42 protein-coding genes, 2 pseudogenes and 1 riboswitch (1 of these 45 running past the window's edge) are annotated in these 57,671 nt (G+C 73.0%); of the genes and pseudogenes, 9 read left to right on the plus strand and 35 right to left on the minus strand.

Annotated features, from left to right (window positions below; genetic code table 11):
- Window positions 1-145: pseudogene (locus PUR61_RS31580) on the plus strand (ATP-binding protein); the annotation flags it as partial.
- Window positions 146-227: 82 nt separating this feature from the next.
- Here PUR61_RS31580 and cimA read toward each other — a convergent pair.
- From cimA to PUR61_RS31695, 23 genes are all read right to left on the minus strand, one after another.
- Window positions 228-1,838 carry a citramalate synthase gene (cimA, locus tag PUR61_RS31585; RefSeq protein WP_329882921.1) on the minus strand — a complete coding sequence of 537 codons (1,611 nt, stop codon included), beginning with the start codon at window positions 1,836-1,838 and terminating at the stop codon, window positions 228-230.
- A 451-nt stretch (window positions 1,839-2,289) separates the two neighbouring features.
- The gene (locus tag PUR61_RS31590) at window positions 2,290-3,402 is read right to left on the minus strand and encodes a branched-chain amino acid aminotransferase (RefSeq protein WP_329882922.1); all 1,113 of its coding nucleotides are present in this window, start codon (window positions 3,400-3,402) and stop codon (window positions 2,290-2,292) included.
- Window positions 3,403-3,651: 249 nt separating this feature from the next.
- Window positions 3,652-4,689: a 3-isopropylmalate dehydrogenase gene (locus PUR61_RS31595; protein WP_329882923.1), complete on the minus strand. Its 1,038-nt coding sequence runs from the start codon at window positions 4,687-4,689 to the stop codon at window positions 3,652-3,654.
- A gap of 236 nt (window positions 4,690-4,925) precedes the next feature.
- Window positions 4,926-8,318, minus strand: coding sequence for a S8 family serine peptidase (locus PUR61_RS31600; RefSeq protein WP_329882924.1), 3,393 nt, complete (start codon window positions 8,316-8,318; stop codon window positions 4,926-4,928).
- A 318-nt stretch (window positions 8,319-8,636) separates the two neighbouring features.
- Entirely contained in the window at window positions 8,637-8,798 is a 162-nt protein-coding gene (locus PUR61_RS31605) for a hypothetical protein (RefSeq protein ID WP_329882925.1), read from the minus strand.
- A 347-nt stretch (window positions 8,799-9,145) separates the two neighbouring features.
- Window positions 9,146-10,747 carry a phosphoglycerate dehydrogenase gene (gene serA / locus PUR61_RS31610; protein ID WP_329882926.1) on the minus strand — a complete coding sequence of 534 codons (1,602 nt, stop codon included), beginning with the start codon at window positions 10,745-10,747 and terminating at the stop codon, window positions 9,146-9,148.
- Window positions 10,748-10,965: 218 nt separating this feature from the next.
- The gene (gene ilvC, locus PUR61_RS31615; protein ID WP_329882927.1) at window positions 10,966-11,964 is read right to left on the minus strand and encodes a ketol-acid reductoisomerase; all 999 of its coding nucleotides are present in this window, start codon (window positions 11,962-11,964) and stop codon (window positions 10,966-10,968) included.
- 162 nt (window positions 11,965-12,126) lie between these two features.
- Entirely contained in the window at window positions 12,127-12,651 is a 525-nt protein-coding gene (ilvN, locus tag PUR61_RS31620) for an acetolactate synthase small subunit (protein ID WP_329882928.1), read from the minus strand.
- Between the two features lie 38 nt (window positions 12,652-12,689).
- Window positions 12,690-14,543, minus strand: a complete 1,854-nt coding sequence (locus PUR61_RS31625; RefSeq protein WP_329882929.1) for an acetolactate synthase large subunit — start codon at window positions 14,541-14,543, stop codon at window positions 12,690-12,692.
- Window positions 14,544-14,851: 308 nt separating this feature from the next.
- The gene (locus PUR61_RS31630) at window positions 14,852-17,761 is read right to left on the minus strand and encodes a putative bifunctional diguanylate cyclase/phosphodiesterase (protein WP_329883198.1); all 2,910 of its coding nucleotides are present in this window, start codon (window positions 17,759-17,761) and stop codon (window positions 14,852-14,854) included.
- Window positions 17,762-18,426: 665 nt separating this feature from the next.
- Entirely contained in the window at window positions 18,427-21,462 is a 3,036-nt protein-coding gene (locus PUR61_RS31635) for a helix-turn-helix transcriptional regulator (protein ID WP_329882930.1), read from the minus strand.
- A gap of 134 nt (window positions 21,463-21,596) precedes the next feature.
- Window positions 21,597-21,758: a hypothetical protein gene (locus PUR61_RS31640; protein ID WP_329882931.1), complete on the minus strand. Its 162-nt coding sequence runs from the start codon at window positions 21,756-21,758 to the stop codon at window positions 21,597-21,599.
- A 236-nt stretch (window positions 21,759-21,994) separates the two neighbouring features.
- Window positions 21,995-23,503, minus strand: coding sequence for an Asp-tRNA(Asn)/Glu-tRNA(Gln) amidotransferase subunit GatB (gatB, locus tag PUR61_RS31645; RefSeq protein WP_329882932.1), 1,509 nt, complete (start codon window positions 23,501-23,503; stop codon window positions 21,995-21,997).
- A 78-nt stretch (window positions 23,504-23,581) separates the two neighbouring features.
- The gene (locus PUR61_RS31650; protein ID WP_329882933.1) at window positions 23,582-23,821 is read right to left on the minus strand and encodes a hypothetical protein; all 240 of its coding nucleotides are present in this window, start codon (window positions 23,819-23,821) and stop codon (window positions 23,582-23,584) included.
- Window positions 23,818-25,311, minus strand: coding sequence for an Asp-tRNA(Asn)/Glu-tRNA(Gln) amidotransferase subunit GatA (gene gatA, locus PUR61_RS31655; protein WP_329882934.1), 1,494 nt, complete (start codon window positions 25,309-25,311; stop codon window positions 23,818-23,820). Before gatA ends, PUR61_RS31650 begins: the two co-directional genes overlap by 4 nt.
- Window positions 25,312-25,316: 5 nt before the next feature.
- Window positions 25,317-25,613: an Asp-tRNA(Asn)/Glu-tRNA(Gln) amidotransferase subunit GatC gene (gatC, locus tag PUR61_RS31660; protein WP_035845952.1), complete on the minus strand. Its 297-nt coding sequence runs from the start codon at window positions 25,611-25,613 to the stop codon at window positions 25,317-25,319.
- 186 nt (window positions 25,614-25,799) lie between these two features.
- Window positions 25,800-27,551, minus strand: coding sequence for a putative bifunctional diguanylate cyclase/phosphodiesterase (locus PUR61_RS31665; RefSeq protein ID WP_329882935.1), 1,752 nt, complete (start codon window positions 27,549-27,551; stop codon window positions 25,800-25,802).
- 311 nt (window positions 27,552-27,862) lie between these two features.
- Window positions 27,863-30,319 (minus strand): NAD-dependent DNA ligase LigA, encoded by a 2,457-nt coding sequence (gene ligA, locus PUR61_RS31670; RefSeq protein ID WP_443035278.1) that lies wholly within the window; start codon window positions 30,317-30,319, stop codon window positions 27,863-27,865.
- A gap of 24 nt (window positions 30,320-30,343) precedes the next feature.
- Window positions 30,344-31,354 carry a methionine synthase gene (locus PUR61_RS31675; RefSeq protein WP_329882937.1) on the minus strand — a complete coding sequence of 337 codons (1,011 nt, stop codon included), beginning with the start codon at window positions 31,352-31,354 and terminating at the stop codon, window positions 30,344-30,346.
- Window positions 31,355-31,421: 67 nt separating this feature from the next.
- On the minus strand, window positions 31,422-32,111 hold the full coding sequence (locus tag PUR61_RS31680) for an SDR family oxidoreductase (protein WP_329882938.1): 690 nt from the start codon (window positions 32,109-32,111) through the stop codon (window positions 31,422-31,424).
- A 13-nt stretch (window positions 32,112-32,124) separates the two neighbouring features.
- Window positions 32,125-32,655, minus strand: coding sequence for a TIGR00730 family Rossman fold protein (locus PUR61_RS31685; protein ID WP_329882939.1), 531 nt, complete (start codon window positions 32,653-32,655; stop codon window positions 32,125-32,127).
- An 83-nt stretch (window positions 32,656-32,738) separates the two neighbouring features.
- On the minus strand, window positions 32,739-33,878 hold the full coding sequence (mnmA, locus tag PUR61_RS31690) for a tRNA 2-thiouridine(34) synthase MnmA (RefSeq protein WP_329882940.1): 1,140 nt from the start codon (window positions 33,876-33,878) through the stop codon (window positions 32,739-32,741).
- A 50-nt stretch (window positions 33,879-33,928) separates the two neighbouring features.
- Window positions 33,929-35,110 (minus strand): cysteine desulfurase family protein, encoded by a 1,182-nt coding sequence (locus PUR61_RS31695; protein ID WP_329882941.1) that lies wholly within the window; start codon window positions 35,108-35,110, stop codon window positions 33,929-33,931.
- Window positions 35,111-35,377: 267 nt separating this feature from the next.
- On the opposite strand from PUR61_RS31695, the gene PUR61_RS31700 reads away from it, so the two are divergent.
- Window positions 35,378-36,133: an IclR family transcriptional regulator gene (locus tag PUR61_RS31700; protein WP_329882942.1), complete on the plus strand. Its 756-nt coding sequence runs from the start codon at window positions 35,378-35,380 to the stop codon at window positions 36,131-36,133.
- Here the strand turns inward: PUR61_RS31700 and PUR61_RS31705 are convergent.
- The 8 genes from PUR61_RS31705 to PUR61_RS31740 form a co-directional block, all read right to left on the minus strand.
- Complete coding sequence (locus PUR61_RS31705) at window positions 36,069-36,728, minus strand: trimeric intracellular cation channel family protein (protein ID WP_329882943.1); 660 nt, start codon at window positions 36,726-36,728, stop codon at window positions 36,069-36,071. The two genes, PUR61_RS31700 and PUR61_RS31705, sit on opposite strands and share 65 nt — an antisense overlap.
- Before the next feature lie 112 nt (window positions 36,729-36,840).
- Entirely contained in the window at window positions 36,841-37,941 is a 1,101-nt protein-coding gene (locus PUR61_RS31710) for an ABC transporter ATP-binding protein (RefSeq protein ID WP_329882944.1), read from the minus strand.
- Between the two features lie 34 nt (window positions 37,942-37,975).
- Entirely contained in the window at window positions 37,976-39,058 is a 1,083-nt protein-coding gene (locus PUR61_RS31715; RefSeq protein WP_329882945.1) for an ABC transporter ATP-binding protein, read from the minus strand.
- Window positions 39,055-40,065 (minus strand): ABC transporter permease, encoded by a 1,011-nt coding sequence (locus tag PUR61_RS31720; RefSeq protein WP_329882946.1) that lies wholly within the window; start codon window positions 40,063-40,065, stop codon window positions 39,055-39,057. The genes PUR61_RS31715 and PUR61_RS31720 overlap by 4 nt, the downstream gene beginning before the upstream one ends.
- A 98-nt stretch (window positions 40,066-40,163) precedes the next feature.
- The gene (locus PUR61_RS31725; protein ID WP_329882947.1) at window positions 40,164-41,933 is read right to left on the minus strand and encodes an ABC transporter substrate-binding protein; all 1,770 of its coding nucleotides are present in this window, start codon (window positions 41,931-41,933) and stop codon (window positions 40,164-40,166) included.
- A gap of 56 nt (window positions 41,934-41,989) precedes the next feature.
- Window positions 41,990-42,979, minus strand: a complete 990-nt coding sequence (locus PUR61_RS31730) for an ABC transporter permease (protein WP_329882948.1) — start codon at window positions 42,977-42,979, stop codon at window positions 41,990-41,992.
- A gap of 458 nt (window positions 42,980-43,437) precedes the next feature.
- Window positions 43,438-44,370: an enhanced serine sensitivity protein SseB C-terminal domain-containing protein gene (locus PUR61_RS31735; protein ID WP_329882949.1), complete on the minus strand. Its 933-nt coding sequence runs from the start codon at window positions 44,368-44,370 to the stop codon at window positions 43,438-43,440.
- A 151-nt stretch (window positions 44,371-44,521) separates the two neighbouring features.
- Window positions 44,522-45,316, minus strand: coding sequence for an enhanced serine sensitivity protein SseB (locus tag PUR61_RS31740; RefSeq protein ID WP_329882950.1), 795 nt, complete (start codon window positions 45,314-45,316; stop codon window positions 44,522-44,524).
- A 209-nt stretch (window positions 45,317-45,525) separates the two neighbouring features.
- A riboswitch (glycine riboswitch) is annotated at window positions 45,526-45,631 on the plus strand.
- A 213-nt stretch (window positions 45,632-45,844) separates the two neighbouring features.
- Between PUR61_RS31740 and gcvT the strand changes: the two genes are divergently transcribed.
- From gcvT to PUR61_RS31765, 5 genes and pseudogenes are all read left to right on the plus strand, one after another.
- Window positions 45,845-46,966 (plus strand): glycine cleavage system aminomethyltransferase GcvT, encoded by a 1,122-nt coding sequence (gene gcvT / locus PUR61_RS31745; RefSeq protein WP_329882951.1) that lies wholly within the window; start codon window positions 45,845-45,847, stop codon window positions 46,964-46,966.
- A gap of 77 nt (window positions 46,967-47,043) precedes the next feature.
- Window positions 47,044-47,424: a glycine cleavage system protein GcvH gene (gene gcvH, locus PUR61_RS31750; protein WP_329882952.1), complete on the plus strand. Its 381-nt coding sequence runs from the start codon at window positions 47,044-47,046 to the stop codon at window positions 47,422-47,424.
- A gap of 131 nt (window positions 47,425-47,555) precedes the next feature.
- Window positions 47,556-48,824 carry a serine hydroxymethyltransferase gene (gene glyA, locus PUR61_RS31755; RefSeq protein WP_329882953.1) on the plus strand — a complete coding sequence of 423 codons (1,269 nt, stop codon included), beginning with the start codon at window positions 47,556-47,558 and terminating at the stop codon, window positions 48,822-48,824.
- Between the two features lie 146 nt (window positions 48,825-48,970).
- Window positions 48,971-50,338 carry an L-serine ammonia-lyase gene (locus tag PUR61_RS31760; RefSeq protein WP_329882954.1) on the plus strand — a complete coding sequence of 456 codons (1,368 nt, stop codon included), beginning with the start codon at window positions 48,971-48,973 and terminating at the stop codon, window positions 50,336-50,338.
- Between the two features lie 170 nt (window positions 50,339-50,508).
- Window positions 50,509-51,413 (plus strand): annotated as a pseudogene (locus PUR61_RS31765) (transposase).
- Between the two features lie 87 nt (window positions 51,414-51,500).
- Here the strand turns inward: PUR61_RS31765 and PUR61_RS31770 are convergent.
- Window positions 51,501-53,015, minus strand: a complete 1,515-nt coding sequence (locus PUR61_RS31770) for an MDR family MFS transporter (RefSeq protein ID WP_329882955.1) — start codon at window positions 53,013-53,015, stop codon at window positions 51,501-51,503.
- A gap of 41 nt (window positions 53,016-53,056) precedes the next feature.
- Window positions 53,057-53,665 (minus strand): NADPH-dependent FMN reductase, encoded by a 609-nt coding sequence (locus PUR61_RS31775; RefSeq protein ID WP_329882956.1) that lies wholly within the window; start codon window positions 53,663-53,665, stop codon window positions 53,057-53,059.
- A gap of 160 nt (window positions 53,666-53,825) precedes the next feature.
- On the opposite strand from PUR61_RS31775, the gene PUR61_RS31780 reads away from it, so the two are divergent.
- Window positions 53,826-54,572 (plus strand): TetR/AcrR family transcriptional regulator, encoded by a 747-nt coding sequence (locus PUR61_RS31780; protein WP_329882957.1) that lies wholly within the window; start codon window positions 53,826-53,828, stop codon window positions 54,570-54,572.
- 116 nt (window positions 54,573-54,688) lie between these two features.
- Here the strand turns inward: PUR61_RS31780 and PUR61_RS31785 are convergent, their stop codons facing one another.
- Window positions 54,689-55,504, minus strand: coding sequence for a S1 family peptidase (locus tag PUR61_RS31785; protein WP_329882958.1), 816 nt, complete (start codon window positions 55,502-55,504; stop codon window positions 54,689-54,691).
- Window positions 55,505-55,602: 98 nt separating this feature from the next.
- Window positions 55,603-56,412, minus strand: coding sequence for a hypothetical protein (locus tag PUR61_RS31790; RefSeq protein ID WP_329882959.1), 810 nt, complete (start codon window positions 56,410-56,412; stop codon window positions 55,603-55,605).
- A 212-nt stretch (window positions 56,413-56,624) separates the two neighbouring features.
- Here PUR61_RS31790 and PUR61_RS31795 point away from each other — a divergent pair, with 212 nt between their 5' ends.
- Window positions 56,625-57,671: the 5' portion of a helix-turn-helix domain-containing protein gene (locus PUR61_RS31795; RefSeq protein WP_329882960.1), read on the plus strand. It continues 327 nt past the right edge of the window; 1,047 of the gene's 1,374 nt are visible here — the first part of the coding sequence; the start codon lies at window positions 56,625-56,627; the stop codon falls past the right edge of the window.

Consider the following 57,671-nt stretch of genomic DNA (forward strand, 5'->3'; position numbering starts at 1 on the left):
GCCCCACACCTCCGACGAGGTCCGCGAAGCACTCCAACTCGGCCCCGACACCCCCGTCGTCACCCTCGACGCCCGACGCCGGGACAGCGCCAAGAGCGCCCTCATCACCCTCGTCGAACACGCCCTCCTCGCCCGCCTCCGGTGAGACGGGCGCGTACGGCGACGGTGCGCGCGACAGCGGTGCGGCCCGCGGACCCTCCGGTCCACGGGCCGCACGGTCACGCCGGTCACTCGGTGACGGGCTCCAGACCGGACCGGAGCAGGCCGTAGGTGTAGGCGTCCTCCAGGGCGAGCCAGGAGGCGGTCACCACGTTGTCCGCCACCCCGACCGTGGACCAGGCGGAGGTCCCGTCGGTGGTCTCGATCAGCACCCGGGTCTTCGAGCCGGTGCCGTGCTGGCCCTCCAGGATCCGGACCTTGTAGTCGACCAGCTCCAGCTTGGCCAGCTGCGGGAAGATCCGCTCCAGCGCCGTGCGCAGGGCCTTGTCCAGCGCGTCGACCGGACCGTTGCCCTCGCCGGTGGCGATCATCCGCTCGCCCTTGGCCCGGAGCTTGACGGTGGCCTCGTTCCCGGTACTCCCCTCCGGCCCCTGCTCGCTGATGGTCCGCCAGGACTCCAGGGCGTAGAAGCGCGCGCGGTCGCCCCGCACCTCGTCGCGGAGCAGCAGCTCGAACGAGGCGTCGGCGGACTCGTAGGTGTAGCCGAGGCTCTCCTGCGCCTTGACCCTGGCCACCACCCGTCCGGCGAGGTCGCGGTCGGTCGAGAGGTCGTAGCCGAGCTCCTTTCCCTTCAGCTCGACGGAGGCCCGGCCGGCCATGTCGGAGACCAGCATCCGCATGGTGTTGCCGACCGTCTCCGGGTCGATGTGCTGGTACAGGTCCGGGTCGACCTTGATCGCCGAGGCGTGCAGGCCGGCCTTGTGGGCGAACGCGGAGAAGCCGACGTAGGGCTGGTGGGTGGAGGGGGTCAGGTTGACCAGCTCCGCGACGGCGTGCGAGATCCGGGTCATCTCGGCCAGCTTGCCGGCGGGCAGCACCCTGCGGTCGTACTTGGTCTCCAGCGCGCCGACCACCGGGAAGAGGTTGGCGTTGCCGACCCGCTCGCCGTAGCCGTTGGCGGTGCACTGGACGTGGGTGGCGCCCGCGTCCACCGCGGCCAGGGTGTTGGCGACGGCGCAGCCCGTGTCGTCCTGGGCGTGGATGCCGAGCCGGGCCCCGGTCTCGCGGAGCACGTCGGCGACGATGTCGTGCACGCCGGCCGGCAGCATCCCGCCGTTGGTGTCGCAGAGCACCACCACGTCGGCGCCGGCCCCGTGGGCGGCCCGGACCACGGCGAGGGCGTAGTCCCGGTTGGCCTTGTAGCCGTCGAAGAAGTGCTCGCAGTCGATGAAGACGCGGCGGCCCTGCGCGCGCAGGTGGGCGACGCTGTCCCGGATCATCTCCAGGTTCTCGTCCAGCGTGGTGCGCAGCGCCAGCTCGACGTGGCGGTCGTGGGCCTTGGCGACCAGGGTGACGACGGGCGCGCCCGAGTTCACCAGGGCGGCGAGCTGGGGGTCGTCGGCCGCGTTGCCGCCGGCCCGGCGGGTGGCGCCGAAGGCGACGAGCTGGGCGTTGGCCAGGTCCAGCTCGGTGGCGGCGCGGGCGAAGAACTCGGTGTCCCGGGGGTTGGCGCCGGGCCAGCCGCCCTCGATGAAGCCGACCCCGAACTCGTCCAGGTACCGGGCGATGGCCAGCTTGTCGGCCACCGTGAGGTTGATGCCCTCGCGCTGGGCCCCGTCGCGCAGGGTGGTGTCGAAGACGTGGAAGGCGTCGTCTGGGAGGTTGCTCGCCTGGGTCATGACCCTGGGTTCTCCGTTCCGGGAGGTCGGGTGCTGCTCTGCCGGTTCTGATCCGGCTCCACTGTCCAGCATCCCGCGCGCTCCCCGGTGTCCCTCGGCCCCTTGTGGGGGCTCCGGCCGGTCCGGGGGAAACAAAAAGACCCCTCGCGGGTGCGAGAGGTCTGCGCGCGGGTCTGGACGCTGGTGGTCGCTCCGCATCGGGTACTGCGGGAGCGGTCACTGCGGACCGGCGCGCCTGCTGCTAATAATCAGCGAAAGCGAGGACACGCTCGCAGTCTGGCACACCGATCCGGGATCCGGCCGCCCCGTCTCGGTATCCGGAACGGGGCCGCGGTTGCGCGACGGGTCCGCCCGGTGGACGGCGCGCGACGGGCCGGCGCGCGGCCCGGGCGGCTCCCGTTCCGTCCGGGAGCCCGCCGCGGCGGGCTCCCGGACGTGCCGCTCGCGGCGGTCAGACGATCTTGTGCAGCCAGCCGTGGGTGTCGGCCGCCTGGCCGCCCTGGATGGCCAGCAGGGTCTTGCGCAGCTCCATGGTGACCGGACCGGGCTCGCCGGCACCGACGGTCCAGTCGCCGCCGCGGGACTTGACCGAGCCGACGGGGGTGATCACCGCGGCGGTGCCGCAGGCGAAGACCTCGGTGAGGGTGCCGTCGGCGTTGCCCTGCTTCCACTCCTCGGTGGAGATCTTCCGCTCCTCGACCGCGTAGCCGAGGTCGGCCGCGAGCTGGAGCAGCGAGTCACGGGTGATGCCGGGCAGCAGGGCGCCGGACAGCTCCGGGGTGACGATCCGGGCGTCCGCACCCTCGCCGAAGACGAAGTACAGGTTCATGCCGCCCATCTCCTCGATCCACCGGTGCTCGGCGGCGTCGAGCCAGACCACCTGGTCGCAGCCCTTGGCGGCGGCCTCGGCCTGGGCCACCAGCGAGGCGGCGTAGTTGCCGGCGCACTTGGCGGCGCCCGTGCCACCCGGGGCGGCGCGGACGTAGTCCTCGGAGAGCCAGACCGAGACCGGCTTGACGCCACCGGAGAAGTAGGCGCCGGCCGGGGAGGCGATGATCATGAAGAGGTAGGAGTTGGCCGGGCGGACACCCAGGCCGACCTCGGTGGCGAACATGAACGGGCGCAGGTAGAGGCTCTGCTCGGCCTCGTTCGGGACCCACGCCTGCTCCTGCTGCACGAGCAGCTCGACCGCCTCGACGAAGGTCTCGACCGGCAGCTCCGGCATCGCCAGGCGGCGGGCCGAGGACTGGAAGCGGGCCGCGTTGGCCTCCGGGCGGAAGGTCGAGATCGAGCCGTCGGCCTGGCGGTACGCCTTGAGGCCCTCGAAGATCGCCTGACCGTAGTGGAGGGTCATGTTGGCCGGGTCGATCTCCAGCGGCGCGTACGGCGCCAGCTGGGCGTCGTGCCAGCCCACGCCCTCGGTCCAGCGGATGGTGACCATGTGGTCGGTGAAGACCCTCCCGAACCCCGGGTTAACCAGTCGGGCCTCGCGCTCCGCGTCGGAGAGCGGGTGGGCGGAGGGCTTGAGGTCGAACGTGATGGGCGCCTGGGTGGGCGTGCTCATGGCTGTGTGTCCTTCACCGTGGGGTTGGTCCGGGCCGCCTCCGCCGGGTGAGCGTTTCGGTGGATTTCCCCGAAACGGACGCACAACGGCACGGCCCACTGTCGATACTCGCATCCAGAGGGCCGTGCCGAACAGTCGCCGGCTCCTCGGAGAGCCGCAAGCTGCCGTTATGGGGTCCGGCCCACCGGCCGGAACACCGTCTGTCGGTTCCGGCCCTGCCAGGCCGGACTACCTTCTTTCGGTTCCGGCCTAGCCGGATACTCGGGCGGCGAGCGCGTCGCCGACCTGGGCGGTGGTACGGGTTCCGGTCCGCTCGGTGAGGTCCGCGGCGACCGCGGCCTCGATCCGGGCGGCCTCGGCGGCGAGGCCGAGGTGCTCCAGCAGCATGGCGACCGACAGCACGGTGGCGGTCGGGTCGGCCTTGCCCTGGCCCGCGATGTCCGGCGCCGAACCGTGCACCGGCTCGAACATCGACGGGAACGCGCCGCTCGGGTTGATGTTGCCGCTGGCGGCCAGGCCGATCCCGCCGGTGACGGCGGCGGCCAGGTCGGTCAGGATGTCGCCGAACAGGTTGTCGGTCACGATGACGTCGAACCGCTCGGGCTGGGTGACGAAGAAGATGGTCGCCGCGTCGACGTGCAGGTAGTCGGTGGTGACCTCGGGGAACTCCCGGCCGACCTGCTCGAAGATCCGGGTCCACAGGTGGCCGGCGTGCACCAGCACGTTGTTCTTGTGGACGAGGGTGAGCTTCTTGCGCGGCCGGGCGGCGGCACGCGCGTACGCGTCCCGGACGACCCGCTCGATGCCGAACGCGGTGTTCAGGCTGACCTCGGTGGCCACCTCGTGCTCGGTCCCGGTGCGCAGCGAGCCGCCGTTGCCGACGTACGGGCCCTCGGTGCCCTCGCGGACGACCACGAAGTCGATGTCCGGCTCGCCGGCCAGCGGGGACTTCACGCCGGGGAAGAGCCGGCCGGGGCGGAGGTTGATGTGGTGGTCGAAGGCGAACCGCAGCTTGAGCAGAAGCCCCCGCTCCAGGACGCCCGACGGGACGCTCGGGTCGCCGATGGCGCCGAGCAGGATCGCGTCGTGCGCCTTCAGCTCGGCCAGGACGCTGTCCGGCAGCGTCTCGCCGGTGCGGTGGTAGCGCCGGGCGCCGAGGTCGAACTCGGTGGTCTCCAGCTTCACGTCGGCGGGGAGCACCGCACCAAGGACCTTGAGGCCTTCGGCCACCACTTCCTGGCCGATGCCGTCACCGGGGACAACTGCGAGACGAATCGTGCGAGACATGCTCGGAGGCTACTCCGCCGTCCCAGAGCCTGACATCTGCCGTCCACTATCCGGACATAGCCGCCCGGAAGCGATCAGGTCAGATCGATGTCGACCGGGAAGGGCCGGTTCAGCCTCAGCTGCTTGTGACGGATGCCGGTGGGGCCGTAGTGATCTCAGGCCACCCGGGCCGACCGTCCGGATCTTCCACCTTTCGAGGGGGCGCCCGGCTGTTTGCGGGCGCCCCCTCCTCGGGGTCACGGCAGGGTCAGGACCTGCCCCCTCCGGCCGTCCGGGTTGAAGTGGTGGAGCAGGAACAGGCGGGACGTGTCGCCCTCGGTGCGGCGGATGTCGAGGACGGTGCCGGGCCCGGCGGGCGCGGCGACGGCCGCCGGGCCGCCCTGACCGGTGCGGACGTCGACAGCCGGTTGCAGGACGTCGACGGTCAGCGTGGGCCGGGTGCCGCGCAGGCCGATCGCCGAGAAGGCCCCGGCCGGATCGGGCTTCCCCGCGCCGGCCACACCGGTCCAGAGCGCGTAGCGGACGGTGCTGTGACCCGCCCGCACGCCCGGCAGGACGGCCAGCCGGACCGGGAGGACCACCGCGTCGCTGTCCAGCAACGCCGTGTCGGTGTCCCCCCAGCGCGCGTTGAGCGGCTGGACGTCCAGCTCGGCGCCGGTGCGGGCGTCGAGCGCCCGGGCCACCAGGACGTCGCTGCCGCGCTGCCGGTCGGCCTTGACGATCACGTCGGTGGCGCCGTCCCCGTCGGTGTCGAGCGAGGCCCGGACGCCGAACAGGCCGACCGGGGTGGCGGCGGGCGCCCAGACCTGGGCCCCGAGGTAGAGCACGCCCTCGGCGAGCGGGTCGCCGGCGACGGCGGGAGCGTCGGTGGCCGCGCCGGCCGCCCGCAGGTTGGCGGCCCGGTCCCCGGCGCGCTCGACGCAGACGTCCTGGACCCCGGCGGCCTCGTCCGTGCTGTCGTCCGGCACGATGCCGGCGCCCGGGCCGACCGCCGCACCGCTGTCCGGCGGGCAGTCGGGCCAGCGGGCGGCCTCCCCGCCCAGGGCGAAGGCGCTGAGCAGTCCGGGCCGGTCGCCGGGCGCGGCGGTGCCGGAGAGGGCGGCCAGGGCGTTCGCGCGGATGGTCCGGACCGGAGTGGTGGCGGTCAGCTCGGAGGCCGCTCGCGGGGCCGCGAGGACGGGCACCCGCAGCTCGGGGACGGCCGGGTCGTCCGGGGTGAGCAGCAGCCGGCCGGAGAGCTCGCCCCGGTAGGTGCGGGCCTTGCCGCCCTGGAGGGTGGCGATGGTCGGGTCCGGGACGCGGCCGAGCTGTCCGGGGACCGCGAGGGTGACCCGGACCCGGGCGCTGCCGCCGGCCGGGACGTCGACCCGGCCGGGCGAGACGTCGAAGCGGGCGCCGGGCAGTTCGGTCGCGGCGGCGTAGCCGGTGCGGTAGGCGACCGGGGAGCCGGAGAGGTTGCGCACCTCGACCTCGCGGTCGAGGGTGAGCGGTCCACCGACCGCCACCGGGCCGAAGGAGACGCCGACGGCGCCCTCCACCGCGCCCGCGCCCGCCGCGTAGGCGACGGCGGGGGTGCGGACGGCGCGGTCCACCCGGGCCCGGCCTGCGCCGGTGCGTTCGGGGCCGTAGACCGGGCCGGTGGCGCCGTCGCCGGCCCAGGTGTCGCCGGCGGTGTTCATCAGCGCGGCCTTGACCTGCTCGACGGTCCAGTCGGGGTGGGCGGCGCGGACCAGGGCGGCCAGGCCCGCGGTGTGCGGGGTGGCCATCGAGGTGCCGTCCTCGCGCTGGCCGCCGCTGCCGCTGCCGACCTTGGCGGACCAGATGGTCTCGCCGGGGGCGGCCAGGTCGGGCTTGACCACGCCGGGCACGCCGATGCCCCGGGAGGTGAAGTCGGTGAGGGTGTCGAGGCGCTGCGGCTGGTCCTGGGGGACGACGCCGTGCAGCGGGTTGCCGGGTGCGGCGAGCCGGACCCGGACCGGGCCGGCGGCGGCGCCCTCCCGGAGCCGCGCGCCGTCGGCGTGGGCGAGCAGGGCGAGCGGGACGCGGTCGTTCCCGGCGATCTCGGCGAGGTGGTCGTCGTCGGCGGCGAGCAGCGCACCGATCGCGCCGGCCTCGGCGACGTGGTCGGCGCGGGGGCCGGAGCCGCAGGCGCGCTCGGATTCGCGGGTGCGCCAGGCGAGGACGGCGATCTTTCCGCCGATCCGCTGCCGGTCGGCCTCGGTGAAGGCCGTGCAGCCGTCGGACTGGTCGGCGGGCAGGGCGAGCGCGCCGGTCACGTCGGCGGTGGACCAGTCCTGGTAGCGGGCGCTCCAGTGGGCGGGGACGACGCCGGCGAGCGGTTCGGGGTCGAGCACGGTGATGCCGTCGGCGTCGCTGTGCGGGTCGACGGAGGCGGCGACGGCGACGGCCCGGGCGGCGGTGCCGGGGCTGCCGCCGATGCCGTGGACGTCGCCCTCGTTGCCGGCGGCGGCGACCACGACGGTGCCGAGTTCGGAGAGCCGGTCGACGGCGAGGGCGTCGGCGTCGTCGGTGGAGCCGAAGCGGCTGCCGAGCGAGAGGTTGAGGACGTCGAGCCGGTCGCCGAGGTCGCCGTCGCCGTCGGGGTCGGCGGCCAGGTCGAGGGCCTGGGCGAGCTGATCGGTGGAGCCGTCGCAGCCGAAGACCCGGATCGCGAAGAGCTGGGCGCCGGGTGCGGCGCCGGGGCCGACCCTGAAGCCGGCCGGGTCGAGGCCGGGCCGGTAGGGACCGGTGTACGGGCGTCCGTCGGTGGTGACGCCGAGGCCGGCGGCGGTGCCGGCGACGTGGGTGCCGTGGCCGTTGCGGGCGCAGTCGATCGGGTTGTCGTCGGGGCGGGGTTCGGGCTGGTAGTGCGGGGAGGCCGGGTCGGGGTTGTAGTCGTCGCCGACGAGGTCCCGGCCGCCGACCACCTTGGCGTTGGGGAAGAGGCCGGCGGGCGCGGGCTTCGCGCCGTCCACCGCGGTGAAGGCCTCCTCGGTGCCGGGGCCGCCGAAGTCGGCGTGAGTGTAGTCGATGCCGCTGTCGGCGACGCCGATCCGGACGCCCCCGCCGGTGTTCCCGACGGCGCCGGAGGCCGCGTCCGCGGAGGCCCCGGACCAGACCTCGGGCGCGCCGGTCACCGGCACGGAGTGGGCGTTGGCGCGCTGCTTGCGGACGATCGGGCGGACGGCCGCGACCCCGGGCAGGGTGCGCAGCGCGGACAGCCGGTCGGCGGGCACGGTGACGGCGAGGCCGGTGAGCAGGGTGCGGGTGCGGTAGAGCTCCCGGGCGGTGGGAGCGACGCCGCGGACGGCCTCGGCGAGCCGGTCCAGGGCCGCGGAGGCCCGGGCCCGCTGTCCGGCTCCGGCCCGGGCCGCCTCGCCCCGGACGGCCTCCGGGGAGCGCTGGGCCCGCCGGGCCTCGGCGCCGGCCCGGCGCCAGGCGGGGGCGACGGCTTCGGTGCGGAGTTCCAGCAGGACGGAGGCCGGGGCGCCGGCCGCGGCCGTGCGGCCCGGCGGGGCGCCCGGTGGGCTGCCGGCCGCCGGGGCGGCGGCGAGCAGGATCGGCCCGGCCAGGAGGCTCAGGACGAGCCCGATCCGGACGAGCGGTCGACGGACGGTCGGCTGACGCATGGGACCCTCTCCCCCGGCCGGGGGAGCTGATCCGCATGTCGCGCCGCTGACGCCCGCCCGCGCGGCCGTCGATCACCCTTCCGGGGGCCCCAAATTAGGAATATCGCGCCGGTCAGGGCGAGCAACATCCCCCGAACGGTGGCAACTTGCACTCTCTCGAGTGACCCGCCGTCAGCCCGGTCGGCCTATTCGGAGGATGAACGCGGATCCTGCGGACCCGGTCGTCCGGAAGGGACGGCGAGCCCGCCGGAGGCGGGCCCGCCGGAGGCGGGCCCTCCCGTCAGGCGGAGGCCCTCCCGTCAGGCGAGGGCCCGCCCGTCAGGCGCGGCCGGCCGACCCGCCGTTGTCGCGGCGGTCGAGCGCACGCTGCAGCGCGGCGGCGGCGAAGGGGTTCGGCTCGGCCGTCCGACGGCGGCGGGGGGCGCGGGTCGTGGCGGTGGCGGCGGCGGAAGCGGCGTGGCGGTCTGCGGTCGGGGACATGCCGGGCTCCTTGGTTCGTTGCGTGCCGGGGAAGGACGCGGTGGAGGGTGTGCGACGGGGGGACCCGTGCGAAGCGCGCCGCACGGGGGCGGCGGCGGGTCACGGGACGGCACGCCGGGCGGGGATCACCCGCCCATCGGGCATGCGGGGCCGTCCGGGCCGAACGCCCTGGCTGCAGGGGCGGCACACCGTACGGTCCCTCCACGGTACGACCGGGGCGCGGCCGTGTCTGCACGAATACTTGGATTTCCTACTATCTGAGACGCGGGTCACCCGGAGGAAAGCAGCAGGGCCCGGACCACCGTGCGAGCGGTGGTCCGGGCCCTGCCGGCGGGGCGTTCCGGGGCTCAGTCGCCCAGGTCGACCGAGCGGGCGAAGCGGGCGCCGATCTCGCCGGCGATGGCGGTCAGGACGTCCTGCGGGATCTGGCTGTCCACGGTGATGGAGGCCAGCGCGCCGCTGCCGTCACGGGCCACCTGCATGCCGGCGATGTTGACGCCGGCGTCGCCGAGGTGGCGGCCGAGGACGCCGACCACGCCCGGGCGGTCCTCGTACTTGAAGAAGGCCATGTGGTCGGTGAGCGCCACGTCCACGTCGAAGGCGTCCACGCCGACGATCTTCTGGGTCTGCTTCGGGCCGGACAGCGTGCCGGAGATGGCGATCTCCTCGCCGCTCGCCAGGGTGCCGCGCACGGTGATCACGTTGCGGTGCTCCAGGCTCTCGCTGGACGTGGTCAGGCGCACCTCGACGCCGCGCTCCTGCGCGAACAGCGGGGCGTTGACGTAGGACACCGTCTCCGCCACGACGTCCTCGAACACGCCCTTGAGCGCGGAGAGTTCGAGCACCTTCACGTCGTGCTGGGTGATCTCGCCGCGCACCTCAACGTCGAGCCGGACGGCCACCTCGCCGGCCAGCGCGGTGAAGATCCGGCCGAGCTTCTCGGCCAGCGGCAGACCCGGACGGACGTCCTCGGCGATGACGCCGCCCTGGACGTTGACCGCGTCCGGCACCAGCTCGCCGGCCAGCGCCAGCCGGACCGACCTGGCGACGGCGATGCCGGCCTTCTCCTGCGCCTCGTCGGTGGAGGCTCCCAGGTGCGGGGTGGCCACCACGTTGTCGAAGGCGAACAGCGGCGAGTCGGTGCACGGCTCCTTGGTGTACACGTCGAGGCCGGCGCCGGCCACCCGGCCGTCGCGCAGCGCGGAGGCGAGCGCCTCCTCGTCGACGATGCCGCCGCGGGCCGCGTTGACGATCCGGACGCTCGGCTTGACCTTGTGCAGTGCCTCGTCACCGATCAGGCCGATGGTCTCCGGGGTCTTCGGGAGGTGGACGGTGATGAAGTCCGAGACCTCCAGCAGCTCCTCCAGGGAGACCAGCTTGACGCCCATCTGCGCGGCGCGGGCGGCCTGGATGTAGGGGTCGTACGCGACGATCTTCATGCCGAACGCGGACATCCGCTGCGCGACCAGGACGCCGATCCGGCCGAGGCCGACCACGCCGAGGACCTTCTCGCTCAGCTCGACGCCGGTGTACTTGTTGCGCTTCCACTCGCCCTGCTTGAGCGCGGCGTTGGCCGGCGCGATGTTGCGGGCGACCGAGATCAGCAGGCCGCAGGCGAGTTCGGCGGCGGTGACGATGTTGGAGGTCGGCGCGTTGACGACCATGACGCCGGCCTTGGTGGAGGCGGCGACGTCCACGTTGTCCAGGCCCACGCCGGCACGGGCGACGACCTTCAACTTGCGTGCGGCGGCCAGTGCCTCGGCGTCGATCTTGGTGGCCGAGCGGATCAGGACGGCGTCGACGTCCGCGATGGCGGTCAGCAGCTCGGTGCGGTCCGCGCCGTTGCAGTGACGGATCTCGAAGTCGGGACCGAGGGCGTCGACGGTGGCGGGCGACAGCTCCTCGGCGATCAGTACGACGCCGGATTTCACAGTGTTAGCAGTGCTCACGACAGTGTTGTCCTTAACTGTCCGGTTCTCCCCGGCACGTAGGTGGCGTGGAAGGCGGGGGGAAGGTGGCATGCCGCGTAGGTAGACGCACGACGCTGTGGGCCTGACGCGCACTCGGAAGTGTATCGACGGGCTGGGTACCAGGCTGCTCCCGTCCGGCGAAATCACCCGGACGGGAGCAGCCTAGTTGTACAAGGGCGTCACAGGAGCGGTGAGGCTCAGGCCTCTTCCTTGACCCAGCTCATCAGCTTGCGGAGCTTCTTGCCGGTGGTCTCCAGCAGGTGGTCCTCGTCGGCCTTCTTGTACTCGTTGTACTTGGGCAGACCGGCCTTGTACTCGGCGATCCAGGTGTTGGCGAAGGTGCCGTCCTGGATCTCGGTGAGGACCTTCTTCATCTCGGCCTTGGTGGCGTCGGTGATGATGCGGGGGCCGGTGACGTAGTCGCCCCACTCGGCGGTCTCGGAGACCGACCAGCGCATCTTCTCCAGGCCGCCCTCGTACATCAGGTCGACGATGAGCTTCAGCTCGTGCAGGCACTCGAAGTAGGCGATCTCCGGCTGGTAGCCGGCCTCGACCAGGGTCTCGAACCCGGCCTTCACCAGGGCGGCGGTGCCACCGCAGAGGACGGCCTGCTCGCCGAACAGGTCGGTCTCGGTCTCCTCGGTGAAGGTGGTCTTGATGACACCGGCCTTGGTGGCGCCCAGGCCCTTGGCGTAGGACAGCGCCAGGGCGAACGCGTTGCCGCTGAAGTCCTGCTCCACGGCGACGATCGCGGGGACGCCGCGACCCTCCTCGTACTGGCGGCGGACCAGGTGGCCCGGGCCCTTCGGGGCGACCATGCAGACGTCGACGTCGGCCGGGGGCTTGATGAAGCCGAAGCGGATGTTCAGGCCGTGGCCGAAGAACAGGGCGTCGCCGGCCTTCAGGTGCGGGGCGATGTCCGCCTCGTACACGTCGGACTGGATCGGGTCCGGGACGAGGATCATGATGACGTCGGCCTCGGCCGCCGCCTCGGCGGGGGTGACCACGCGCAGCCCGGCCTCCTCGGCCTTCTGGCGCGACTTCGAGTCGGGCTTCAGGCCGACCCGGACGTCCGCGCCCGAGTCGCGCAGGGACAGCGCGTGGGCGTGGCCCTGGCTGCCGTAGCCGATGACCGCGACCTTGCGGCCCTGGATGATGGACAGGTCGGCGTCGTCTTCGTAGAACAGCTCGGCCACGGGGGCACTTCTCCTTGCGTGGTGGTGTTGCCGGGTACTGCGGTTCCAACCGTACGTGGACCCGGCGGTGCGGTGGGACGGTGCTTCAGGGTGTGAGACGGACCGCGGTGTCGCGCGCCGGCACGCCGCCCGGGAGGGTGGTGGCGGGCGGCCGGCGGGGCGCTACGCGCTGCGGTCGAGGGCGCGCAGCGAGCGGTCCGTGATCGAACGGGCGCCGCGGCCGATGGCGACCAGACCGGACTGGACGAGCTCCTTGACGCCGTACGGCTCCAGCATCCGGAGCATGGCCTCCAGCTTGTCCGAACTGCCGGTGGCCTCGATGGTCACCGCGTCCGGGGACACGTCGACCGTCTTGGCGCGGAACAGCTGGACGATCTCGACGATCTGCGACCGGGTCTCACTGTCGGCGCGGACCTTCACCAGGACCAGTTCCCGCTGGATCGCAGCGGACTGGTCGAGTTCGACGATCTTTATCACGTTGACGAGCTTGTTGAGCTGCTTGGTGACCTGCTCCAGCGGGAGGTCCTCGACGTTGACCACGATCGTCATCCGGGAGACGTCCGGGTGCTCGGTGGGGCCGACGGCGAGGGAGTCGATGTTGAAGCCCCGACGGGAGAACAACGAGGCGATGCGGGCGAGCACGCCGGGCTTGTTCTCGACCAGGACGGAGAGGGTGTGCTTGGACATGGGTCTCTGTTCCCTAGGTCGTTCTGGAGGTGGGGGCTTCAGTCGAGGTCGTCGCCGAAGTCGGGGCGGACGCCCCGGGCGAACAGGATCTCGTCGTTGCTGGTGCCGGCCGCGACCATCGGCCAGACCATGGCGTCCTGGTGGACGATGAAGTCGATGACCACCGGGCGGTCGTTGATCTCCATCGCCTGCTTGATCACCGCGTCCAGGTCCTCCGGGCGCTCGCAGCGCAGACCGACACAGCCCATCGCCTCGGAGAGCAGGACGAAGTCGGGGATCCGGGTGCCCTGGGCCGGCGGCTCGATGCCGTCGTGCTCCGGCCCGGAGTGCAGCACGGTGTTGGAGTAGCGCTGGTTGTAGAACAGGGTCTGCCACTGGCGGACCATGCCCAGCGAGCCGTTGTTGATGACCGCGACCTTGATCGGGATGTCGTTCAGGGCGCAGGTGGCCAGTTCCTGGTTGGTCATCTGGAAACAGCCGTCGCCGTCGATCGCCCAGACCGCGGTCTCCGGGCGGCCAGCCTTGGCGCCCATCGCGGCCGGCACCGCGTAGCCCATCGTCCCGGCGCCGCCGGAGTTCAGCCAGGTCCCCGGCTTCTCGAACCGGATGAACTGCGAGCTCCACATCTGGTGCTGGCCGACGCCCGCCGCGTAGATCGCGTCCGGGCCGACCAGCCGGCCGATCCGCTCGATGACCTGCTGCGGGGAGAGCTGGCCGCCCGGGGCGGGCTCGTGGCCCAGCGGGTAGGTCTTCTTCCAGGCGTCGAGCTTCTCCCACCAGTCCGCGTAGTCGCCCTTGTGGCCGGCGTCGAACTCGGCCTGCACGGCGACGATCAGGTCGGCCAGCACCTCGCGGGCGTCGCCGACGATCGGCACGTCGGCGGGGCGGTTCTTGCCGATCTCGGCCGGGTCGATGTCGGCGTGGACGACCTTGGCGTGCGGCGCGAAGCCGTCCAGCTTGCCGGTGACCCGGTCGTCGAAGCGGGCGCCGAGGGTGAAGAGCAGGTCGGACTTCTGCAGTGCGGTGACCGCCGGGACGGAGCCGTGCATGCCGGGCATGCCCAGGTGCTGCGGGTGGCTGTCCGGGAAGGCGCCGAGCGCCATCAGGGTGGTGACCACGGGGGCGCCGGTCAGCTCAGCCAGGATGCGCAGTTCGGCCGTGGCACCGGCCTTGATGACGCCGCCGCCGACGTAGAGGACCGGGCGCTTGGCGGAGACCAGCAGCCTCGCGGCCTCGCGGATCTGCTTGGCGTGCGGCTTGGTCACCGGACGGTAGCCGGGCAGCGACGTCTCGACCGGCCAGCGGTAGGTCGTGGTGGCCTGCAGGGCGTCCTTGGCGATGTCGACCAGGACCGGGCCGGGGCGGCCGGTGGCGGCGATGTGGAACGCCTCGGCGATCACCCGGGGGATCTCGGCCGGGTCGGTGACCAGGTAGTTGTGCTTGGTGATCGGCATCGTGATGCCGCAGATGTCCGCCTCCTGGAAGGCGTCCGTGCCGATCGCCTTGGAGGCGACCTGGCCGGTGATCGCGACGATCGGCACCGAGTCCATGTAGGCGTCGGCGATCGGGGTCACCAGGTTGGTGGCGCCCGGGCCGGAGGTGGCCATGCAGACCCCGACCCGGCCGGTGGCCTGCGCGTAGCCGGTCGCGGCGTGGCCGGCACCCTGCTCGTGGCGGACCAGGATGTGGCGCACCTTGACCGAGTCCATCAGCGGGTCGTACGCGGGAAGGATGGCCCCGCCCGGGATACCGAAGACGGTGTCCGCGCCCACGGCCTCCAGCGAGCGGATGAGCGACTGGGCGCCGGTCATGGTCTCGACGACGTGCTGGGGAGCGGGAGCGTGGGCGGCCGGGGTGTCCCCGCGGCGGGGGGATGCGGCGTGCTCAGTCATCTGCCTGTCTCTTCTCGGTTCTTGCCGGCCCGGTGGTTCCGGGCCCCGGTAGGTCGAGGGTGGGGTCCCGCTTGCGGGCCGATCGCCGGCTCTGCCCCAATCGTCCCTATCCGAGGGGCTCGGGGCCAGGGGTCTTGCGGTGGTGGAACAGCGTCAGTGCAACAAAAAACCCCTCGTGCCAAGGGCATGCGAGGGGTGGCGCGTCGGTCTGTCACGAACGGGGCGAGGCCCGCTCAGCCGACGCGCCCGCCAAGTACGAGAATTCGGGTGCGCATGGCAACGACCTTCCTCCCGTCAAGGGTCGACTGTCAAGCAGGTGGGACGACAGTCTCGCCATGCGGACCCGCTCCCGGACCTGCGGCGGCTCGGTGTTCGGGCAGGTCGGGGCCACCGTGGTGAGGTGCGACACGTCCCGGCGCACCCTCGCCGCAGCCACTCGTACGGGCGTCCGCGGCTAGGAAGGCCCGCCGCGCCGCGAGGGCGCCGACCGGTCTCGGCAGCGGGTAGGAACGGCGGGCCAGCGCGCGTCTCAGCCGGGTCTCGTCCAGCGGCGGGGCGAAGGCCGAACCCTGGCCCTGCCGGCAGCCCAGTTCCTGCAGCACGGCCATCTGCCGGGGCAGGTCGACGCCCTCGGCGGCGGTGACCAGCCCGAGGTCGCGGCCGAGCCGCAGGGCGTGCCCGGCGAGGGTCCGGCTGAGCGGGGACTCCCCCAGGTCCTGGACGAGCGTGCGGTCCAGCTTGAGGCCGTCGAACGGCAGCCGGGCGAGCGCGCCGAGCGAGCCGTTGCCGGCCCCGAAGCCGGCCAGCGCGGTGGAGACGCCGAGCATCCGCAGGGCGCCGAGCCGGCGGCCGAGCTCGTCCGCCAGGGTGTCCGGCCCCATCCGGGCCACCTCGATGACCAGCTGGCCGCCGGGCAGCCCGCTGTCGCGCAGCGCCGCGACCACCGCCTCGTACAGGCCCGGCGCGCAGAGCCGCTCGGCGGAGAGCCGGATCGAGACCGGGACGGGCGGCGGCGCCGGGCGACCCCTGAGCGGCAGGCCGCGGCGCAGTGCGGCGGCGGTGACCGCCTCGCGGATCAGCCAGCGGGAGAACCGGGTCGCGGCGTCGCCGTGCTCGGTGGAGCGCAGGAACTCGGCGGGGGTGAGCAGCAGACCCTGGGCGGAGCGCCAGCGGGCCTGCGCCTCGACCCCGGTGACCACACCGTTGGCGAGGTCCACCACCGGCTGGTGGAGCAGGGTGAAGCCGCCCTCCCGGACAGCCGCCCGGAGCCGTTCGTCGAGTTCGGTGCGGCGCTCCAGGTCGGCGCGCATGGCGGGGGTGTAGAGCACCACCCGGCCCTTGCCCTCGGACTTGGCCCGGTACATCGCGAGGTCGGCGTTGCGCATCAGCTCGTCGGTGGCGGCGCGCGGGTCGGCGGCCGGGCCGCGTTCGGGGGTGCCGAAGGCGATGCCGATGCTGGCGGCCACGCTGAGTTCGACGCCGCCGATCCAGTACGGCTCGGAGAGCGCCGTCCGCAGCCGGTCGGCGAGCTCCTGGACCTGGAGGCGGCCGAGCGGGCCGCAGACCAGCGCGGCGAACTCGTCGCCGCCGAACCGGGCGACGGTGTCCCCGCAGCGGACGGCGGACTGCAGCCGGCGGGCGGCCCGGACGAGCAGCTCGTCGCCGACCTGGTGGCCGGCGGTGTCGTTGACGGCCTTGAAGCCGTCCAGGTCGAGGAAGAGCACCGCGACCCCGGCGCCCGCCTCGTCCTGCTGGCTGCGGGTGGCGAGGGCGGCGCGCAGGCGCTGGGTGAACAGCGCCCGGTTGGGCAGGTCGGTGAGCGGGTCGTGGAAGGCGTTGTGCTGCAACTGGGCCTGGAGTATCACGCGTTCGGTGACGTCCCGGCTGTTGAGGATCAGACCGTCGCGGTACCGGTCGACGGTCGACTCGACGTGCAGCCACTCGCCGTCGCCGGAGCTGATCCGGCACTCCACCCGGGCGGCGGCCGGTTCGGCGCCGCCGGGGTCGCGGTGGGCGGCGAGCCTGCCGCGGGCCAGGAAGCGGCGGACCTCCAGCAGCACCCGGTCGACGTCCTCGGGGTGGATCAGGTCGAGCAGGTTGCCGCCGACCAGCTCCTCCGGATCGCGCCCGTAGACGCCGAGCGCGGCCGGGGAGACGTAGGAGAGCACGCCGTTGGCGCCGGCGATCATGATGACATCGCTGGAGCCCTGCACCAGGGAGCGGAAGTGCGCCTCCTTGTGGGCGAGTTCCTGGGCCAGTGAGAGGTTGTCGAGCAGCATGATGCCCTGCCGCAGGATCAGCGCCAGGCCGACGGTGCAGGCGGCCGAGGCCACCACCCGGTCCAGCGACCGCCCGCCGAGGGCGTTGTAGAGGATTCCGGCGGTGCAGACGGCGGCGGCCGCGTACGGGGTGAGCGCGCTGAAGGTGGTGGCGACCCGGCGCCGGGGCAGTCCACCGAGCGCCGGGTGCTCGCGCAGCGGGCGGCGCCACCGCGGGGACCACGGCGCCCAGGCGAGCAGCAGGCTGCCGGCGAACCAGCCGGCGTCCAGCAGTTCGCCGGAGTGGTAGCTGCTGCGCAGCTCGGGCGAGGTGAACAGGGCGTCGCAGAGCACCGTGACGGCGAGGCCGACCATGGCGGTGTGGACGGCGGCCCGGTTGCCGTCCCGGCCGCCGAAGCGCAGCCCGACGACCAGCGAGACCAGCAGGATGTCCAGGACGGGGTAGGCCAGGTTGAGGGCCAGCCGGAGCGGGGAGCCGTCCTCGCCGGCGGCGGTGCGGCCGAGTGCGAGGCTCCAGCTGAGGGTGAACAGCGAGCCGGCCACCAGCCAGCCGTCCAGCAGTAGGCAGAGCCAGCCGGCGGCGGTGCGGGGGCGTTGGGCGAGCACCAGGACGCCGGTGATGGCGAGCGGGGCGAACAGCAGGAAGGCGTACTCGGCGAGCGAGTTCGGCGGCAGCGGGGTCCGCTCGACCAGCTCGTACCAGCCCCAGGTGCCGTTGCCGAAGGCGACCATGAGCGAGGAGAGGCCGAACAGCAGCCAGGCCGGGCGGGCGTGGCCACCGACCGTGCAGCTGTACGCGAGGCAGGAGAGCGCGGCGGCGAGGGCCGCCGCGGCCAGACCGAAGTCGCCCATGAAGACGGCGATCTGGTGCGAGCCCCAGCCGAGCGCCGCACCCAGGGCGTAGGCGAGGCAGAGCACGCCGAGGGCGGCGCCGGGCAGGTTGCGGCTGTGGAGCGCGCGGCGGGCCGGCCCGAACCGGCCGGCCGCGCCCGGAACGGCGGGGCGGGCGGCGGCGGTGTCCCGGTCGGCGGCACGGTCGGTGGCCCGGTCGGCGGCCGGGCGGTCGACGGCGGCGCGGTCAACGGCCGGGCGGTCGCGGGCGGGCCGGTCGGCGGCGGGGAAGCGGTCCCGTTCCGGCCGGCCTGCGGCGGGCGGCCCGGTCGCGGGCAGGTCGGTGTCCGGCACCTCCGGCCGTCCGGCTCCGGGCAGCACCGCGTCGGTGGGGCTCACTCGGCCTCTCCCCCTCCGGCCCGGGGCCTGGCGCCCCGGCCACGGACCACCGGCCGCACGCCTGGTGGCCGTACGCGGTGACCTGGCGCCCCGTCAGGGCGGTGGCCCAGGGGGTGGGCGGCCTGCAGGCCGGCCCGCCGCACCGATGTTCCCGGTCGGGACCCTACACCACTTCGGTCACTCAATGACACGCACACTCAACGTAGAGTAATGGCGCGGAGGTGGGGAAATACACTCGATTCCGACGAAACCGGCCGGTTGGCGGGGGCGCGCGGGCAGGGGCTCACGCGGCGCGCACGGGAGCACACGACAGTGCCCGACCGGCCACCGCCGGAAGGCGGCGGTACCGGTCGGGCATCTGCGGGGTCGGGCGGTCAGCGGCCGGCCGGGACCAGGTCCTCCGGAAAGAGCCGCAACCGGTGCGCCAGCGCGGCCGCTTCGCCCCGACCGGCCACCGCGAGCTTGCCGAGGATGTTGGACACGTGCACGCTCGCGGTCTTCGGCGAGATGTACAGTTCCTCGGCGATCTGCCGGTTGGTGCAGCCCCGCGCGAGCAGACGGAGCACGTCCCGCTCACGGGGGGTGAGGCTGAAGGAGTCGCCGATCGGGGCCGCCGGAGCCGGGGCGGGACGGCGCACGGTGAGCGCCAGACCGGCCCGCTCGGCCAGCGCAGCGACCTCCGCGCCGAGTCCGGCGTCGGACCGGGCGATCGCCAGTTCCCTTGCCTCGCGCAGCAGTTCGACCGCAGCCTCGCGGCGGCCGGCCAGCACCTCCGCCTCGCCGGCCCGCAGCAGCGCGAGCGCCAGCGGGTACGGCAGCCCGGTCGGGCGCAGCGCCTCGATCGCGGCGGCCCAGTGCGCCGGGGCGTCCGCCCCTTCCGCGCGGGCCAGCTCGCCCGCCAGCAGCCGGGCCCAGCCGCGGTGCAGCGGCGCGGTCGGGGTCAGCCCGGCGGCGACGGCGGTGATCCGGGCCAGCACCGCGGCCCGGCCGGGGCCGGCCTCCGGCAGGCCCCGGGTGTCCGCCTCGGCGGCGGCGCCGTCGGCCAGCAGCGGGTAGAGGTCGGCGAGGTAGCCGCACCGGAGGTCCTCGTCCAGGGCGGCGAGCAGCTCGGCGCGGGCGTCCAGCGGGCGGCCGGCCCCGACCGCGATCCGCAGCGCCAGCCGCGCGATCGGGACGGAGTGCTGGAGCTGACCGACCCGGTTGGCCGCCCTGGCCTGCGCCAGCATCGCGGCGGCGCCGGACAGGTCACCGCGGAGCAGGGCGAGTTCGCCGCGCATCCGGTCCAGGAACTCGGCGTGGGTGCCGGTCGAGCCGAGCAGGTCGCACTCGGCGAGTACCCGCTCGGCCTCGTCGATCCGCCCGAGGTCCATCAGCGCCTCGACGAGGTTGCCGGTCAGGATGGCGCCGATGTTGCGCTGCAGGCCGTTGCCGCGCGCCGACTCCAGGCCCTCCCGGGCCAGCGCCACCGCCTCCTCGGCCCGGCCGAGCCCGCGCTGCATGGAGGAGAGGTTGTTGATGCCGCGCAGCAGGACGTCCGGTGCGCCGATCCGCCGGGTGGCCTCCACGGCGGCGGTGAGCTGGGCGACCGCGGCGTCCGGGTCGGAGTCGAGGTCGTTGCGCAGTCCGCTGAGCGTCATCACGGCGTGCTGCTCGACGGCGTGCGCGCCCACCTGGCGGGCGATCCGGACGGCCCGCTCGGCGAGCTCGACCAGCTCGGGCCGGGGGTTGGAGAGCATCCCGCTGCCGGCGCCGAGCGCGAACACCTCGGCCTGGACGGCGGACGCCGGCAGGTGCTCGACCAGCCGGTGCGCGTACGCGATCTCCTCCTCGTCGCCGGAGCGGCGCAGGTGGCCGAGCATCCGGGCCCGGTTGATCCGGAACCAGGCGGCGCGGGCCGGGTGTTCGACCTCGTCGACCAGCTTGAGCGCCCGTCGGGCCAGGCTCAGCCCGCGCTCGCGGTCGCCGGTGCGGCGAGCCGCGACGACCGCCTCAGCCAGCACGTCGATCAGGTTCAGCCGGTCGCAGCTCTCGTCGTGGGCGTCGGCGTCGCAGGAGCACGGCGGGTAGGTCTCGGCCCAGTCGTACGGCCGCAGCGTGCCGCCGAGCACCTCCTCGGAGACCTCGTCCCAGAGTTCGAGGGCCCGCTCCAGCATCCGCAGCTGTTCGGCGAAGGCGTTGCGCCGCCGGGCGGCCCGGGCGGCGTCCAGGGCCGTCGGCAGGGCCCGGGCCGGGTCGTGCGCGTGGTACCAGTAGTTGGCCAGCCGGGCCGGCCGGGTGTCGCTGCCGACCAGGTGCGGCTCGGCCTCCAGGGCCTCGGCGAACCGGCGGTTGATCCGGTGCCGTTCACCCGGCAGCAGGTCGTCCGAGACGGCCTCGCGGACCAGCGCGTGCCGGAACCGGTAGCCGTCGCCGTCGGTGTCCGGGCGCAGGATGTTGGCGCCCACCGCCTCGCGCAGCGAGTCGATCAGCTCCTCCTCGTCGTCCAGGACGGCGGCGAGCAGGGCGTGTTCGACGTAGGAGCCGCCCTCGGCGGCGATCCGCAGGACCCGCTGGGTCTGCTCGTCCAGGGCCTCCACCCGGACCAGCAGGATGTCCCGCAGCGAGTCGGTGAGCCCGGCCGAGCAGCCCTCCCGGACGGAGGTGGCGAGCTCCTCGACGAAGAACGGGTTGCCCTCCGAGCGGCGGTGGATCCGGTCGACGAGCTGACGGTCGGGCGCGGCGGTGCCGAGGATGCCGGCCAGCTGCGCGGCCACCTCGCCCGGCCCGAACCGCTCCAGCTCCATGCGCTGCACGGTGCGCAGCCGCTCCAGTTCGGCCAGGAAGGGCCGCAGCGGGTGGCGGCGGTGCAGGTCGTCGCTGCGGTAGGTGGCGACCAGCAGGACGCGGGCCCGGTGCAGGGTGCGGACCAGGTAGGAGAACAGCTCGCGGGTGGACCGGTCGGACCAGTGCAGGTCCTCCACGGCGAGCACGAGAGTACGGTCCGTGCCGAGTCGTTCGAACAGCCTCGCGGTGTGCTCGAACAGCCGGGCTCGTCCGTACTCGTTGTTGGGTTCGCCGTCGGCCTCGCCGAAGTCGGGCAGCAGCCGGGCGAGATGGCCCTCCATCCCCGAGGCGGCGCCCTCGAAGTCGGCCCCCATGCCCCGGTGGAGCCGGCGCAGCGCGGTGGCCAGCGGTGCGTACGGCAGGCCCTCGGCGCCGATCTCCAGGCAGCCGCCGACGGTGGTCAGCACGTCGTCGTCGCAGGCCTGTCGCAGGAACTCCTCCAGCAGCCGGGTCTTGCCGACGCCCGCCTCGCCGCCGATCAGCACGGCCTGCGGCTGTCCCGAGCCGGCCCGTCGCAGCGCGGCCGTCAGGGCGGTGAGCTCCGGATCGCGGCCGACGAAGACGGGACTCACCGATATCTGCTGCATGGCTGCGAGCATGCCATAGAGGTCCAGCGCCGGCCGAGCGGTTATCCCGCCCTCCGGACGCCCGGAAGGGGAGGCGCACCCCCGTGTCGCCTCCCCCTCCGGATTCCCTGCGGCACCGGGCTGGTGCCGGTCCGTCAGCATTCGCCGGGACGCACGGCGCGGCGCACGGAGCGGAAGGCGACGTTCGGCCGCCATCCGGTGCGCTTGGCGCCCTTCGCCTGGCGTACCAGCCGCTCGTGCTCGGCCAGGGCCTGGAGTTCCTGCTCGTGCTGCTTGATGAGCTCGTACTCGATCACGGTGTTCCCCTTGTGGGTTTCGGTGTGTCTCTCTCGTTCTGGGGTAAACACTCCTCTCCCAGGGGCGTGGGGCGCATCGGCAGCCTGCCGGATCTTCCGGGCCGTCCGGGCCTTAGGTGCCGGGCCCGGGTGCCCGGCCCGGACACGGCAAAGGCCCGGTCTTACCCCTTATAAGGGGTAAGACCGGGCCTGAGGCGCCTAAGTAGACCTTAGAAGGTCTAAGTCACCTTAGAAACTCAGGCAGAAGCGCCCAGCTTCTCCAGAATCAGATCCTTCACACGGGCCGCGTCGGCCTGGCCACGGGTGGCCTTCATGACCGCGCCGACCAGGGCGCCGACGGCCGCGACCTTGCCGTCACGGATCTTGGCGGCGATCGCCTCGTTCTCGGCGATGGCCTGGTCGACGGCGGCACCGAGCGCGGAGTCGTCCGAGACGACGGCCAGGCCGCGCTTCTCGACGACCTCGTCCGGCTCGCCCTCACCGGCCAGCACGGCCTCGATGACCTGGCGGGCCAGCTTGTCGTTCAGCTTGCCCTCGGCGACCAGCGCGGCGACCCGGGCGACCTGCGCCGGGGTGATCGGCTGCTCGCTCAGCTCGGTGCCGGTCTCGTTGGCCCGGCGGGCCAGCTCGCCCATCCACCACTTGCGGGCCTGGTCGGCCGGGGCGCCGGCGGCGATGGTCTCCTGGATCGACTCGACGGCGCCCGCGTTCAGCACCGACTGCATGTCCTTGTCGGTCAGGCCCCACTCGGCCTGGAGACGGGCCCGGCGCACCCGCGGCAGCTCGGGGAGACCGCCCCGCAGCTCCTCGACCCACGCGCGGGACGGCGCGATCGGGACCAGGTCCGGCTCCGGGAAGTAGCGGTAGTCCTCGGCGTTGTCCTTGATCCGGCCGGCCGTGGTGCTGCCGTCCTCCTCGTGGAAGTGCCGGGTCTCCTGGACGATCGTGCCGCCGTCGGAGAGCACCGTCGCGTGCCGCTGGATCTCGAACCGGGCGGCCCGCTCGACGCTGCGCAGCGAGTTGACGTTCTTGGTCTCCGAACGGGTGCCGAAGGTCTCGGTGCCGTTCGGGCGCAGCGACAGGTTGACGTCGCAGCGCATCTGGCCCTTGTCCATCCGGGCCTCGGAGACGCCCAGCGCCTTGATCAGCTCGCGCAGCTCGGCGACGTACGCCTTGGCGACCTCGGGGGCGCGCTCGCCGGCGCCGACGATCGGCCTGGTGACGATCTCGATCAGCGGGATGCCGGCCCGGTTGTAGTCGAGCAGCGAGTGCGTGGCGCCGTGGATGCGGCCGGTCGCGCCACCGACGTGGCTGGACTTGCCGGTGTCCTCCTCCATGTGGGCGCGCTCGATCTCCACCCGGAAGGTCGAGCCGTCCTCCAGCTGCACGTCGAGGTAGCCGTCGAAGGCGATCGGCTCGTCGTACTGCGAGGTCTGGAAGTTCTTCGGCATGTCCGGGTAGAAGTAGTTCTTCCGCGCGAACCGGCACCACTCGGCGATCTCGCAGTTCAGCGCCAGGCCGATCTTGACGGCCGACTCCACGCCGATCGCGTTGACCACCGGCAGCGAGCCCGGCAGGCCCAGACAGGTCGGGCAGACCTGGCTGTTCGGCTCGGCACCCAGCTCGGTCGAGCAACCGCAGAACATCTTGGTCTTGGTGCCCAGCTCGACGTGGACCTCAAGGCCCATCACCGGGTCGTACGACGCGAGAGCGTCCTCGTAGGAGACCAGGTTCTTGACGCTCACAGCGTCCCCTTCACTAAAAGTCTTGGAGGTGCCGGCCCGGCCTGTACGGCGGGTACAGGCCGGGCCTCGCGGGCTCGGTCAGCCCAGCAGGACGTCGTCGTCGCCCAGCCGGCGCAGCTCGCGCACCAGCAGGGCGGTGCCGGTGACCAGCGCGGCGGCACCGACCAGGGCGTTGACCAGCTTCAGGGTGTCGTTCTCGCCCCGGGCCTTGCGGACGTCCTTCACCACGGTGATCACGCTGAACGCGCTCGTGCCGATGGACAGCCAGATGCCTGGCTTCGAGTGCTTGAAGCCCTTGGCCTTCTCGATCTTGCTCACAGTGCCGGTGCCTCCTCCAGCAGGGTGTGCCCCCACTTGTCGTTGAGTGCGGCCTCCACGGCGCCGCCCACGCGGTACAGGCGGTCGTCCGCCATCGCGGGTGCGATGATCTGCAGGCCGACCGGGAGATTGTCCTCCGGGGCCAGCCCGCACGGCAGCGACATGGCCGCATTGCCCGCCAGGTTGGACGGAATCGTGCACAGGTCGGCCAGATACATCGCCATCGGGTCGTCGGCGCGCTCGCCGATCGGGAAGGCGGTGGTCGGGGTGGTCGGCGAGACCAGGACGTCCACGCCGGCGAAGGCCGCGTCGAAGTCGCGGGAGATCAGCGTGCGCACCTTCTGGGCCGAGCCGTAGTAGGCGTCGTAGTAGCCCGAGGAGAGCGCGTAGGTACCGAGGATGATGCGGCGCTTGACCTCGGCGCCGAAGCCGGCCTCGCGGGTGAGCGCGGTGACGTCCTCGGCCGAGCGGGTGCCGTCGTCGCCGACCCGCAGGCCGTAGCGCATCGCGTCGAAACGGGCCAGGTTGGACGAGGCCTCGCTGGGCGCGATCAGGTAGTACGCGGGCAGCGCCAGGGTGAACGACGGGCAGGAGACCTCGACGACCTCGGCGCCCAGCTCGCGCAGCAGCTCCACCGACTCGTTGAAGCGCTGCATCACGCCGGCCTGGTAGCCCTCGCCGGCGAACTCCTTCACGACGCCGATCCGCATGCCGCGGACGTCACGCCGCCTGGCGGCCTCGACCACGGCCGGGACCGGCGCGTCGATCGAGGTGGAGTCCAGCGGGTCGTGGCCGGCGATGGCCTCGTGCAGCAGCGCCGCGTCCAGCACGGTGCGGGCGCACGGGCCGCCCTGGTCCAGGGAGGACGAGAACGCGACCAGGCCGTAGCGGGAGACCGAGCCGTAGGTGGGCTTCACGCCGACGGTGCCGGTGACGGCGCCGGGCTGGCGGATCGAGCCGCCGGTGTCGGTGCCGATCGCCAGCGGGGCCTCGAAGGCGGCCAGCGCGGCGGCCGAACCGCCGCCGGAGCCGCCGGGGATCCGGGAGAGGTCCCACGGGTTGCCGGTCGGGCCGTAGGCGGAGTTCTCGGTGGAGGAGCCCATCGCGAACTCGTCCATGTTGGTCTTGCCGAGGATCACCACGCCGGCGTCCCTGAGACGCGTGGTCAGAGTGGCGTCGTACGGCGGGATCCAGCCTTCGAGGATCTTGGAGCCGCAGGTGGTCGGGACGCCCTTGGTGGTGAAGACGTCCTTGAGCGCCAGCGGGACGCCGGCCAGCGGGCCCAGTTCCTCGCCCCTGGCGCGCTTCTCGTCGACGGCCCGGGCGGCGCTCAGCGCGCCCTCGGTGTCGACGTGCAGGAAGGCGTTGACCTTCTTGTCGACGGCGTCGATGCGGTCCAGGTGCGCCTGGGCGACCTCGACGGCGGAGACCTCGCCGGTGGCGACGGCGTTCGCCGTCTCGGCCGCGGTGTAACGGATCAGGTCGGTCATCTCGGTCAGTCCTCCCCGAGGATCTGCGGCACACGGAAACGCTGCTCCTCGGCGGCGGGGGCACCGGCCAGCGCCTGCTCCGGGGTGAGCGACGGCCGCACCTCGTCCGCGCGCATGACGTTGGTCAGCGGCAGCGGGTGGGAGGTCGGCGGGACGTCCTGTCCGGCGACCTCGGAAACGCGGGCGACCGCGCCGATGATCACGTCGAGCTGCTCGGCGAAGTGGTCCAGCTCTTCGGCCTGCAACTCAAGACGCGACAGCCGAGCGAGGTGGGCAACCTCCTCGCGCGTGATGCCAGGCATGCAGCGATCCTCAGGGTGAGTTCTGGTGAGGCCCGGTACCGCCTTCCGGCGGCGCCGGGCCCGGGCAGGAGCGGCCTGTCCGGCGCTCCCGTCCTCTTGGTCTGTGCTCCCCATCCTATGGGGCACGGCCCGGCCACCGGCCAACGAGTGAGGGCGGGCCCGGGTCACCCGGGTGAGCGGGGCGGCTCACTGGGGGCGGGTCGGCGCCCAACTCTGCTGCCCGGGCGCCTGGATCTCCAGTTTCGCGGCCTGGACCGCCTGGATCACCGGCGGCAGAACGTGGGGCACCGGCGGGAGCACCGGGGGCCGCACCGGGTGGATCACCGACGGCAGCTGGACGGCGGGGGCGGAGGTGAGCCGCTCCACCGGCGGCGCGCCGGTGCGGTGCACCCGCAGCCAGGCGGTGGCCTGCTCGGCCGGCAGCGCCGCCGAGACCAGCCAGCCCTGCACGGCGTCCACGCCCATGCGGTTCAGCCGCTCCCAGGTCTCGTCGTCCTCGACGCCCTCGGCGACCACGGTCAGTCCGAGCGAGTGCGCCAGCTCCACCGAGCAGCGGACCACCGCCGCGTCGTGGTCGTCAGCGACCATCCGGGAGACGAAGGAGCGGTCGATCTTCAGCTCGCCGACCGGCAGGCTGCGCAGCCGCACCAGCGAGGAGTGGCCGGTGCCGAAGTCGTCCAGGGACATCCCGACGCCGTAGCCGCGCAGCTCGGCGAGGGTGTCGGCGGCCCGCCGGGAGTCGTCCAGCAGCAGCCGTTCGGTGATCTCCAGCTGGAGCGCGTGGGCCGGGACCTGGTGGCGGACCAGGTGGCCGGCGACCCGCTGGGCGAAGCCCGGGTTGAGCACGTCGCGCGGGGAGACGTTCACCGCGACCTGCACCTGGAGGCCCTGCTCGCGCCAGGTGGCGAGCTGGCCGACGGCGGCCTCCAGCACGTAGTCGGTCAGCCGGGGCATCAGGCCGCTGGACTCGGCCAGCCCGACGAACTCGTCCGGCGAGACCTTCCCCTGGCCGGGCCGCTCCCATCGGAGCAGCGCCTCCAGCCCGACCACCCGGCCGTCGAAGGCCACCTTGGGCTGGTAGTGCAGCTGTACCTCGCCGGTCTCCAGGGCCCGCCGCAGGTCGCCCAGCAGCCCGATCCGGTACGGCGTGTCGGCGTCCTGCGCCTCGTCGTACTGCTCGACCGAGGTACGGCCGCGCTGGGCGTGGCCCATCGCGACGTCGGCCCGGCGCAGCAGCGACTCGGCGTCCTGGGCGTGCTGCGGGTAGACGCAGACGCCGGCGCTGGCCTCCAGGACGAGCAGCAGGCCGTCCAGCCGGATCGGCGCGGCGAGTTCGGCGATCAGCGCCTTGGCCACCTTCTCCAGCGAGTCCGGGCAGCCGATGCCGGGCAGCAGGACGGCGAACTCGTCGCCGCCCATCCGGGCCACCATCGGGCGGCCGCGGTAGTGCCGGGGCAGCCCGGCGAAGACGTCGTCGATCGACTCCCGGGTGGCGCTGCCGGCCGCACCGCCGGAGCGCAGCGCCCGGTGCAGGCGGCGGGCGATGTGGACCAGCAGCCGGTCACCGGCGGTATGACCGAGGGTGTCGTTGAGCGACCGGAAGCGGTCGAGGTCGAGCAGGATCAGACCGACGCTGTATCCCTCGGCGTGCTCGGCGATCGCCTCCTGGGCCGCGATCAATAACGCCTGGCGGTTGGGCAGGTCGGTCAGCGGGTCGGTGAGCTGGTCCCGGGCACGGTCCCGGGCGATCCGCCAGGCGGCGACCAGCACGGCCAGCGGAACCGCGAACAGCGGCAGCAGCTCGGGTTCGTAGCGGTAGACCAGGACGGCCAGCGGGATGAGCGGTGCGGCGCCGGCCAGCAGGACTCCGAGCAGCAGGACCGCACCCGCCACCCCCTGCGGCGGGCGTGTGGGCGCACCGCCGGTCGTATGATCCATAAGCCCTGTCCTCCGTCGGGCCCGCCCCGTCAGGCCGCCTAGCGGTGAGGCACCGTACCGGTGCCGGCAGCCTGCCGGGCATGGAGCGGCCCCGCGGAGTCCGGCTCAGCCGGTACCCCCACCCCTGCTGACACTCTGTTGCGCTCCAGGGTATGCGCGGGTCCACCCGACGGGCAGACTTTCGGACAACCGGAAATGCGCCACCGCGCTCCGGTGTCGCACGGTGACACGATGCCCGCCCCCACCGTGCGACACCCGATGACGTTGCATCAGGACGATAACAAGACGGATCCCCGGCCTCCGCGCGCGGGTCAGCCCTCGGCGGGCTCCCCCGCCCCCGGCTCCGGCGCCGACGGATCCTGCCCGGCGGCCTCCGACGCGGGCGCCTCGGCGGGCTCCCCCGCCACGTTCTCCCCCGCGTCCGCCGCGCCCTCGGCGGCCTCCGCGGCCTCCGCGACCGCTCCCGCGGCGGCCTTCGCCGCGCGCTTCTTCGCGGGCGCCTTCTTCACCGGCTCCTCGGCCTCGGGCTCCGGCGGCAGGCCCAGGTGGACCCGCGCCGCGGCCGAGCCCTGCGCCAGCAGGACGCCGAAGCCGGCGTCGTCGAGGACCGGCAGTCCGAGCTGGACGGCCTTGTCGTACTTGGACCCCGGGTTGTCCCCGGCGACCACGAAGTGGGTCTTCTTCGACACCGATCCGGTCACCTTCGCGCCGCGCGAGGTCAGCGCCTCCTTGGCGCCGTCCCGGGTGTGCCCGGCCAGCGTCCCGGTGACGACGACGGTCAGGCCCTCCAGCGGACGCTCGGCCTCCTCCTCGGGGGCCTCCTCGGTGAACCGGACGCCGGCCGCACGCCACTTCTCCAGGATCTCGCGGTGCCAGTCCACCTGGTACCACTCGATGATCGACCGTGCGGTGCCCGTGCCGACGCCGTCGGTCGCGGCCAGCCGCTCCTCGCTCGCCGCGAAGATCGCGTCCAGGTCGCGGAACTCCCGGGCCAGGTCCTGGGCCGCGACCGGGCCCACGTGCCGGATCGAGAGGCCGTTGAGGAAGCGCCAGAGCGGGCGGTCCCGGGCCTTCTCGATGTTGTCGAGCATCACCCCGGTGTTCTTCTTCGGCGCCCCGGCGGTGGTCGCGAAGAAGAACACCTCCTTCTCCTCGCCGGTCTCGTCGTCGAGCTTCGGCATGCCCGTCTTCTGGTCGCGCACCAGGACCTTGATCGGCAGCAGCTGCTCCACCGTCAGGCCGAAGATGTCGCCCTCGTTGCGCACCGGCGCCTCGGCCGGCGTCAGCGGCTGGGTCAGCGCGGTGGCCGCGACGTAGCCCAGACCCTCGATGTCCAGCGCCGAGCGCCCGCCGAGGAAGGCGATCCGCTCGCGGATCTGGGCCGGGCAGAACCGGGCGTCGGGGCAGCGCAGGTCGATGTCCCCCTCGGCCATCGGCCGCAGCTCGGCACCGCACTCGGGGCAGTGCGAGGGCATCACGAACGGCACCTCGCTGCCGTCCCGCACGTCGTAGACCGGGCCGAGGATCTCCGGGATGACGTCGCCGGCCTTGCGCAGCACCACGGTGTCGCCCAGCAGGACGTCCTTGGCCTTCACCACGTCCTGGTTGTGCAGCGTCGCGTACTGGACCATCGAGCCGGCCACCTTGACCGGCTCGGCCAGCACCGCGTACGGGGTGGCCCGGCCGGTGCGCCCGATGCCGATCTTGATCTCGGCCAGCTTGCCGGTGACCTCCTCCGGCGGGTACTTCCAGGCGATCGCCCAGCGCGGGGACTTGGAGGTGGAGCCGAGCCGGCCCTGCAGGGCGATCTCGTCGACCTTGACGACCACGCCGTCGATCTCGTGCTCGACCGAGTGCCGCTGCTCGCCGAAGCGCCGGATGAAGGCGCGGACCTCGTCGAGGGTCCCCACCACCTCGTTGTGCCGCGCGGTGGGCAGGCCCCAGTCGTGCAGCAGCCGGTAGGCGTGCGACTGGTCGTCGATGTCGAAGCCGACCCGGGCGCCGATGCCGTGCACCACCATCTGCAGCGGACGGGAGGCGGTGACCAGCGGGTCCTTCTGACGGAGCGAGCCGGCGGCGGCGTTGCGCGGGTTCATGAAGAGCCGGATCATCGCCCGGGGCCGCTTGCCCTCCTTGGCGCGCTCCTCGTTCTCCAGCCGGCGGCGCTCGTTCTCCTCCGCGAAGGAGGCGTTGAGCGCCTCGAAGGCGTCGGTCGGGAAGTAGACCTCGCCGCGGATCTCCACCAGCTCGGGGATGTTCTCGCCCTTGAGCCGGTGCGGGATCTCCTTGATGGTGCGGACGTTGGCGGTGATGTCCTCGCCGACCCGGCCGTCGCCGCGGGTCGCCGCCTGCACCAACTGGCCGTTCTCGTAGGTGAGGTTGACGGCCAGGCCGTCCACCTTGAGTTCGCAGAGGTAGTGGTAGTCGATGCCGGCCAGCTCGGCGGCGACGCGCTCGGCCCAGGCGGCCAGCTCGTCGTCGTCCATCGCGTTGTCCAGGCTGAGCAGGCGCTCCCGGTGCTCGACGGGGGCGAACAGCCCGGTCGGCGCGCCGCCGACCCGCTGGGTCGGCGACTCCGGCGTGACCAGCGCCGGGTGCTCGGCCTCCAGCCCTTCCAGCTCGCGCATCAGCGCGTCGAACTCGGCGTCGCTGACGACCGGGGCGTCCTGCTCGTAGTAGCGGGCCCGGTGGTCCTCGATCTCGGTGGCCAGCTCGGCGTGCCGCCTGCGAACCTCCGCCGGAACGTCCTCCCAGCCCTCGACAGCCACCACCGCAAGCCCTCCGTCAACTTCTCATTCCGGGTTGTCCACCAGGCTCTGGCCCGCCTTCACGCTGAGTGACAGCGCCGTGCGCGCGTAGGCCGGTGAGGCCCCGGCCAGCCCGCAGGTGGGCGTCACCAGCACACGGCGGCCCAGCAGCTCCGGGGCGAACCCGAGCCTGCGCCACAACGTCCTGACACCCTGGACACTACCGGCCGCGTCCGACACTCCCTGGTCAGTGAAGGGGACGACACCGGCGAAGATCACGGTGCCCGCGTCGATCGCCTCGCCCAGCTCCTCGTCCTCACGCTCGGTCAGCAGCGAGAAGTCCAGCGAGACCCCGACCACCCCGGCGCGGCGCAGCAGCGGCAGCGGCACCTGCGGCGCGCAGCAGTGCACCACGACCGGCGCGTCCAGTCCGAGGACCACCTCGCGCAGGACCTCCTCGGCGACCTGCCGGTCGACCGAGCGCAGCCGCTGGAAGCCGCTGGCGGTCTTCACGGAGCCGGCCAGTACGGCGGGCAGCGAGGGCTCGTCGAGCTGGAGGACGACCTCGGCGCCGGGGACGCGACGGCGGACGTCGGCGAGGTGGCGGCGGAGGCCCTCGGTGAGCGAGGCGGCGATGTCGCGGCAGGCGCCGCGGTCGGCGAGCGCCTTCTCGCCGTGCTTGAGCTCGATCGACGCGGCCAGCGTCCACGGGCCGACCGCCTGGACCTTGAGCGGTCCCCGGTAGCCCTGGGTGTACTCCTCCAGCGCGTCCAGGTCCTCGCCGAGCCAGGAGTGGGCGCGGCGGGTGTCCCGGCCGGGGCGGTCGGCGAACCGCCAGCCGCTCGGCTCGGTCTGCGTGAACAGCTCGACCAGCATCCCGGCGGAGCGTCCGATCATGTCCGCGCCCGGCCCGCGCGCGGGCAGTTCGGGGAGGAACGGCAGGTGCTCCAGCGCACCGGTGGAGGTCCTGGCGGCCTCCCGGGCGTCGGTGCCGGGCAGCGATCCGACGCCGGTGGCGGCGCCGACCAGGTCGGGGAAGGGATGTCCGTTGCTCACCCGCCCGAGCCTAGTGCGCCGGGGCGGGAGGTCGGACCGGCCGACCTCCCGCCCCGCCGGTCGCGGCTCAGCGGCCGGGGCGGACGGTGATGTCGGTGATCTCGGCGTCGCGCGGGACGTCGAGGGCGGTCAGGATCGCCTTCACCACCGACTCCGGCTCGATCCACTGCCCGGCGTCGTACTCCTTGCCCTCCTGCTGGTGCACCTTGACCTGCATCGCCGTGGCGGTGCGGCCGGGGTAGACCGAGGTGACCCGGACGCCGTGCCCGTGCTCCTCCGCGCGCAGCGAGTCGGCGAGCGCCTTCAGGCCGTGCTTGCTCGCCGCGTACGCCGACCAGTCGGCACTGGCCCGCAGACCGGCACCGGAGTTCACGAAGACGACGTGGCCCTTGACCAGCCGCAGCGAGGGCAGCAGCAGACGGGTCAGCTCGGCGGGCGCGACCAGGTTGACGTTCAGGGTGTCCTGCCAGGCCTTGACCGGCAGTTCGCCGACCGGGCCCAGCTCGACGATGCCCGCGACGTGCAGCAGCGAGTCGAGTTCGATCGGCGGTGCCTGGTGCCCCAGAGCCCAGGAGAGCTTCGCCGGAGTGCCGAGGTCGCCGACCAGGGTCTGCGCCCCGGGGAAGCGTTCGCGCAGCTCGGCGGCGCGGCGGGCGTCGCGGGCCAGCAGCCAGAGGTCGTCCCCGCGTTCCGCGAGGCGTTCGGCGAGGACGGCGCCGATGCCGGAGCCGGCGCCGGTGATCAGATGTGCAGCCATGGGGCCGATCCTCTCAGGCGCCGGACTTGAGCTGTTCGAAAACCTCGGCCGGAGTTCCGGCGAAGGTGATCAGGTCGCCCAGCGGGCGGGGCAGGAAGCCCTCGGCGTCCATCCGCTCCAGCTGGGTGCGCAGGCCCGCGTAGAAGCCCTCGGTGTCCAGGACGACCACCGGCTTGTCGTGCAGCGCGTGCTTCTTCAGCTCCAGCACCTCGGTGACCTCGTCCAGCGTGCCGAGGCCGCCGACGAGCACCACCACGGCATCGGCCCGCATCAGCAGCTGGGCCTTGCGCTCGGCGAGGTCGGCGGTGGTGATCAGCTCGTCGGCCCCGTCGTACGCCTTGTGCCTCAGGAACTCGACGGAGACCCCGACCAGCCGACCCCCGGCGGCCTTCACCCCGTCCGCGAGCAGACCCATCAGCCCGGCGTTCGAACCGCCCCAGACCAGCGTGTGCCCGCCCTCCCCCAGCAGCCGGGCGAACTCGGCGGCCGGAGCCGAGTAGCGGTCGTCGAGCGAGTACGCGGAGCAGAAGACAGTGATGTTCATAGTGCTCCCCGGTGTATCACGACGGCTGATTCGCCCACTACCTGATCGGCGGGAGCGGCTGAACGGGCCCGCCCGCCGCGTGCTCAGGCGTTGACGGCCGGGCGCTCCGTCGTGGCGATGGTGGCGGAGCCGACCACGCGGGTGCCGTCGTAGAGCACGACCGCCTGGCCCGGGGCGATGCCGCGGGCCGGGGTGTCGAGGCGGACGCGGAGTTCGCCGTCGGCGACCGAGGCGGCGACCGGGACCTCCTCGCCGTGGGCGCGCAGCTGGGCGGTGTAGCGCCCCTCGGCGGGTGCCTCGTCGCCGCACCAGCGCGGACGGATCGCAGTCAGCGCGGTGACGTCCAGGCCCTCGACCGGGCCGACGGTGACGGTGTTGTTCACCGGCGAGATGTCGAGGACGTAGCGCGGCTTGCCGTCCGCGGCCGGGCGACCGATCCGCAGGCCCTTGCGCTGGCCGATGGTGAAGCCGTACGCGCCGTCGTGCTCGCCGAGCTTGGTGCCGTCGGCGTCGAGGATGTCGCCGGTCGCGGTGCCGAGGTGCCGGGCGAGGAAGCCCTGGGTGTCGCCGTCCGCGATGAAGCAGATGTCGTGGCTGTCGGGCTTCTTGGCGACGGCCAGGCCGCGCCGTTCGGCCTCCTCGCGGATGACGTCCTTGGTGGTGTCGCCGAGCGGGAAGAGCGAGTGGGCGAGCTGGTCGGCGTCGAGCACGCCGAGCACGTAGGACTGGTCCTTGGCGCCGTCCACCGCGCGGTGCAGCTCGCGGCGGCCGTCCGGCAGGTCGACGATCCGGGCGTAGTGGCCGGTGCAGACGGCGTCGAAGCCGAGCGCGACCGCCTTGTCCAGCAGCGCGGCGAACTTGATCTTCTCGTTGCAGCGCAGGCAGGGGTTGGGGGTGCGCCCGGCCGCGTACTCGGCGACGAAGTCGTCGATCACGTCCTCGCGGAACCGCTCGGCGAGGTCCCAGACGTAGAACGGGATGCCGATCACGTCGGCGGCCCGGCGGGCGTCCCGGGAGTCCTCGATGGTGCAGCAGCCGCGGGCGCCGGTACGGAAGGACTGCGGGTTGCTGGAGAGCGCCAGGTGCACGCCGGTCACCTCGTGTCCGGCCTCGGCGGCGCGGGCCGCGGCGACGGCGGAGTCCACCCCGCCGGACATCGCCGCGAGCACGCGCAGGCGGCCGGTGGGGGACGGAGCGGTCGGAGCACCCGGGAAGTCAGTCATGATGAGTCCAAGCGTACGTGGTGCCGTCCGGCATTCCGCCGGGGTTTTCCTCAGCGCCGGACGGCCGCGAGACCGGCGTTGCGGGCGCGGTGGACGGCCGGGCCGATGGCCCCGGTGAGGGCGGCGACGTCCTCCCGGGTGGAGGTGTGGCCGAGCGAGAAGCGGAGCGAGGCCCGGGCGAGCAGCGGGTCGACGCCCATCGCCAGCAGGACGTGGCTGGGCTGCGGGACGCCGGCCGAGCAGGCCGAGCCGGTGGAGCACTCGATGCCCTGGGCGTCGAGCAGCATCAGCAGTGCGTCGCCCTCGCAGCCGGGGAAGGAGAAGTGCGCGTTGGCGGGCAGCCGTCCGTCCGCCGCCGGATCGCCGTTGAGCACCGCGTCCGGGACCCCGGCCAGCACCTCGGCGACCAGGTCGTCCCGCAGTGCGCCGAGCGTGCCGGCGTGCTCGGCGCGGCGTTCGACGGCGATCGCCGCGGCGGCCGCGAAGCCGGCGGCGGCGGGTGCGTCGAGGGTGCCGGAGCGGACATCGCGTTCCTGGCCGCCGCCGTGCAGCAGCGGGACGGGCGTCGCCCCGCGGGAGAGCAGCAGGGCGCCGATGCCGAACGGTCCGCCGATCTTGTGGCCGGTGACGGTGAGCGCGGTGAGCCCCGAGTCCGCGAAGGACACCGGGACCTGACCGAGCGCCTGGACGGCGTCGGCGTGCATCGGGATGCCGTACTCGGCGGCCACGGCGGCGAGTTCGGCGACCGGCTGGACGGTGCCGACCTCGTTGTTGGCCCACATGACGGTGACGAGCGCGACCGAGGCCGGGTCGCGTTCGACCGCCTCGCGCAGCGCCGCCGGGTGCACCCGGCCGAGGCCGTCCACCGGCAGGTAGTCGACGGTGGCGCCCTCGTGCTCGGCGAGCCAGTGCACGGCGTCCAGCACCGCGTGGTGCTCGACGGGGCTGCAGAGCACCCGGGTGCGGGCCGGGTCGGCCCCCCGGCGGGCCCAGTACAGGCCCTTGACGGCCAGGTTGTCGGACTCGGTGCCGCCGGCGGTGAGGACGATCTCACTGGGCCGGGCGCCGAGCGAGTCGGCCAGCGACTCGCGGGACTCCTCGACGACGCGGCGGGCCCGGCGGCCGGCCGCGTGCAGGGAGGAGGCGTTGCCGACGACCCCCAGGTGCGCCGTCATCGCGGCGATCGCCTCGGGCAGCATCGGCGTGGTCGCCGCATGGTCCAGGTATGGCATAACCATCCGATTGTAGAGGGCCCCCGGTGTGCGGTCCGGCAGCCGATCCGCCCACCGTACCGATCCGGCCACCGACCGCCGCTCCCGGGCGGTCGGTGACCCGCCGTGCCCGGGCGGGCAGTCGGACGGGCGGGTCCGGCGGCGGGTGGAGGGGCAGACCCGGACGGCGGGGGCGCCGGGCGACCGGGGCCCGGTAGGGGGCACCCGCCTCGAACGGTTAGCCTGACGGCCACCGCAATGCGGCCGGACGGAACAGGACGGGGCGGAATGTCGCAGTCTGTCGATCGTGCGCTGACTCTGCTCGGGTCGCTCGGCGACGGCCCGGTCTCCCTCGAACAGGCCGCCACCTCGATCGGGGTGCACAAGTCGACCGCGCTGCGGCTGCTGCGCACGCTGGAGGAGCACGGCTTCGTCCACCGGCAGTCCGACCGCCGCTACCGGCTGGGCGGCAAGGTGCTGTCGCTGGCGAACCGGGCCCTGGAGGAGATCGACGTCCGCCAGGTCGCCGCGCCGTACCTGGCGGCCCTCGCCGAGCGCTCCGGCTGCACCGTGCAGTTGGCGGTGCTGCAGGACGGCGAGGTGCTGTACCTGGACGAGTTGGCGGGCCGGTGGGACGGCGAGGCCGGGCGGCCGACCAGGATCGGGCGGCGCGCCCCGGCGGCCGGGACGGCGATCGGCCGGGTGCTGCTGGCCGGGCTGCCCGGGGACGGCCGGCCCGAGGCGGAGCTCTCCGCCGACCTGGCCGCGGTCCGCCGCCGGGGCTGGGCCGCCGAGTCGGCCGAGCACCGGGAGGCGGTCACCTGCGTCGCCGCGCCGGTGGCCGGCAGCGACCGGCGGGCCGTGGCGGCCTGCGCGGTCTCGGCGCCGACCGACCGGGTGTCGCCCGCCGAGCTGGTGCGGCTGGTGCCGGAGCTGCTCTGCACGGTCGAGGCGATCTCGCTGGCGTACGGCGGCTCGCCTACTCCTCGCTGGTGCGAGAACCGTTGCGGTGCCAGGCCCGCGGTGCGCGCCAGCCGTACTTGAGGGCGAGCATCCGGAGCAGGAAGGCGGTCAGGGCGGCGGCGGTGCCGGTGACGGCGGTCAGCCGGTCGAGGGCGATGAGCACGGCGACCAGCGCCGAGCCGACCAGGGCGGGCACGGCGTAGATCTCCCGGTCCCAGCGGAGCAGGGAGGGGATCTCCCCGGCGAGCAGGTCGCGCATGACGCCGCCGCCCGCCGCGGTCACCATGCCGAGCGCGACGGCCGCGACGGCGCCGAGCCCGTAGTCGTGCGCCTTGGCGGTCCCGGTGACGCAGAACAGGCCGAGGCCGAGCGCGTCGAGGGTCTGCACGGCGCGGTTGATCCGTTCGACCTCGGGGTGCAGGAAGAAGACGACCAGCCCGGCGGCCAGCGGGGTGACGAAGTAGCCGAGGTTGCTGAAGGCGGCGACCGGGGTGGCGCCGATCACGAGGTCGCGCATCACCCCGCCGCCCAGTGCGGTGACCTCGGCCAGCACACAGATGCCGAAGATGTCCATGTTCTTGCGGACGGCGAGCAGCCCTCCGGAGAGGGCGAAGACGAAGATGCCGACGAGGTCCAGCGACTGCTGCACGTCGGAGGGGAAGATCTGCGAGGTCACCGGACCACTATGGACCCGATGGTCCGGACCTCCGCGCACCGTCCGTCCGGAGCCCGGAGCTCCGGACGGACGGTGCGGGACGGCCTGCGCCGTTCCGCGGGCGGCCCGGGCCTCACCCGGAGACGGGCACCGGTCCGCCCGACGGGGCGGTCCCGGGGGCGGCCGCGGCGGCGGACCCGGGAGCGTTCTCGGGGAAGTGGCAGGCCACCTGGTGCCCGGACTCCAGCGCGACGAGCGGCGGCTCCTGGCTGGCGCAGACGTCCTGGGCCTTCCAGCAGCGGGTGCGGAACCGGCAGCCGCTGGGCGGGTTGATCGGGGACGGCACGTCGCCCTTGAGCAGGATCCGCTCACGCCCGGCGCGCTGCTTGCGGCGCGGGTCGGGCACCGGCACCGCGGACATCAGGGCGTTGGTGTAAGGGTGCATCGGGCGGCTGTAGAGCGAGTCCCGGTCGGCGATCTCGACGATCTTGCCGAGGTACATGACCGCGACCCGGTCGGAGACGTGCCGGACCACCGAGAGGTCGTGCGCGATGATCAGGTAGGTCAGGCCGAGTTCCTGCTGGAGGTCGTCCAGCAGGTTGACCACCTGCGCCTGGATGGAGACGTCCAGGGCGGAGACCGGTTCGTCCGCGACGATCATCTTGGGCCGCAGGGCGAGCGCCCGGGCGATGCCGATGCGCTGGCGCTGGCCGCCGGAGAACTCGTGCGGGTAGCGGTTGTAGTGCTCGGGGCTGAGTCCGCAGAGCTCCAGCAGGTCCTGGACGGCCTGCTTCACCCCGCCGGCCGGCTCGGCCTTCTGCAGCCGGAACGGCGCGCTGACGATGGTGCCGACGGTGTGCCGGGGGTTCAGCGAGGAGTACGGGTCCTGGAAGATCATCTGGATGTCACGGCGGAGCGGCCGCATCGCGCCGACGCCCAGGTGGGTGATGTCGGTGCCCTCGAACTCGATCGTCCCGCCGGTGGGTTCGTCGAGCCGGGTGACCAGCCGGCCCATCGTGGACTTGCCGCAGCCGGACTCGCCGACGACGCCCAGGGTCTCACCGGCGTTGACCGTGAAGTCGATGCCGTCGACCGCGCGGACGGCGCCGGTCTGGCGCCGCAGCAGGCCGCCGTGGATCGGGAAGTGCCGGGTCAGGCCGGCCACCCGGAGCAGCGGCTCCCGGTCGGGGGCGGGTGCGGGAGAAGGGATGGCCGCCGCCTGAGTGTCCGTCATCGGTTCTCTCCAGAGAGGTGGTACGGGGCGGGGCTCACAGTCGGGGCGCGATCTCTTCGGTGAAGATGCGGTGCCGGTCGGCGGTCGCGAGGTGGCAGGCGGCGTGGTGTCCGACCGCGGCCTCGGTGAGCACCGGGACCTCGCCGGCCGAGCGCCCGCCGGTCAGCTCGGCGTACGGGCAGCGCGGGTGGAAGGCACAACCGGACGGCACGTTGATGAGGCTGGGCGGGGTGCCCCTGACCGGGACGAGCCGGTCCTGGAGCTCCCGGTCGAGGCGCGGCATCGAGCCCAACAGGCCCCAGGTGTAGGGGTGTTCGGGCGCGTCGAAGAGGGTCTCGGCCGGGCCGCGTTCGACGCACTTGCCGCCGTACATGACGAGGATGTCGTCGGCGAGCTCGGCGACCACCCCGAGGTCGTGGGTGATGATGATGACGGCGGAGCCGAACTCCTCCTGGAGGTCGCGGATGAGGTCCAGGATCTGCGCCTGGACGGTGACGTCCAGGGCGGTGGTGGGCTCGTCAGCGATCAGCAGCGAGGGGTCGTTGACCAGGGCCATGGCGATCATCGCGCGCTGGCGCATGCCGCCGGAGAACTGGTGCGGGTAGTCGTCGACCCGGCGGTCGGGCTGCGGGATGCCGACCCGGTCGAGCATCTCGACCGCGCGGGCCCGCGCCTGCCTCTTGGTGGCCCGCGGGTGGTGCACCCGGTAGGCCTCGACGATCTGCTGCCCGACCGTGTAGTACGGGTGCATCGCGGTGAGCGGGTCCTGGAAGATCATCGCCATCTGGCGGCCGCGCAGCTGGCGGACCCGGTCCGGGCCGGCCGCGACCAGTTCCTCGCCGTCCAGCCAGATCTCGCCGCCGATCCGGGCCCGCTTGGAGCGGTGCAGGCCCATGATGCCGAGCGAGGTGACGGACTTGCCGGAGCCGGACTCTCCGACGATGCCGAGGGTCCGCCCCTTGCTGAGGTCGAAGCTGACCCCGTCGACCGAGCGGACCAGGCCGTCGTCGGTGTCGAAGTGGATCCGCAGGTCCCGGACGGAGAGGAAGGCGTCCCCCGTCGGGGCGGACCCGGTCGGGGCGGCCTCGGGTGCCGCGGTCTTCTGGAGCTCGGTCACGACAGCCTCACCCGGGGGTCGACAAGGGCGTACAGGAGGTCAACCACGAGGTTGCACAGGACGATGAAGAACGCGGCGAGCAGGGTGACGCCGAGGATCTTCGGCAGGTCGTTGTCCTTGATCGCGGAGACCGCGAAGAAGCCGACGCCCTGGAGCGAGAAGACCTGCTCGGTGATGAGCGCGCCACCGAGGAGCAGGCCGAGGTCCATACCGAAGATGGTGACGACCGGGGTGAGCGCGGCCCGCAGGCCGTGCCGGACGACCACCTTCCGCTCGGCCAGGCCCTTGGCCCGGGCGGTGCGGATGTAGTCCTCGCTCATCGTCTCCAGCATGCCCGCGCGGGTGAGCCGGGCGTAGAGCGCGGAGTACAGGAAGGCGAGGGAGATCCACGGCAGGATCAGGTTACGCGCCCACATCAGCGGGTCGTCGGTGAAGTTGGTGTACTGGAGGTTGTCCAGGATCGGCCACTCGTAGCTGAAGAGCGTGAGCAGCAGCGCACCGGTGAAGAAGACCGGCAGCGAGACGCCCGCCAGGGCGACGCCCATGGAGAGCCGGTCGAAGATCGACTTCGGCTTGAGCGCGGAGATCACGCCGGTGGTGACGCCGGAGACGAGCCAGATGACGGCGGCGCCGATGGCCAGGGAGATGGTGACCGGGATGCGCTTGGTGAGCTCCGGCCAGACCTCCAGGTGGTTCTTGAACGAGTAGCCGAAGCACGGCACGTGGCAGGTGGCGGGGTCAGGGCCGAAGTTGTACTCGGCACCGGCGACCAGCGCCTTCAGGAAGTTCCAGTACTGGGTGTACAGCGGCTGGTCGAAACCGAGGTTCTTCTTGACCGCCGCGATCGCCTCGGGGGACGGGTTCTTCCCGATGTACTGGGCGGCGAGCTGGTCGGTGGTCTCGCCGGCCAGACGCGGGAGCAGGAAGAAGATCGCGAAGGTGACCGCGCTGACCACCAGCAGCAGCACCGCGGCGGCCAGCGTCCTGCGGATGATGTAGGCAAACACAGTTGGGCGGCTCCGGCGGCCCGCCGCCGTCCGGGATCCTCCGGACGACGGCGGGCGCCGCTGCCTTCACCTGCCTTCAGGGATGCGGAGCCAGGCTCTTACTTGGTGGTGCCGATGTTCAGGTAGTCGTACTCACCCGAGAAGGCCGGCGTGGAGACGAGGTTGGTCGCGCTGTCCGGGCGGTACAGGAAGACCTTGAAGTAGGTCAGCGGGACGTAGACGGCCGCGTCCATGACCTTCTTGTCGATCTGGGCGTAGATCTTCTCGCGGGCCGCCTTGTCGGTGTTGACCGCGGCGTCGTCGATCAGCTTGTTGACCTCGGGGTCGTTCAGCTCGGCGAGGTTGCTGTTGCCGGAGGCCTTGATCGAGCGGCCGTCGACGATCTGCTGCAGGAAGCCGTAGCCGGTCGGCCAGTCGGAGCCCCACTGCATCATCATCAGGCCGACGTTCTTCTCCTTGTTGAACGCCGGGACACCGACGTGGTCGGAGAGGTACTTGCCCTGCGGGTACTGCTGGATCTCGGCGTTGATCCCGACCTTCTTCAGCGCGGCCTGGATCGAGGTCGCGGCGGCGATCTCCGGGCCGCGCTCGGTGCGCGCGGTGATGACGGTGTCGAAGCCGCCGGGCTTGCCGCAGGCCTTCAGGGCGTCCTTGGCCTTGGCCTCGTCGCCCTTGTTGTCCTTGGTCTGGTAGGTGTTGAAGTCCTCGTGACCCGGGATGTCCGGCGGCAGCACGGTGTTGGCGACCGCGCCGCGGATCGGGCCGCCGATCGCGGTCTGCACCGAGACCTTGTCGATGGCGTACTGGACGGCCTTGCGGCACTCGACGTTGTCGAACGGCGCGACCTTGGAGTTGATCGCGGTGTAGACCAGACGGCCGCCGTAGGCGTTGTCGGTGGAGGCCTTGAGCTTCGGGTCCTGGAGGATCTTCGCCTGGGTCTGCTGGTCGACGCCGGCGCCGACCAGGTCGACCTGGGCGTTCCCGGCGAGCAGGTCCTTGTCGATCGTGGACTGCTCGATGTTCATCTTGAGCACGATCTTGTCCGGCAGCTGCTTGCGGATCGGGTCGGTGCTCTTGTCCCAGTTGGTGTTCGGGACCAGGACCGCCTGCTTGCCGTCCTCGTAGCTCTCGAACTTGTAGGTGCCCGAGGAGATGACGTGCTTCACGTAGTTGGAGCCGGTGTCCTTGTCCTTCGGGACCGGCACCGTCTGCGGGGCGGAGACCAGGTAGTCGAAGTCCGCGAAGGCGTGCTTCAGGTGGAAGACGATGGTCTGGTCGTCCGGCGTCTCGATGGACTTGAGGTCGCCTTCCTTGTCCTTGTACGGACCCTGGTACGGCGTCTCGTTGTCGACCAGCATCTCCTTGAAGTACGTCGGGCCGTTGGAGTTGACCTCCGGCGCGTAGTTGGAGCGCAGCACCGCGTACTTGACGTCCTTGGACGTGATCGGCGTGCCGTCCTCGTACTTCAGGCCCGCGCGCAGCTTGTACGTCCAGGACAGGCCGTCCGCGCTGGCCTGGCCGAGCGACTCGGCCAGGTCCGGGACGAGCTTCTGGCCGTCCGGCTGGAAGGTGGTGAGCGGACGCCCGTACAGGCGGGAGAAGTTGTAGATGTACGCGTAGTACGTGTTGCCCGGGTCCAGCGAGTCCGGCGTGCCACGCATCTCGTACGTGACGGTGCCGCCCTTCTTGTCCGAGGCGTTGACGATGCCCTTGGTGGCCGCGTCGGCGCCGGAGGCACCGCCGGCCGCGGAGCTACCGGTGGCGGTGGACTTGGCGTCGTCGCTCTTGGAGCTCGACGAACAGCCGGTGACGACCAGGACCGCGGCGGCAGCTGCGGCGGTCAGTGCGACGGTACGGGACCTGCGCATGGGTGGGATCAACCCCTTGAGGAAGTGGTGGCCGAACGGAGGGTCCTGACGCTGGGTCAGTTGCTCTTGGGATCGAGGGCGTCACGGAGCCCGTCGCCGAGCAGGTTGAAGGCGAGCACCGTCAGGAAGATCGCCATACCGGGGACCACCATGTACTGGGGGTCCACCTGGTAGTACTGGATCGCGTCGTTGAGCATCCCGCCCCAGGAGGCCTGGGGTGCCTGGATGCCGACGCCGAGGAAGCTGAGGCCCGCCTCGAAGAGGATGTTGGTCGGGATCAGCAGGGTCGAGTAGACCAGGATCGGACCGACCAGGTTCGGCAGGAGCTCCTTGAACAGGATGAACGGACCCCGTGCGCCGAGGCTGCGGGCCGCGTAGACGAACTCGCGCTCGCGCAGCGAGAGGGTCTGGCCGCGCACGATCCGGCCCATGTAGGGCCAGTTGAAGAAGCCGATCACGAAGATCAGCACGGCGATGTGCAGCGGGAGGCCGTGCAGGCCGAACGCGCCGCCCTGGAGCGAGGCGGAGATCGCGATGGCGAAGAGCAGCAGCGGGAAGGCGAGGAAGACGTCCATCACCCGGCTGATCAGGGTGTCCACCCACCCGCCGTAGTAGCCGGCCATCACGCCGAGCACGGTGCCGATGGTGTTGGACAGAAGGGTCGCCCCGAAGGCGACCAGCAGGGAGACCCAGGAGCCCTCGATGACGCGGGAGAGCAGGTCGCGGCCCTGCAGGGGGTCGACACCGAGCGGGTGGTCCCAGCTCATCCCGCCCCAGTCGCCCAACGGCAGGCCGCCGAGGTTGGCGTCCAGCAGGTCCTGGTTGAGCGCGTCGGGGTCGAGGCCGAAGACCGATTCGATCGGCTTGGCCAGCACGGCGAGCAGGATCAGCAGGATCACGACGACGCCGCCTGCGACGGCGGCCTTGTCCCGCTTGAAGCGGGTCCAGGCGATCCGGCCGAGCGAGCGGCCCTCGATCTTGTTGGCCGGGCTCGCGGCGGCTGCTGCCTCCGGAGCGTTGCCGGCGGTCTTGACGGGTGCGGTCATGGTCAGTTCGGTCCCCTCGCCGACGGTGGCCGGCCCACGGGTGCCGGACGCCGGGATCGGCGGTACGGCTGGTGCGGACGTGCGGGCATACGGAGTGCGGTGTTCCCAGCGGTACGGCGTGCTCAGTACTGCTGCCACGCGGCATGGGCATCACGTGGATATTGCGGTCCGTCAGCGCGTTCGCCTTTGTGAGGCGCCAACCACGCGCGGCGGCTGTTGCAGAACTCTCTGCCATCCGAACTGGCTTGCGCCAGCCCTGACAACCGACAGATGCCCAACTGTGATCTGCGCCCATGCACCTCCCTGATCCCCGGTATATCCCTCTTCACACAGCTGTAACAGCCATGTCAAGATGATGGCCACCGACTTCGGGAAGTTCGTCCGGAAAACGTCGGAACCGGCCTGACTTGTCGTCAGACCGGTTCCGGAAAAGGAACGTTGCTATTGCGTTTGGCGGCTCAGCGCCCGGGGTAGCCGGGCCACGGCTGCTGGGGCGGCGGCTGCTGCCCCGGCCAGCCCGGCGCGGGCGGGTGCGTGCCGTAGCCGTAGCCGGGCCCCTGCTGCGAGGCGTAGGGCGGCGGCGGCACCGGCGGGTACGGCCCCTGCGGGCGGCCCGTCCCGGCCGCCTCCCGGTCGTAGAACGGGCGCGCGTTGGCCCGCATCCAGAGCGCCACCGGGTCGAACTCGTCCGCCATCGCCACCGTCGAGACGGCCAGGCCCTCCGGCGCGACCGCGATCGCCCGCTGCATCAGCGCCCGCACGGCCTCCACCGTGGGCGGCGAACTCTCGTACAGCTCCAGGCCGATGGCCAGGTACGGCTCGCCCACCGTCGGGCGCACCCAGGCCCGGCGCAGCGCCCGCACCGCCCGCACCTCGACCGCCTGGCGCTCCAGCAGCGCGAAGAACTGCTGCGCCGGCACCTGCGGCTCGCTCAGCTTCAACGGACCGGCCGGCAGCCGGTCCAGCCCCGCCGCGACCCGGCGCAGGTCCGCCCAGGGCACCCCGACGCCGCCACCCGGCGCGTGCGGGTTCAGCCAGAGCCCCCAGCGGGTCCGGAACAGCGAGGCGGCGATCTCCCGGCCGGAGATCACCTCGTGCGCCCGGGCCCAGCCGGACGCCGTCAACTGCTCGGGCGAGGTCACGGCCGGCGCGTAGCCGTGGCCGCTGATCTCCATGTTCCCGTACTGGGCGTCCGCGCTGCCCGGCGTACCGTGCCAGAGGAGCATCCAGACCTGCCCCTCGGCCAGCGCGTGCAGCAGCGTCTCGTACGCCTCGTAGCGCTCCGGCGCCACCTCGCGCAGGGCGCGCTCCAGCGCGCCCTGATCCGGACGTCCGGTGGGTGCCTGGCCCCAGGGCCCCGGTGCACCGCCCGCTACCGCTCCCGCACTCATGCGCCCACCTCGCTGCGCCTCTTCGTTCCTCGTCTGCCACCGGCGGCCCCGCGGCCGTCAGGACGCACCCTATGGGGCGCCGCCGACCACCGCCACGCCGACGTGCCAGGGTGCGCACCGCTCCCCCGCCCGACCGCGGCCGGGAGCCGGATCAACCCCGTACGTAGAAAGGGGCGACCCGGTTCAGCATCCAGTCGACCACCGGGTCGTCCGCGAGGTCGAGCAGTACGAGGTGGACGCCGCCGGGCAGCGGCGCGGTTCCCAGCGCGCGCCCCAGCGCCTCGTTGACCGCCCCCGGGTCGGCCGGGGCCGACGGATCGAGCTGGACGCCCACGAACATCACGGTGGGCTCGCCCTCCACACTGGCCAGTGCCCGCCGTGCGGTCAACACCCCCGGCAGGGCGAACAGCTCGTTCCGGCAGGCGGCCAGGAACGGCTCCGGGTCCTCGCCCGGCACCGGCTCGCGCAGCGCCACCCGGCCGCCGGACGGCGCGTCCCGGGCCTCCCAGCGGTCCTCGCGCGGCCCGCGGCGCAGTTCGGCCACGCCCTCCGGCGGCACCGGGATGCCCACCGCCGCCTCCGGGTTGACCGCGACCCCCACGCCCAGCGGCAGGCCCCGGGCGAACTCCCACATCGGCGCGACCGCGAAGGCCATCCCCGGCGCCTGCTGGACGAACACCTCCTGCGAGGAGAACACCGGCACGTACGGGTCGCCGGCGAGCTCGACGACCGGGAGGTCCAGCGACTGCCCCTGCGGGTCGCCGCCGGCCGGCAGCGGGATCCACACCTGGCTGCGGGCCAGCACCTCGATCACCCGGGGGGTCGCCCCCGGATCACCGAGCGCGGCGGTGAGCACCTGCTCCAGCTCGTTGGCCGGCCATCCGCCGCCCGGCGGCACCGGCTCCTGGCCGCCCCACCCCTGCTGCTGCTCCACCGGGTTCCCCATGCGCCGCTGTACCGCCCTCCGCTCGCCGACGCCCGCAGCCTAGCGGGCACCGCCCCGGCCCTGCTCCGGAGCGCCCCGGCGCCGGGCTCCCCGGTGGCCGGATCCCCCGGCCCGGCCCCTCCCCCTCTCCCCTCATCCGGGCGGACGTGCCATGATGTCCGCGTCTCGGGTGTATTCCCACCGAGGCCCCTAACTCCATACCGGCCGCTCGAACCCGCGCGGGAGAGTCCGGAGTGCCCCGTCTGGTGGCACAGCCGGCGCCGAAGGAGCAAGTCCTCCCCGGAATCTCTCAGGCACCCCTACCGCACGGGTTAGGCACATCTGGAAAGCGGCGCACGGCCCTGCCGTACGCCCACCCACGGTGCAAGCCGCCATGCTGTTCCCGTAGGACAGCACGCGGTGAAGCTCTCAGGTTCGACGACAGATGGGGAGGCCCAGCCGCCGCATGCCCGCGCGCAGGGTCGGTCCCGAGCAGGGCCGGCTCCGGCGCGTGCACCCCTGAGTGCCCCGACCGAGGAGTTCCTGGCCATGTCGTCCCTCCGCCTGACCGCGCTCGACGCGCTGCACCGCGCCCTCGGCGCGACCATGACCGACTTCGCCGGCTGGGACATGCCGCTGCGCTACGGGAGCGAGCGCGAGGAGCACCTCGCCGTCCGCACCAGGGCCGGCCTCTTCGACCTCTCCCACATGGGCGAGATCACCGTCACCGGCCCGCAGGCCGGCGAGATGCTGGACCACGCGCTGGTCGGCTTCGTCTCCGCGCTCGGCGTGCTGCGCGCCCGCTACACCATGATCTGTGCCGAGGACGGCGGCATCCTGGACGACCTGATCGTCTACCGCCTGCGCGAGGACGCGTTCCTGGTCGTCGCCAACGCCTCCAACGCCCAGCTGGTGCTGGACGAGCTGATCGCCCGCGCCAAGGGCTTCGACGCCGTCGTCACCGACGACCGCGACACCTACGCGCTGATCGCCGTGCAGGGCCCGGAGGCCACCGGCATCCTGGCCGACACCACCGACGCCGACCTGCCCGGCCTGAAGTACTACGCGATCCTCCCGGCCCAGGTGGCCGGCCGCGACGTGCTGCTCGCCCGCACCGGCTACACCGGTGAGGACGGCTTCGAGATCTTCTGCCACCCGGGCGACGCCGAGCAGATCTGGCAGTCGCTGACCGCGGCCGGCGCCGACCGCGGCCTGGTCCCGTGCGGTCTCTCCTGCCGCGACACGCTGCGCCTGGAGGCCGGCATGCCGCTGTACGGCCACGAGCTGTCCACCGAGCTGACCCCGTTCGACGCCGGCCTGGGCCGGGTCGTCCGCTTCGACAAGACCACCAACGAGGGCGCGTTCATCGGCCGCAAGGCGCTGGAGAAGGCCGCCGCCGCGGCCGAGGCCAACCCGCCGCGGGTGCTGGTCGGCCTGGTCTCCGAGGGCAAGCGCGTCCCGCGCGCCGAGTACAGCGTGGTCTCCGCCGACGGCGAGCCGATCGGCCGGATCACCTCCGGCGCCCCCTCCCCCACCCTGGGCAAGCCGATCGCGATCGCCTACGTGGACGCGGCGCACGCCGCCCCCGGCACCACCGTCGCGGTGGACGTGCGCGGCAAGCACGAGCCCGTCCAGGTCGTGGCGCTGCCGTTCTACAAGCGCGCCCGCTGACCCCTTCCCCTTCCCGAGGCATGCCCGCCCACCGGGCCGCTTCGTCGTACCCGCTTCCCATCCTGGAGAATGACGTCATGAGCAACCCCCAGCACCTGCAGTACACCAAGGAGCACGAGTGGCTGACCGTCGCCGAGGACGGCGTCTCCACGGTCGGCATCACCAAGCACGCGGCCGACGCCCTCGGTGACATCGTCTACGTGCAGCTGCCCGAGGTCGGCGACACCGTGACCGCCGGTGAGACCTGCGGTGAGCTGGAGTCCACCAAGTCGGTGAGCGACCTCTACTCGCCGGTGACCGGCGAGATCACCGAGGTCAACCAGGCCGTCCTGGACGACAACGCCCTGGTGAACGGCGAGCCCTTCGACGGCGGCTGGCTGTTCAAGGTGCGCGTCGAGTCCACCGACGAGCTGCTGAGCGCGGACGAGTACACCGCGCTCACCAACCCCTCGGCCTGAGCCACCCGTCGGGGCGGCCGCAGCGCGGCGGCCGCCCCGCGCCCACCGGCTTCGCCCTCCCGTCGCCCGTCGCCGCCCCCGCGGGGGCGCCGCGTGCGGCTCTCCTTCTCTCCTCCCGGGAAGACCCCACCATGACGGTTCTGAACCAGTCCCTGCACGCCCTCGACCCGGAGATCGCCGCCGCGGTCGACGCCGAGCTGCACCGCCAGCAGACCACCCTGGAGATGATCGCCTCCGAGAACTTCGCCCCGGTGGCGGTCATGGAGGCCCAGGGTTCGGTCCTGACCAACAAGTACGCCGAGGGCTACCCCGGCCGCCGCTACTACGGTGGCTGCGAGCACGTCGACGTGGTCGAGCAGATCGCGATCGACCGGATCAAGGCCCTGTTCGGCGCCGAGCACGCCAACGTCCAGCCGCACTCCGGCGCGCAGGCCAACGCCGCCGCGATGTTCGCGCTGATCCAGCCGGGCGACACCATCCTGGGCCTGTCCCTGGCCCACGGCGGTCACCTGACCCACGGCATGAAGATCAACTTCTCCGGCAAGCTCTACAACGTGGCCGCCTACCACGTCGACGACAAGACCGGCCGGGTCGACATGGCCGAGGTCGAGCGCCTCGCCAAGGAGCACCAGCCGAAGCTGATCATCGCCGGCTGGTCCGCCTACCCGCGCCAGCTCGACTTCGCCGCGTTCCGCCGGGTCGCCGACGAGGTCGGCGCGCTGCTCATGGTCGACATGGCGCACTTCGCCGGCCTGGTCGCCGCCGGTCTGCACCCCAACCCGGTGCCGTACGCGGACGTGGTCACCACCACCACCCACAAGACCCTGGGCGGCCCGCGCGGCGGCGTCATCCTCTCCAAGGCCGAGTGGGCCAAGAAGATCAACTCCGCGGTCTTCCCCGGCCAGCAGGGCGGCCCGCTGGAGCACGTCATCGCCGGCAAGGCCGTCGCCTTCAAGGTCGCCGCCTCGGAGGAGTTCAAGGAGCGCCAGCAGCGCACCCTCGACGGCGCCAGGATCCTCGCCGAGCGCCTGCTCCGGGACGACGTCGCCGAGGCCGGTGCGTCCGTGCTCTCCGGCGGCACCGAGGTCCACCTCGTCCTGGTCGACCTGCGCAACAGCCAGCTCGACGGCCAGCAGGCCGAGGACCGTCTGCACGAGGTCGGCATCACCGTCAACCGCAACGCCGTCCCGAACGACCCGCGCCCGCCGATGGTGACCTCCGGCCTGCGGATCGGCACCCCGGCTCTCGCCACCCGCGGCTTCCAGGCCGAGGACTTCCGCGAGGTCGCCGACATCATCGCCGAGGCCCTGAAGCCGGCCTACGACGAGACCGTCGCCGCCTCGCTGAAGGCCCGCGTCACCGCGCTGGCCGACAAGTACCCGCTCTACCCGAACCTGTAGTTCGGGTGCAGGTGACCGGCCTCACCCCGCCGGTCCACCAGGGATTCCGGGGCACCGCGCACACTGGAGAGTGCGCGCGGTGCCCCGTCCCGTGTCAGCACCCGCCCGCCTGCACATCCCACGAGACCAGACAAGGACGTCCCTCCGTGGCCATCAGCGTCTTCGACCTCTTCTCCATCGGCATCGGCCCGTCCAGCTCCCACACCGTCGGCCCGATGCGCGCCGCCCGGATGTTCGCCCGCCGCCTGAAGTCGGAGGGCCTGCTGACCGAGGTGGCGGCCGTCCGCGCCGAGCTGTACGGGTCGCTCGGCGCGACCGGTCACGGCCACGGCACCCCGAAGGCCGTCCTGCTCGGCCTGGAGAACAACTCTCCCCGCACCGTCGACGTCGACCAGGCGGACCGGGACGTCGAGCGGATCAAGGCCGAGAAGCGGCTCAACCTGCTCGGCACCCACGCCATCGACTTCGACCCCGACAGCCAGCTGGTCCTGCACCGCCGCCGGTCACTGCCGTACCACGCCAACGGCATGACCGTCTGGGCCTTCCGCGCGGACGGTTCCACCCTGCTGGAGAAGACCTACTACTCGGTCGGCGGCGGCTTCGTCGTCGACGAGGACGCGATCGGCGCGGAGCGGGTCAAGCCCGACGACACCGCGCTGAAGTACCCCTTCCGCACCGGCGACGAACTGCTCCGGCTCAGCCGGGAGACCGGCCTGTCCATCTCCGGCCTGATGCTGGAGAACGAGAAGGCCTGGCGGACCGAGGAGGAGATCCGCTCCGGGCTGCTGGAGATCTGGCGCGTCATGCAGGAGTCCGTCCGGGCCGGCATGTCCCGCGAGGGGATACTCCCCGGCGGCCTCAAGGTCCGCCGGCGGGCCGCCTCCGGGGCCCGCGCGCTGCGCGCCGAGGGCATCGGCCCGGCCAACGCGATGGAGTGGGTGACGCTGTACGCGATGGCGGTCAACGAGGAGAACGCCTCCGGCCGCCGCGTCGTCACCGCCCCCACCAACGGTGCGGCCGGCATCATCCCCGCCGTCCTGCACTACTACCTGAACTTCATCCCGGGCGCCGACGAGGACGGCATCGTCCGCTTCCTGCTCGCGGCCGGCGCCATCGGGATGCTCTTCAAGGAGAACGCCTCCATCTCCGGCGCCGAGGTCGGCTGCCAGGGCGAGGTCGGCTCCGCCTGCTCGATGGCCGCGGGCGGCCTCGCCGAGGTCCTCGGCGGCTCCCCCGAGCAGGTCGAGAACGCCGCCGAGATCGGCATCGAGCACAACCTCGGGCTCACCTGCGACCCGGTCGGCGGCCTGGTCCAGATCCCCTGCATCGAGCGCAACGGCATGGCGTCGGTCAAGGCCGTCACCGCCGCCCGGATGGCACTGCGCGGCGACGGCCGCCACCACGTCTCCCTCGACAAGGCGATCAAGACCATGAAGGAGACCGGGGCCGACATGAAGATCAAGTACAAGGAGACCTCGCGCGGCGGCCTCGCCGTCAACGTCATCGAGTGCTGACGGCCGCCGGCGCCGGCCCCGGCCGGCCCTGAGGTCCCGGACGCTCCACGAGGCCCGGTGGCCCGGACCTGACCGGACGCTGTTGGCCAATTCGGGCCTCGCCGTGACGTCGGTTCCCAAGACCTGGTTGTGGTCTTGGGAACCGACGTTGTCGTATGGGGAGGGTGTCGATGTCGATGCGTCCAAAGGGGCCTGGGGAGATCCCGGCGGAGACAGTACGGGTGGCGCGGGCCGCGTTCCCGAAAGGGAGTCTGGCGATCCGGGTCAGGGACGAGCTGGGAGTGTTGTTCCGCGATGAGGAGTTCGCGGACCTGTTCCCGTCGCGTGGGAAGCCGGCTTGGTCACCGGGCCGGTTGGTGCTCGTGCTGGTGTTGCAGTTCGTGGAAGGGCTCACCGACCGGCAAGCCGCGGAGGCGGTGCGGGCGAGGATTGACTTCAAGTACGCCCTCGGGCCGGAACTCGATGATCCCGGGTTCGACTTCTCGGTGCTGTCGGAGTTCCGGGACCGGCTGGTCGGGGCGGAGGCCGGGCGGCGTGTGCTGGACGGTGTCCTGGTCGCGTCCCGGGAGAAGGGGCTGCTCAAGACTGTCGGCCGGGCACGATCGACTGGGACCACCAGAAGGTCACGTGTCCTGGCGGCAAGACCAACGTCAACTGGAGCACCCGTCGCTCCCAGCAGGGACTGCCGGTGCTCCGTGTGCTGTTCTCCAAGACAGACTGCAGTCCCTGCCCCTTGCGGAGTGAGTGCACCAACTCGCCCATCGCTCCACGTCGTGAACTACGCCTGCGTCATCGCGAGGAACACCATGCCCTCCACGCGGCGAGGGCCGAGCAGCAGACCGAGGAATGGAAGGAGCGCTACCAGGTCCGCGCAGGGGTCGAAGGGGCCATCTCCCAAGGCGTGGGGCCCTGCGGCCTGCGCAGATCCCGCTACCGGGGCTTGGCCAAGACCAGCCTCCAACACCAACTCACCGGAGCCGCCATCAACCTCGCCCGCATCGACGCCCACCTCACCGGCCCGCGCCGAGCCTCCACCCGCACCAGCCACTTCGCAGCACTCCGCCCCGCTGGATGAGATCCAGCGGGGCGGAATTAGCCAACAGCGTCGGGCTTCCGGTCGGGCCACCGGGCCTCGTCGTGCGTGCGGGTCCGCGCCGTGCGCTCAGCCCAGATCGGCGGGCGCCGGCTCCGGGGCCCGGTCCCCCACCGGAGCCGGGGCGGCCCGGCGGGCCAGGGCCGCGACGACGACCGCGGCGGCGGCGATCGCGGCGGCCCCGAGGAGGGTGCCGTGCAGGCCGGTGGTGACGGCGGTGCGGACGGCCTCCGCGGCCTGCGCCGGGAGGTGGTCCACGGCGGCGGGGGTCAGACCGTCGGCGGTCGGACCGGCGGCGTCCGCGCCGGGCCCGCCGGAGAGGGAGGACGACAGCCGGGCGGTGTAGACCGCACCGAGGGCGGCCATGCCCAGCGAGCCGCCGATCGTCCGGAACAGCATCACCGAGCCCATCGCGGCCCCCATGTCGCGCGGCGGCACCGCCGCCATGGTGGCCAGCAGGGTGCTCTGCATGACCAGCCCGATCCCGGCCCCGGGGACGACGGTGAGCGCCGAGGCGAGCAGCTGCGGGGTGTCCGTGCCGAGGGTGAGCAGCAGCAGGGTGCCGGCCAGCGCGACGGCGCTGCCGAGCAGCGGGTGGTGACGCCCGCTGCCGCCCCGGGCCATCAGCCGGGCGGTGACGAGCTGGGCGCCGATCATCCCGAGCATCAGCGGCACCAGCAGCAGCCCGCCGGTGGTCGGGGAGGCGCCCTGGACGAACTGCAGGTACTGGGGCAGGTAGCCGACCAGGACGAGCATCAGCCCGCCGAGCAGGAAGCCGAGCACCAGGGCCTCGGTGACGGCGCGGTGGCGGAACAGCGCGGGCGGGATCAGCGGTTCGACGGCCCGCCGCTCGACCCGGACGAACCGGGCCAGCGCCACCACCGCGACCGCGGCGGCGCCGAGCACCTGCGGCGAGGTCCAGCCGTACGCGGTGCCGCCCCAGCTGCCGACCAGGGTGAGCGCCAGGACCCCGCCGGTCAGCAGGCCGACGCCGGCCCAGTCGATCCGCGCCCCGGTCCGGCGGTCGGTGTCCGGCAGCCGGACACCGACCGCGACTGCGGCGAGGGCGAACACCCCGACCGGCACGTTGACGTAGAAGGCCCAGCGCCAGCTGAGGTGGTCGGTGAGGAACCCTCCGAGCAGGGGCCCGCCGACGAACGCGACCGGCATCAGCACACCGATCACCGACTGCACCCGCCCCCGCCCCTCGGCCGGTACCAGCACCCCGACGACCGCGAGCGCGCCGACCATCAGTCCGCCCGCACCCACCCCCTGGAGGGCCCGGAAGGCGATCAGCTGCTCCATCGACCGGGCGAGCCCGACGAGCACCGAGCCGGCCAGGAACAGCACCACCGCCCCCTGGTACGCGCCCTTCCGCCCGTACAGGTCGCCGAGCTTGCCCCAGAGCGGGGTGGCGGCGGCGGAGGTGAGCAGGTACGCGGTCACCGCCCAGGAGAGATGGTCGAGCCCGCCGAGATCGCCCACCATCGTGGGCAGCGCGGTCGAGACGATCTGGCCGTCCAGCGCGCCGAGGAAGATCCCGAGCATCAGCCCGATCACTCCCAGCCAGGGAAACCGCTCCATGGTTCCGCCCCCTCGTCCTCGTCCCCTCCTCGTCCCGGCCCTCAGCCGGTGAACGGCCGGACGCGCTTGGCGTCGCGCAGCGCCTGGGCCCACCAGGTCAGCTGGTCGAGCAGGGTCTTGGCGGCGGCGTCGGCGGCCGGGTCGACGGCCTTGCCGTCGGTGTCGAACCGCTCCCAGGCACCGTGGAAGCTGACGGTGTTGCGGATGGTCACGGCGTTCAGCTCGGCCAGGACGATGCGCAGCGCCTCGACGGCGCGCAGGCCGCCGGAGATCCCGCCGTACGACACGAAGGCGACCGGCTTGGCGTGGAACTCGTGGTTGTGCCAGTCGAGGGCGTTCTTCAGCGGCGCGGGGTAGCTGTGGTTGTACTCGGGCGTGACGATCACGAAGGCGTCGGCGGCGGCCAGCCGGGGGGAGACGGCGGCGAGCAGTTCCTCCGTCCCGGGCGCGGCCTGGCCCCCGAAGTCCGGCAGCTCGGCGGGCAGCGGGGTTTCGAGCAGGTCGACGACGTCGACCTCCAGATCGCCCCGGGCGTCGAGGTGCTCGCGCAGCCAGCCGGTGACGACCGGCGCGAAGCGTCCGCCCCGGGTGGAGCCGACGATGACGGCGACGCGGAGCTGTTCGACGGTGGTGGACGGGCTCGCGGACATGGGGATCCCCCTCGATGTGTACAACGTATCGCTGATGGATACAACGTACACATCGACGCGTACAACGTCTACTGCTGATACGTTGTACACATCGGCCGCCGTCACCCGGAGCCACCGACCCCCGGCCCCCGGCGGCCGACCCCACCGGAAGGAGCCGCCCATGACCCCGCCCGAGCCCCCTCCCGAGGACGCCGCCGCGGAGCAGCCCCCCGCCTCACTCTGGGAACGCCTCGACCGCCCGGCCCCCACCCCCCGGAACGCGCTCACCCCGCACCGGATCGCCGCGGCCGCGGTCGCCCTCGCCGACAGCGAGGGCCTGGACGCCGTCACCATGCGCCGCCTCGCCACCACACTGGGCGTCGCCCCGATGGCCGCCTACCGGTACGTCTCCGGCAAGGACGAACTCCTGGAGCTGATGGTCGACTCCGTCTACGCCGAGCTCCCCCTGGACCGCTCCGGCACGGACTGGCGCGCCACCATGCGCGCCCTCGCCCTCGCCCTCCGCGCGATGAACCTCGCCCACCCGTGGACCTCCCGGGCAGGCACCTTCGCCCTCACCCCGCACCAGCTCGCCGTCCCCGAGCACGCCTTCGCCGCCCTGGCCGAACACGGCCTGGACTCCGACACCACGATGGCCGTCTTCCGCACCGTGACCGACTACGTGCGCGGCTCGGTCGCCACCGAGGTCGCCCTGCAGACCCTGCAGCACGAGAAGGGCTGGCCGGACGGCGACGCGGCCCGCGCCGCCCTCGCCCCCCGGATGACCTGGCTGATGTCCACCGGCCGCTACCCCGCCTACCACCGCTACCTCTCCGAGGCCACCCGCAAGGACGACCGCGACTGGCAGTTCGAGACCGGCCTCGACTGCGTCCTGGACGGCGTCGCGGCCCGCCTCGGCATCATCTGACCCGTACGTCGGCCCGCTCAGCGCCGAGCCCGGGCCCGCCGGTCCGCCGGGCCCGGACGGGAGCGGGCTCGGGCCCCCCGTCCGGGCCCGTCCCTCCGGTGGCCCCGAGGCCCCGTCTACTTCAGGATCGACCGGGGCACGTCGGTGGCCCGGGTGAACACCGAGACCGGGATCTGGGTGTCGCAGTACTTGTTGCCGGTCGAGACGACGCCGATCACCACGCCGTCCACGACGAGCGGCCCGCCGGAGTCGCCCTTGCAGATGCTGTCGGTCGTCCCGGGCCCAGGCATGCCGCAGACCTTCAGCAGCGGCGAGGTCTCCGCGTCGGCGTACGGGAAGCAGTCGACCGGCGCCGCGAGCCTGAGCACCGCCTGCTTCAGGTGCGTGCCCGGCTGCCCGTCACCGGTGCGGCCGTAGCCGTACACGGTGGCCGTGCGGCCGTACCGGTAGAGCTTCTCGTCGCCCTTCCCCGCCACCCGGACCGTCCGCTGCTGGAGCGGCCGGTCGAGGGTGAGCACCGCCGAGTCGTGGGCCAGGGCGGAGGTGAAGCGGGGGTCGACCTTGAAGCTCTTCACCCGCCGCTCCTGGCCGCCGGTGCCGGTGAGGTCGGTCCGGCCCGCGATCACCCGCAGGGTGGTCGGGTCGTCGGCCTCGGTGACGCAGTGGCCGGCCGTGAGGACCTTGGTCGGGGCGATCAGGGCGCCGGTGCACCACTGCTGACCGTCGGCCGTCTCCAGGGCGATCACGAACGGGTGCGCCCTGGTCGTCGTGTCCGACCCGCCGTGGACGGCGGCGGCGGGTGTGGCGGCAACCGCCAGGAGCCCGGCGGCGGCCAGCAGGACGGCGAGCGGGCGCCGGCCGGTGCGGGCGGCGGGGGCGTCGGTGCGGTGGGGGGTGGCGGTGCGGTGCGGGCGGCGGTTCGGGATGCGCATGCGGGGTGCTCCTCTTTCGTTCGGGTTCACGGGGTGGGACGCCGGGCGGTTCGCCCGGGTCGGTTCGCTTCGGCGGGGCGGCGTCGCCGCCCGCCCGGTCACTGCCGGAGGGCCTCGGCCTCGGTCGACCGCCACAGGCCGGACGAGGGGGCGTGGACGAAGGACGTGGTGCGGACGGTCACCGTGGCGCCGTCGTCGAGCGCGACGGTGAGCGCCGTCGAGGTGGCGCCGCTGCCCGGGGCGCCCTCACCGACCAGCGTGACCGCTTCGTATCCCGCCTGTCCGGGCATCAGGACATTCGGCCCGCCGCCGATGCCGCCGGGAACGGCGGCCTTGATCCCGCCCGCGAAGGTGACGACCCCGACCAGGCCCAGATCGCACGGGGCGGTCCCGGTGTTGCGGGCGGTGAGCAGCAGGCGCCCGGCCGGGCGGGAGACGGGCTTCGCCGTGACGGCGAGCTGCCCGGGCTTGCAGCTCGGTACCCGGTCGGGCACGGCTGCGGGGGTGGCGGGTCGGGCTGCCGGGGGCGCGGGTCGCGGCACGGCGGGTGCGGTCTTGCCCGGCGTGGAGGGGGACGGAAGGGGCGCGCCGCCCTGTGCGCCCGCCCCTCCACCGCCGGCCCCGGCGGGAGCAGCGGACACGGCGGACACGGCGGGCACTGCGGAAGCGGCGGGAGCAGCGGCCGACGCCGGAGGGGCGGGCGGAGCCGAGGCGGCCGGGGGCGCCGGGACAGCGGCCGGTGCGTCCACAGCTCCCGCCGTGGCCGTGGCGTTCGGCGTGACCGCGGAGTGCGGGGCGGTCGCCGCGGCGGTCGTCCCGCCGGCCGGTCGACCGCCGGAGCACCCGGTGAGGGCGACCGCGCCGAGGACGGCCAGGGTGCACGGGAGCAGGATGCGGTGGACGGTCACGGGTGGGTCCTCTTCTCCGCCGGAGGGCGTCGACCGGTCGGGCGGATCCGCTCGACCGGGGCGTCGGTCTGCCGCCGGACCGCAGACTCGCCCGGGTCCTGTCCCGGCCGCCAGAGCTGCCGGGCGATTCGGGACGCCGGAACGCCTACGGGTACCGTGAGCTGCGCGTTCGGCGGGGCCTGGAACGCCGTCACGGGACAAGGGGGCACCGGATGAGTGTCGAGACGGAGCGGTTCGCGGAGCTGCTGAGGGAGCTGAAGGACCGTTCGGGGCGCAGCTACGGCACGCTCGCCGCCCGGCTGCACGTCAGCACCTCCACCCTGCACCGCTACTGCAACGGCGCGGCCGTACCCAACGAGTACGCGCCGGTGGAGCGGCTGGCCCGGGTCTGCGGGGCGAGCACCGACGAGCTGGTCGAGCTGCACCGCCGGTGGATCCTGGCGGACGCGTCCCGCCGCCGGGATCCCGTAGCCCCGGCCGCCCGGCCGGTGCCCGCGCCGGTTCCGCAGCCACCGCCTGAACCGAAGCCGCAGTCGCAGCCCGAGCCGGAGACCGGGCAGGCGGCTCTGCCGGAGTCGCCGTCCGCGCCCGGGCCCGGCGGAGGTCCGCAGCCTCCGGCGGTCCGACCGGCCTCCGCCCCGAGCAGCCAGGAGGCTCCGAGTCAGGACGCTCCTGGCCCGGACGAGCGGGCCGGGGACGAGCCCCCACAGGAGCCCCGACGCCGCCGACGCGTCGCCCGGATCCTGCTGAGCGCAGCCGCCGTGGCCGTCGTGGCCGCGCTGGTCCCGGTGGTCGTCCTGTCCGGACGGTCCGGGACCCCTGCGGCGGGCCCCGGACCGTCGGCAGCCGCCGTCCCTCCGGCCGACCCGGCGGGGACGCCCCCGCCCACCACGGCCCCGCCGTCCACACCCGCGCCCGCGCAGACGCCCACGCCCACGCCGACGCCCACCGAGGACGACGCGCCGCCCTTCCACGTGAACGTGCTGACCGACAACTGGGGCAGCCCCTGCGGCCAGTGGTTCCTGTCCGCCCAGCCGCCCGGCACGACGCCCGCGCCGCCGGGAGGCCGGCGGACGGACTCCTGGGCAGCCTCCCAGCACGCCGTCCCCGGCGGGCACCTGCGGCTGCAGCTGACCGCGCAGGGTTCCGAGGACAAGCCCGTCGTCCTGCACGCCCTCTACGTGCAGGTGGTCGGCACCCGCCCGGCGCCCAGGTGGAACGCCTACACCATGGGCTCGGGCTGCGGCGGCGGCCTCACC

The organism is Streptomyces sp. BE20 (genome assembly GCF_036322525.1).
Lineage (GTDB): Bacteria > Actinomycetota > Actinomycetes > Streptomycetales > Streptomycetaceae > Kitasatospora.

Bases quoted from the DNA above. Each gene is read 5' to 3' on its own strand.
- cimA (WP_329882921.1), bottom strand. From the start codon at position 1,838: ATGACCCAGGCGAGCAACCTCCCAGACGACGCCTTCCACGTCTTCGAC.
- PUR61_RS31590 (WP_329882922.1), bottom strand. From the start codon at position 3,402: ATGAGCACGCCCACCCAGGCGCCCATCACGTTCGACCTCAAGCCCTCC.
- PUR61_RS31595 (WP_329882923.1), bottom strand. From the start codon at position 4,689: ATGTCTCGCACGATTCGTCTCGCAGTTGTCCCCGGTGACGGCATCGGC.
- PUR61_RS31600 (WP_329882924.1), bottom strand. From the start codon at position 8,318: ATGCGTCAGCCGACCGTCCGTCGACCGCTCGTCCGGATCGGGCTCGTC.
- PUR61_RS31605 (WP_329882925.1), bottom strand. From the start codon at position 8,798: ATGTCCCCGACCGCAGACCGCCACGCCGCTTCCGCCGCCGCCACCGCC.
- ilvN (WP_329882928.1), bottom strand. From the start codon at position 12,651: ATGTCCAAGCACACCCTCTCCGTCCTGGTCGAGAACAAGCCCGGCGTG.
- PUR61_RS31625 (WP_329882929.1), bottom strand. From the start codon at position 14,543: ATGACTGAGCACGCCGCATCCCCCCGCCGCGGGGACACCCCGGCCGCC.
- PUR61_RS31635 (WP_329882930.1), bottom strand. From the start codon at position 21,462: ATGCAGCAGATATCGGTGAGTCCCGTCTTCGTCGGCCGCGATCCGGAG.
- gatA (WP_329882934.1), bottom strand. From the start codon at position 25,311: ATGACCGACCTGATCCGTTACACCGCGGCCGAGACGGCGAACGCCGTC.
- gatC (WP_035845952.1), bottom strand. From the start codon at position 25,613: ATGCCTGGCATCACGCGCGAGGAGGTTGCCCACCTCGCTCGGCTGTCG.
- PUR61_RS31665 (WP_329882935.1), bottom strand. From the start codon at position 27,551: ATGGATCATACGACCGGCGGTGCGCCCACACGCCCGCCGCAGGGGGTG.
- PUR61_RS31680 (WP_329882938.1), bottom strand. From the start codon at position 32,111: ATGGCTGCACATCTGATCACCGGCGCCGGCTCCGGCATCGGCGCCGTC.
- PUR61_RS31685 (WP_329882939.1), bottom strand. From the start codon at position 32,655: ATGAACATCACTGTCTTCTGCTCCGCGTACTCGCTCGACGACCGCTAC.
- mnmA (WP_329882940.1), bottom strand. From the start codon at position 33,878: ATGACTGACTTCCCGGGTGCTCCGACCGCTCCGTCCCCCACCGGCCGC.
- PUR61_RS31695 (WP_329882941.1), bottom strand. From the start codon at position 35,110: ATGCCATACCTGGACCATGCGGCGACCACGCCGATGCTGCCCGAGGCG.
- PUR61_RS31700 (WP_329882942.1), top strand. From the start codon at position 35,378: ATGTCGCAGTCTGTCGATCGTGCGCTGACTCTGCTCGGGTCGCTCGGC.
- PUR61_RS31710 (WP_329882944.1), bottom strand. From the start codon at position 37,941: ATGACGGACACTCAGGCGGCGGCCATCCCTTCTCCCGCACCCGCCCCC.
- PUR61_RS31725 (WP_329882947.1), bottom strand. From the start codon at position 41,933: ATGCGCAGGTCCCGTACCGTCGCACTGACCGCCGCAGCTGCCGCCGCG.
- PUR61_RS31730 (WP_329882948.1), bottom strand. From the start codon at position 42,979: ATGACCGCACCCGTCAAGACCGCCGGCAACGCTCCGGAGGCAGCAGCC.
- PUR61_RS31735 (WP_329882949.1), bottom strand. From the start codon at position 44,370: ATGAGTGCGGGAGCGGTAGCGGGCGGTGCACCGGGGCCCTGGGGCCAG.
- PUR61_RS31740 (WP_329882950.1), bottom strand. From the start codon at position 45,316: ATGGGGAACCCGGTGGAGCAGCAGCAGGGGTGGGGCGGCCAGGAGCCG.
- gcvT (WP_329882951.1), top strand. From the start codon at position 45,845: ATGTCGTCCCTCCGCCTGACCGCGCTCGACGCGCTGCACCGCGCCCTC.
- gcvH (WP_329882952.1), top strand. From the start codon at position 47,044: ATGAGCAACCCCCAGCACCTGCAGTACACCAAGGAGCACGAGTGGCTG.
- glyA (WP_329882953.1), top strand. From the start codon at position 47,556: ATGACGGTTCTGAACCAGTCCCTGCACGCCCTCGACCCGGAGATCGCC.
- PUR61_RS31770 (WP_329882955.1), bottom strand. From the start codon at position 53,015: ATGGAGCGGTTTCCCTGGCTGGGAGTGATCGGGCTGATGCTCGGGATC.
- PUR61_RS31775 (WP_329882956.1), bottom strand. From the start codon at position 53,665: ATGTCCGCGAGCCCGTCCACCACCGTCGAACAGCTCCGCGTCGCCGTC.
- PUR61_RS31780 (WP_329882957.1), top strand. From the start codon at position 53,826: ATGACCCCGCCCGAGCCCCCTCCCGAGGACGCCGCCGCGGAGCAGCCC.
- PUR61_RS31785 (WP_329882958.1), bottom strand. From the start codon at position 55,504: ATGCGCATCCCGAACCGCCGCCCGCACCGCACCGCCACCCCCCACCGC.